Raw genomic sequence first — 52,559 nt, 5'->3', positions numbered from 1 at the left:
ATATGCTGCCGAGCAGCAGTGGATCTGACTGGGCGTGGCTGCCGATCTGGCGCACCCAAACCTGCTCGCCGAGGTAGTCTGTTTGGAGAACCGCCCACTGGGCCGCATCTATTTCAAGGATGGGTTCGGAGGTTTCCCACCGCATGAACGGTGCAGCAGCTGGTCCGAGCCCTACCCGGTAGCTTTCGGACTGTTCGACCAGCGGGACATCCACCTCGTCAATCCAGACCCAGGCGCCGCGTGCTCTTCGAGTCCATGTAAAGCAAACCGAGCCTTCGATTGTCAGGTCTTGCCGGGGATGTACGGGGGTCGGTGGCTTGCGAGTCAGTCCGACATTCTCGATCGGCGCATAGGCTGGCACAAAGTCCGCGGGCCCTATCGCTGCCAATTGGTCGGCACCGGTGACCGACCCGTTTTCGAGCGCTAACAAGCGGTCATCCAGCAAAGTAACCGATGCGCCTAACGCGTGGCCCAAAGCGGCGGGGCTTTCGGTGCCGCCGCGACCACGCAGCAATCCGCTCAGCCGCCAATTCGTTTCATCGATCTTTTCGGCTTGAGCAAATTGGATGATTTCACTCCCGACGAGGAGCCGATTGGCGCCGAATGCGAGCCCATTGAGCGAAGCGGACTGCAATTCGGTGTCTCCGTAGTAGAACTCGACATCGATCCGGCCCAGAAGGTCCGAGCGGACTGAAGAGGATGCTGCGAGGGGCGCGGTGAGTATCCCGCCTGTTGCATGCGTACGGCTAGACCTGTCGGTGGAGATGAGTTCGCCGGCGATCTCGGCGAATATGGAAGCACCGGGCCAGCCGGCACCTTCTGACATGGTCGCGGCAAAGGCAATCGGGACGTCGAGCTGCCCGGTCGTCTCGAAGGGGAGCTCGAATGCCCTCAATATAGTTGGTGTAACTGCGAGGTCCGGCGAACTCCAGGAGCGCCCGGGATCGGTAACTGAGACCAAGTCTGCTGCCCCACCCAAGCGTACAAGTTCGAGCTCAATACCGCCTTCGCGCCATTCCCATCCTTCCACGCGCCATGCACCCGAAAATCCCGGTGCGGTAACGACACTACCCGGTCGAACCGCAGGATCGAGTTCGACCGCCCGCCAGGACAGCAACTCCCTGCGCTGAAGCGCGTCGGTTGCGGCTTTGTCTATCAAGCCACGCGCGATGCCCGAGGTGAGGGTCCCTGGGAATTCGATCGCTCGCGGCTGAGCATTGGCAGCGCGCCCGATCGCCCTTTGCGTACCGGGTTGGTAGTCGCGTCCGGGATCATAGTAGCGCAGGATATCGGGCCGTAGCCGGTCACCCGCATCGCGCCTTTTGCGATATCCTTCGAACTCGCCGAAATCGCCAGCTTCCCAGGCAGATGCAGCGGAGGTAAGGACTGCCGGGGTCTGTTGGCCAAGCTCTGCTTCATTGCCAATCGCAATATTCGCACCCTGCGTGCTTGCAGATATCGGGTAAATACTATCGATGATCTCCAGCGTCTGCCCGAGTGTGCCGCCCTCCCACGAAAAGCCGCCGATCGACGTGTCGATTCCGGATTGCTCCGGAATGGCTTTATCTATGCCGCCGAGCATTTCAGAGACGACCTCATTTCCGGCTCCTGAAAGTACTTCGAAGCTGAGCGCGGGGATGCGATTGCCGAAATCGCCCAGTTGCAGATCCTCGAATACAACGTAGGCGGTATTGCGGAATGCCGGACAAGAACCGCCCTCTGCAGAATACAAGAGGGGATCGAGCGGCTGGTCACCCCATCCCTTGTAGATTCGGAGCTTGCCGCCGGTCTTGAGATCGCCGGCGGCGCCGCGCAGGAGATTGCCATCGGCCCAGATGCGTCCGATTGAATCGATGGGGTTGGAGGAAAGCGCAACGGCGAAGGAGACCGAATAGCTGTAGGAGGTGGTCTTGGGTTTGCCCTTGCCGCCGCCACTGGTCTCGCGTTGCTCTTTGAGGTTGGTGGACCAAATAACGGTGCCGGCGGCGCGCATTGAACCGTAGTGCCGGGCGATGGGCTGGCCATAACTTGAGGTCGTGACTGAAAGTTCCTTCAGTCTGGGACCTTCACGCCCGCGACTGCCGAGAACGCGCGAATCGATTTGTTGCCCGGCGATCGCGCCGATCGCACCTCCGATGGGGCCGCCGAAAGCAGTACCAACAGCAGTGAGCAGCAAAGTTGCCATGGCATTCTCTCTTTCGAAATTAGGTCAGGCGCCAATGGTGCAGGACCGGGTCGGCGAGCGTTCCGGTGCTCTGAACGACACGGCGAAGTCCCGCGTGGGCGTGGACGAAGGATTCCGGGCCTGCTGCAATCAGCAAATGGTTTTGCGCAGGACCCGGCGAGGAATGAATGATATCACCGCAGCGAACCGGCCCATTCGCGGATTGTAATCCCACACGATCCGCAAATCGCAGAAGATGGTCGACGGAGCGATTGCGCAGTCGATAGTCTTGCGGCGTTGGGACAACCTGCGATCCGCGTGCGCGTTGCAAAGCCAAGGCAACCAATCCGATACAATCGATTCCCGTTGCAGGGTCGCGTCCCTGCAGGCGGAAGGGGGTGCCGACCAACGCTTTAGCTTCCGACGCTACGCGCTCTCCCAATTCGCTCATTGCGGGTTGGGATATTGTGCCAGCAAGTCATTTCCGGGCAGATACGGTTCGCCCTGGAAATTGATCGCGTTGCTAAAACGTGAGTTGCAGGTCGAAAGTAGGTGATCGCAACCTTGGCGTATCAGCGCTCTCGTGCCGGTCGGTATCTGGCCAGAGAAATCCTGCTCGATCACGAGGCCCGCCGGATCGGCCGCCATAATCCGCGAGATCCGTCCGGCCAAGGGTCCGCCTAACCAGCGAATCTCGCCGAACTGGAAATCCGCGAAGTTCGGCAGGCCGAAATCGACCTTCTTGTTGGCGGGATCGGAACCGATGATCGCCGCCTCTTGTGTGACCATTGCCGCAGGCAGCGTGCAGCCAGGCCCGCAAAAATCGGCTCGGCAGGTTGGGCTTGTGCGCGCAATCGGATCAATCCCGAAAATCGCCTTGGCCGAGGCGAGCTCGGCGGAAAAGCGCGTACCTTCCTCTTCTACGGCACCGATCGATCCGCCAAACAGGATCTCGCGCTCAAGCGTTTCCCAGTCGACCGCGCCGACCTCTACCAGTGCGCTATCAAACCTGCCTGCGGCCAGATCGTCGGGAGAAAGACTCGCATGGGTCAGCGCACCCTGCATTTCCGCAGAATCGCCGGAGAAGCCTGCGGTCTTCCTTATCGACGACGGCAACATGCCGGGCGCCGCGCGGTGCACGGTGCCATCGAAATAGAGATCGCGGTCGTGACTGGTGAAACCGAGCGTCACGCCATCGCGGCGATAGATGCGCCAGAATGTGGCGACGCCTTCGAGCTCGGTAGCAAAGAAGACTCTGCTCATACGGCCTCGCGGATTTCGACGAGCGGCACGGAAGGTGCTTCGCCAGCGGTAAAGTCGATTGCGCTGATATCGAGCCGGTCTTCGGCGAAGCGCACCGGGACATCGAACAGAAAGCCGGCGCGCACGACGGCGCCATCGGCGGGAGCAGTGCCGAAAGTGATGACGCCCTTTTCGCCCAGTGACCAGTCATTGGCGAGAATACCATCTACGCTTAGCAGCACCGATCCGGCGCGCGGGCGAGTAATAGCGCGGACCTGCGGCTCGCTGCCATCGCCGTAGTTTTTCACCAGTTGGAACGTGGCGGTGAGCCCGTCGCCTGTGCCGATATTCTGGTCGAGCATGGTCGGCGAGTTCGTCATTTCGTTCGAACTGAAGTCCCACGGATCGGTGAGCAGGAAGCCGCGCGCTGCACCGCGCCGGGCGCGGAAGAATGCGATCAAGGTACGTAGCTCGTCTTCGGAGCGCACTCCGGGGCCGACATCGAAGCGTAGCCGTGCATCGGACCACAGCGAATTGCGCCGCTCGTGACCGGACGCTGTGACTGCCACCGAAGTCGAGAATTCGGGGCTGACGCCCGTATCGCGGCCCAGTGCGAGCGGATAGGGCACTTCGTCGAAGGCCTGCATGTCGTCATCCTTGATCGAGGGGAGGCGGGTGTATCCATCGCGCGCGACCTGCGGCAGCGCCCAGACGAACACTTGCGAAATGCCACGGGCTGCGGCTTCGTCGAGCGCGCTATCGATGCGAGGCCAGTAGCTCTCGGCATCTTCGGGCTGCAGCACGAAACCGGCGAAATAATCCTGTTGCGCAAGCGGGTAACCGAGCCGGGAATCGACTTCGGCATATGCTGCGCGGCGCAGGCCCTCGGCACCGTCAGTGAGCCAATCGTAATCTTCCAGCTGCAACCGGTCGAAGGCCGGGTATGCCCAGCCCAGCGGCAGGTTGGCACGCTTCAGCTCGGGCATATCTTCGGCGAGGATTGTCGGCGTGAAGCTGAGCAGGAGGACTTCGGAATTGGCCCCGATCGCCGCGGTGCGGATGGCTTGGGTTAGGTCGGCTGTCGATTGCGCGAGCAGCGCGCCCGCCGCATCAAGGAGGTCCTTCTGGTCTTGTGACAGCGGCGCGGTCATATCCGGGATTGTGACCGGATTGCCGCCCAGAGCAGCCTGGGCTGCATTGTCATAGAGGCAAATCTTGCGACCTGCGGGCGTCACCCACCACCATGGCTCGCCGATCTGGAACAGCACCGGCAATGCGGCCTCGCGCATCAGGGCAACGAAATTGGCGGCGACCGAATGCAGCCAGCCCATCGCCTGCGCATTCGCGGGAGACAGCAGGGCGGAGGGAGGTACCCACCCGGTCCGCGCCGGTTCGCCATCATAAGCGACTTGCTGCCACTCGGCGGGGCAATGCGCGGCGAAGAGTTCGTAGGACAGCGAGGCTATCGGTTCGAAGCCTTGCTCGCGGCAGCGGTAGAAATAGTGCGCGTGCCAGGCGCGCGCGGGTTCGCACAATGTGCCATCGGTCTCGACCAGGAAATCGCTTCCCACCTGCTCAAGCCGGAAGAAGTGGCTCATGCCCAGGTAATGGACAATCCGGTTCCGGTACCCAAGGCCGCGGATGTTCCGCAGCAGCCGCTCGGGCGTCTGGTTGTAGGCATCATCATAGGCAGTCGCCATCTGCACACCGTGCTCGGGCAGCATGACATCGCCGACCTTGAGCATCGCGTGATGGCCTTCGCATTTGAGCGCGCGCAGTTCGGCCCAGCCATTGGCCCGGGCGGGGAGCGGGTCGCTCCCGCCTTCGACATATCCGGGCGGGACCAGCGAGATGAACATGCGGTCGATATCGGATGGGTGGACCGGGTCGCCGGGGAGGACATAGCCGCCTTCCAGCTCGGAGAAGTTGATGGTGATCCAGGCATCTTCGGGCGAGCCCACAGCGTAGTTCCAAAGCCGCACGTACCATGCCTTCGGATTGCCGCTTGCGTCGCGGCCTTCGATCGTCAGTGTCGGCCCGTTCGGCTGGTCGAGCGGAACGAGGCCGGACGAACGGTAGCGGAATGTCAGCGCGGTATGCGCATAATCGCGCTTGGTCTCGTAAGCGAGCAACGGATGGTCGAGCGTATCTTCGCTGTCCCAGATTACGCCTGCCAGATCGCCCTCGTTGTGGAACTCGCACTCCACCCGCAGCACGTCGGGAGAAGACGCGATTGCCGAGGCCATCATCGGGCGCGGGAAATCGACCGTCCAGAAGCGCGGATCGAAGCGCTGGAGCCAGTCGGTCTCCTGCCCTTTGCGCTGGTCGCAAAGCCAGAATGCCATGTGCGTTTCCTAGATACTCAGCGATCTGCGAACAGCAGATGCGACCTGCTTGGCCGAACGCTGCAGTGCGACCGGGGCTGCTGTGCCTCGCGGTGCGGCAAGGTTGATTGCAACGCGCACATCGCCCGGGCGCTGGCGAATGGCGTCATGCGATTCGACCCGGCCTGCGCTGGTGGGGACAAACAGTTCCGGACCGCGTTCGCCGACCACGTAGGGCCGCAAGGGGGAGACCGGTCCGCCCGTCGCGCGCCCAGGCAGGCCAAACAGCGATCCGACCAGCCCGCCGAATATATTGCCGAGACCTCCGCCGCCGGACGGGCCGAACAGCGCGCCCAGACCCGATTGCAGCGCTTGGCTAGCGATCTGGTCGATCGCGTTGAAAGCCACGCGTTTCAAATCCTCGAAGCCAAGGCTGCCGCGCCGGATGGCGGAGAGCAGGCCGCGCTCGAGTACATTGCCAGCCTTGGCAAAGCCGTCGATCAAATTGGCATCGAGCGACGAGCGCATTTGCTGCACGTCTGCCGCGAAGCCTTGCGTCGATGCGCGCACTTCGACCAGCAGTTCGTCGATTTCATCATCCATGGCGGTCGCTTTCGATCAATTGTTCGATTTCGCTACGGCTGGGCGGGGTGCCCTCGGTAGCGGGGGTGTCGAGGGCCAGAGCCAGTTCGGCCGGGGTGGCATTCCAGAAATCGTTCGGCCTCCAGCCGAGCAGTCTTGCGGCAATTCCGGCGAGGCGTCTGGCGGAGTTGGCGAAGGTGTCGCTCACCCGCCCCTATCCGTTGCCCTGCAATATCTGGCCAAGCAGCGTGCGCAGCGGCTTGGCGCATTGCGCCAGACCCTGTGCGGCAACCGCCTGTCCCACGGCTTCGCGTGAAACGCTTTCGCGCTCGGCGAGGCAGAACCAGAACAGGCTCGCCATTTCAGAGAGCTTCAAGCGGCCTTCGCCCGCGCGCTCGACCAGCGCAAAGAGCGGGCCGAGTTCTTCCTCGGCCAGAACCAGCGCCTCGAAAGTCGGGCGCAGGAGATAACTTGTGCCGTTGATTTCGAGCGTTGCTTCGCCGCGCAATTTGTTCACCATCGAGCTCATCAAGCAGGCACCACTGCGCCGGAGCTTTCGAGCTGCAGCGTGTAATTGCGCTCCCCATTGAAATCGCCGGCGTAGTCGAGCCGCTGGACAAGAAACTTGCCCTGCATTTTCTCGCCGCCTTCAAAGGAGAGCTCGTAGTCATCGATTGTCCCGGCCAATGCATGGGCGCGAACTGCGCTTTCCGCGTTCGAGCCGAGGAAGATGCCCGATGCGCTGACCGAAACCGAACGCGTTCCGGCACCTGAAAGCAGGTCGCGCCAGCCGCCCGAGTCCTTGCTCGTCACGACTACGGTGTCGCCATTGATGGACATCTGCGTGGTGCGAAGGCCAGCGACGGTTTCGTATCCGGGCGGGGATCCGCCATCGCCGATCTTGAGGAGGAAGGCAGAGCCTTTCTGGGCTGTCATGGGTTATTACTCCGTTGGATTTTCGATCAGGCGGAAACGGTATTCGAGCAACGTCGCGCGCAGGTTGTCTTCGCGGCGTTCGGCGCGTCCGCGCAGGAAGGTGAGAGAAGCAATCGTGAAGCCCGATTGGGCGGCTGGCAGCGCGGCGACGCGCTTGTCGATCGCCGAAACCAGGGCCCCGTCGGTTGCAATATCATCACCGCGGCTTTGCAGTTCGAGCGCGACGCGCACCTCACGGCCTGAACCGGTCTTGTGGCTGAAATCGCGGCTCGCGCTGGCAGCGATGCCGAGCCACGGTGGGCTGGCGCGCACCTGGCTTTCTTCCGCGATTGCGTTGAGTGGGCTGAGCGCTGGATCCTGGCCAAGCCAGCCGACCAGCGCCGCGCGCAAGGCAATTTCCATGGGTTAGTCTTTCGTGAACAACGGCCAAAGGAGCGAAGGGGTGCGCCAGCGGGAGGGATCAGATGCCAATCGGCGGATGCGGTTTTGCGTCACCGCGCGGGCAATCTGTTCGGCCTTATCGGTAAGCCGCGCGGTCAGGCCACTCGACTTGGCACGTGCTTCAATCATACCAGCCGCAGTCGTCGCCAGGGTCGCCACAAGGCTGCGACTGATGCGGGCGGCGTCGCGCCCGCGCCATCGCGCTCGCGATAGTGATGCGCCGCGAGCCGGATGATGCCTTGGCGAATGCCATCAGGTACCGCGTCCCAGTTGCTCGCGAGGCCCGCGACATATTGCACCTGGAGCCGCCGCGCCGAGCCTTGCGTGATCATGCGCACGCGCCCGATCTGGTCGGCATCGATATCAAGCTCGTAGTCGTCGGACGCGAGCACCTGCGCTGAACCTTGGTTGGGGATCGCCACCAGCAACGTTGCAGAGATCACCGGCCGCGCACTGAGCGCCTGCCAGCTGGTGCTCGCCGGAACATGCTCTTCGCAAGTCTGCTCCAGTGGCATCGCCCAGGTGAAAGCTTCGCACAGGTCGAAGCTCGATCGCAGCAGCGTTTCCATCAGCGCGTCTTCATTGTCGCTGGAAATCGATAGCCAGCGCTTGAGTTCTTCTCGGGCCGCCACCGGCATCGGGGCAGGCACGACGATAGCCCGCTTCATGGCGGTCTCCCGTTAGCTAGAGAAAAAGGGTGCGCCCGCGCTGCCTGCCGGGGGAGGGCCTGCCAGCCAGGGGACGAGCCGGCAGCGGCGACAACGCGGGCGCGAGGGGTGTCTGGCTACTCAGGCGCCGGAGAAACCGAGCCTGAGGCCAGACAAACTACGCTTCGATGCGCAGCAGCTTGATCGCCGCGCTATCGAGCACTTGTCCGCCCACACGCTTGGTCGCGTAGAAGTGGACGAACGGCTTATTGGTGAACGGATCGCGCAGGATCTGCGTCGCCGAGCGTTCGGCAATTAGGTAGCCGTGGCGGAAATTGCCGAAAGCGATTGGGAACGCGTCCGCGGCAATATCGGGCATGTCCTCGGCCTCGATCACCGGATAGCCAAGTAGGCGATCGGGCTGACCTTCGACGAGGCCGGGCTGCCACAGGAATGCACCATCCGCGGTCTTGAGCTTGCGCACTTCAGCGAGTGTTGCCGAGTTCATCACGAAGCTTGCGCCTTGGCGGTGCCCGGCCTTCATCGTGTGGACGAGGTCGATCAGCTTGGCATCGGGATCGGGTCCGAAGCCTACCGCATCACCCGATCCGACATATTGCAGCGAGCCGAATGCACGTGCGCCATCATCGAGCGTCGAGACGGGTGCCGAGAGGAAGCCTTCCGGCTGGTCGAATCCGCTACCGCCAACAAACGCCGCACCTTCAGCGCGGGCGAACTCCATCGCGATCTCGCTCGCGAGCCAGCTTTCGAGGTCGAACGCGGCATCGTCGAGCATGGCCTGCGATGCCGCCGGATTGGCATAGAGCTCACCCGTCGGCGGGGCGATTTCGGCGAAGCTGGGCGTATCTGTTTCAGGGCGACCCGCAGTTTCGGATACCCAGCCAGACGCGGTGCCGCCGGTGGCGATGAGCTTGCGATAACCGGCAGTGCCGGTTTGCACGACCTGCGCGATCGAGCGGATCGGGCTGATTTCGGCCAGCTCGCGCGCGATCATCGCGTCGATCTCGCGCGGGACCGCATAGCCGCCATCGGCCGGGACTGCTCCGCTGATCGACTTGATCTCGGTTTCGCGTCCGTTGCGCAAGTAGCCATCGACGAAACCTTTGACTTCAGCGCTGTCCGGCGCGCCTTCGAGCGGCGGGCGAGTGGCAGCGCGGCCAATCCGGTCGACCCGCGCTTTCACGTCGTCGACATCGCTGCGCAGAGCCATGACATCGGTTTCGGTCTTGTCCTGACGGGCGACGATATCGAAGCTCGCTTCAAGCTGGTGCGCAGGAGGCGTTTCTCCGGCGAGCGTCTGGGTGGGAATAGTGATATCCATGGGGCAGGGGCCTTTCTTGGGGTTGGGCTTTGGGCACTAAAAAACCGCCCGAAAGGCGGCGTGGGGGAATAGGATTGGGAAGGGATCAGGTTACCTGATCAGATGGACGCGGGCAGAATCTTGCAGCGGGTGCGAAACGAGGCTCACCTCGAACAGGTCGATATCGGCCAGCTCGCGACCGCCGGGCAGGTTACGGAATGCGCGCGCGCGGTAGCCGAAGCTGAGCCCGTCGAGCGCGCGGCGGGTCAGCATGGCGGCGGCGCGGCTGTCGGGATTGTCGATCGAGGCGATCACGCGCAGGCCGCGCTCGTCTTCGGAAATGCGTTTGATCCAGCCGATGCGAAGCTCGGGGCGATGCTGCCAATAGAGCGGCAGCGGAGCCTTGCGTTCGGCCAGCGTGCGGCGGAATGCGCCGGGCAGGATGGTGTCCTTCGCGCCGTCGGCCTGGCCGAAGATCGCGGCGTAGCCGGCAAACTTCATCGCACCAGCTCCGTCACGCCGAGCCGGTAGGCGATGCCCACCAGCAGCAGTGCAAAGATCCCGCGCACGATCCATTCGACCGCCGCCTTCCACGCGCTCGCCTTGGCATCGCGCCAGGCCTGGAGCAGTTCGCGCAGCTCGTCGATATCGTCATGTGCGCCGTCGTCGGACAGGCCGAGGCGTTCGAGTACACGGCGCGCGCCGAGCTCTGAACTCTCCTCGACAACCGCGCGTAATGTCACGAGGTCGCTGCCCTCGCTGGCGGCCTGCGCGATCAACCGCGCGAGCATGTCTTCGCGTGTCATGGAGCAATCCTTTCATCCATACCGAGCATCGCACGTTTCTCCTGATCGGAAAGGAAATCGGCCGCAGCGACGCGCGACCACAGCTTCTCGCGGTCCTCCGAAAGCGCCGGCACGCCATCGAGATCGACTGCCAATTTCGCATCGGCGAACCATGGCCCCAGCCCGTCCTGCAGGCCGCGCAGGAGCTTGCCCGCCATCGGCAGCAAGGTCAGCCGCCACAGTGCGCGATTGGCCTCGCGATAATTGGCGTAGGTATTGTCCCCCGGCAGGCCGAGCAGCATCGGCGGCACACCGAAAGCGAGCGCGATGTCGCGCGCCGCCGCCGCCTTGAGCGTCGCAAAATCCATATCCGCTGGGCTCAGCGACATCGATTGCCACTTGAGCCCGCCTTCGAGCAGCATCGGGCGCCCGGCATTGCCTTCGCCCGAAAATGCTTCGACGAGTTCCTGCTTGAGCCGGTCGAACTGATCGGCGGTCAGGCCAGCCGCATCGGGCGTATCGTAAACCAGCGCGCCAGAAGGCCGCGCGGCGTTCTCCAGCAGCGCCCGGTTCCACAAGCTGGCAGCATTGTGGATCGCCACCGCCTGTTCGGCCGCAGCAAGGCAGCCCGCGCCGTAATGATCGTCTGCTGGATTGAGCGCGCGGATATGGATGACGTTGGGCCATCCGTCTTCGTCCTCGAGCGGCAGGGTGAGCGTGCGCTCGGCAAGCTTGTAGCGATAGCCGGAGGGCCAGCCATCCTCACCCGCAATCACGCTCAGCCGCTCGGGCCGCAGCGCAAATAGGTCGACCGGGCGGCCCGCGCCGTCCTTGACGATCTGGACATAGGCATTGCCGTGCAGCAGCAATTGAGCGGCAAGCGTTTCGAGCAGCGATTGCCCGTTGCAGCTGTTTTCGATCAGCTGCGCCATGGCCGAATCGGAAGCGGCGATCGGCGCGCTGCCAACGCCTTCGGAGACGATCCGCACCGCGCGCTGCGCGATCGGGTTGGCGATAAAGCTCTCCTGCACTGCGTTCGTGTAATGGAAGCTACGCTGGCCGGAGCTGGAGCCGAAGGCGGTCGCCCAGGGGGAGATATAGCCGCGCGCCAGGGGCACACGACCTTCGCCCCCGCCCTTGAAGGCGGAAGCAATAGTGGTGAGGAAGGACATGGGGTTTCCTTTGTCTTGTCAGCACCAGGCTACTCGGCGATGAGTAACTGATGAATTTGATCGACTATTTCAGGGGGCGACGTCTGTTGTTGCGTTCGCCTCTATCCAAGGAGGAAGCAAAGCGGCGAATCAATGCTGCGAGTGGACCACCGTTCTGGCCATTCAGGTCAGGAGTACGGGGCCGCGTCTGGGGAGAACATCTACGACTGAGCTACACTGACTTTTGGCTTATTGATTACAATGCAAAGCCGATTCTAGCCGGGCGATTACATAATGCACTCGGATCCTGCGAACTCTTTGTCAATTTTCGAGCTCCGGCTTTTGCTTATGTATTCTTCGGCTTTTGGTATCTTTTTTTGGCATGCATGTTCTTGGCTTCTGGGGGCCTGTTTTCGCAAACCGCGGGCGGCCCTCCGCTGCTGTTCATTTCAGTGTTCCTTTTGGCTCCTCTCGCCATGCATTACGGCTTCACGAGACATTCGGAAGACAATCTGGAATCTTTGCTATTGTTCCTTCAGAACGAAGCCGAATTTTCCGTTGTGGAAGAGCATTCAAACTTGCCGGACTTTGGGTCGTCCGGCTTTCGATAGCATCAGCTCCGTCAGCGCCCAGACCAGCGCATCGGCGCGGTCGGGACTTCGGCCCGGGCCTTCGTAGGCGCCGCCCACCATCAGCCCGCATAACTCGTCTTCGAGCGCGCCAAACATCTCCGCATGGCGCACGCGCCCTGCTTCGTAGAGCGCGGCAACTGGCTCGGCGCGGGCGCTCTTTCCGCGGCTGGCATGCACCAGCTTGACCGGCAGCGATATCTCGGCTGCGCGCAGCACGCTTTCGACCATCGCGCCGCCCTGGTTGGCTTCGGCGACTACGCGGTCCGCGTTCCAGATCCGCGCGGCATCGGCCACTGCGCGCGCCCATTTCTCGGGCGAGGCTTTCTCGACCGAGCAATCGGCCAGCACGAACCCGGTGCGATTGTCGTCGATCCCGGCAACGATGATCCCGCAGGCATCGCCGCTCGCCGAAGCGGGCGGATCGACCCCGATCACGATCCGGCAGATCTCGGGCGCGGCATGGCGGTCGCGGCAGCGTTCGAGCAGCGCGCGGCTCCACAGCGCGCCTTCGATATCTTCCAGCAATTCACCGTGCAGTTCCTGCCGCCCCAGCGCGCTGTCGCCGAATTCGGCGCGCATCGCATCGAGGTAGGACTGCGGCAGGTGCGCCGCATTATCGCGTGTCTTGCCGCGCGTCATGACCAGCCCCGGCGTGCGTTTCTCGTCCATCAATCGCTGCATCAGCTGCACGGTGCGCGGCGTCGTGGTGGCGAGGATCTTCTGGTCCTCGCCCAGCCTCAGGCCGAGCAGCAGATTGTCCCAGCAGCGCAGCGCCTTGTCATGCGTCCCCGGCCATTTGCCCAGCTCGTCGCACCAGGCGTGGCTGTGCTGCGGCCCGCGCAAGGCTTCCGGCTCGGCAGCCGAATAGAGCAGCGCCTGCGCGCCATTGTTGAACGTAATCCGCCGCAAGGACGGCTCGTAGGTGGGCAGGCGATTATCTGCGCTGCACGCCAGGATCCCGCTTTCGCCTTCGACCATCACCGCACGCGCTTCAGCGAGCGAGGACGCGACGAGCGCAATCCGTGCATGCGGATCGGCATCGGCGACACTGAGCACCCACTCTGCCCCTGCGCGGGTCTTGCCGAAACCGCGCCCCGCCATAATCAGCCAGATGCGCCAGGGTTCGGGCGGCGGTAGCTGTTCGTCGCGGGCCTGCTGGTGCCAGCTCCGGTCAAATTCCTCGCGCTCCTTTGCAGTGAGCTTGCGCGGAAAGTCACGCCGCTCGTCCTCGTTCATCCGATCCATCCAGGCGCGACGGTCTTCCTCGTCGGAAATCGGCGTTTCAGTCATTGGCGCGGATGCGGCCTTCTTCGGCTTCGCGGGCCAGCACACGCTGGCGCATTTCCTCGACCTTGCGATCGATCGACGCGCGCACCTCTGCAATGCTGGTATTGCTGCGCTGGGCGCGGACCTTTGCTGCGCTTTCGCGGTGCGCGGTGAGGATGCGCAGCGCATTGCCGAAATCGTATTTGCCTCCGTCTTCGGTGGTCAGGTCGCCTTCGCGCAGGCGGCGCAGCACTTCGATCTCGAGAAGGTCGTAGCCCTCACAAAGCGCCTGCTGCCATTTGTCGCAAAACCCGGCGCTTGTGCGCCGCAGTTTGTAGACCGAGGCGGTATCGATCCCGGCCGCCTTGGCCGACCTCGTGACATTGGAAGTCTGCGCCAGCTCTGCAATGAAGTGGTCCTGCCAGCGGGTATTGCGGCTCTCGCCTTTCGGATTGCCTGGTCCCGCGCCAGATTTGGATTTTGCCATATTGCGATCCCGTCCGCGCGATGCCGACGCGAAAAGGGGCGGAAATGCTCTGCAGCATCCGCCCCGTTCGAATCGGTTTATCGCGATGTTCCGTTTCTCTAACCAAAGAGCGTCACGATGTCAATAGAAAAGTGCCAAATAGGTTATCTATGTGGGATTGCGCGGGGCGAAGCGGTGCCGTAAGCCGCGCGAAACCGTTCGGGATTGAAATTTCATCATGATCATGAAGCCGCTGCGCGGACTTTACGAGTGGACCATGGCCAAGGCCGCGCATCCCAAGGCGGAATGGTGGCTGGCGTTCTTCAGCTTCATTGAATCGAGTTTCTTCCCGATTCCGCCGCATCCGCTGCTGGGGCTGATGTGCCTTGCCGAACCGAAGAAGGCGATCCGCTTCGCAGTGATCTGCACGCTCACCTCGGTCGCGGGCGCGCTGCTCGGCTATGCGATCGGCTACGGCCTGTATGATACGATCGGCAAGCAGCTGATCGACATGCTGGGCCTTTCGCAAAGCTTCCCGGTCGCGGCCTGTTACTTGCGCGAATACGATGTCGAGGCGATCCTGATTGCGGGCGCCACTCCGGTCCCGTTCAAGCTGCTTACGATCACCGCCGGCTTTATCGAAATGGCGCTGGTTCCCTTCATCCTGGCAAGCCTTGCGGCGCGCGCCCTGATCTTCATGACCGTCGGGATTCTGTTCCGCATGTTCGGTGCGCCGATCAAGCGGCTGATCGACGAATATCTCGGTACCGCAACCACGCTCTTCGTGCTGCTGGTCGTGGCGGGTTTCATCGCACTGACTCAGCTTTCGGGCAGCGACGAAGAAGTGAAGGACAAGTGCGAAGCGGCGACCCAGGTGCAGCCTTTGTGAGATGTGCCTAGTTTAGCTCGGATACCTGGAGTGCCCGCGGTTCCAGAACTATGAGGCAGCCATAGCCGCGCTTGATCAACCCATCGCGTTCGATGCCGCGCAGCGCCGCATTGACGGTAGCGCGGGTGAGGCCCAGCAGTTCGGCAATCTCTTGCTGGGTGATAGAAAGCCTGACCGGCCCCTCGCTAGCGCCGGCAAGATTGGCCAGCATGCCCGCCACGCGGGCATTCGCCGTGCCGCGCCTGATCCCGGCAATGATGTCGAGCGATTCCTGCAACTGGGCCGACAGCGCTCCGAGCAGGCTCCGCATCGCTGGTGCATTCTGCGCCAATGCGGCTTCCATGTCGGCAGCGCGGATCAAGCGGGCTTCGGTTTTCTCACGCGCAACCGCATCGACCACCTTGGGCCGGCCCGCGAATAGCGCCAGCTCGCCATAGGAATCACCCGGGCCCAGCAAAGCCACGGCGCGAAATTCGCCGTCGGCGAGGAATTGCCCGACCGAGACCGAGCCGCTTTCAATCAGCCAGAAGCCCTGCGCCTCATCGCCGCGCTGCTGGATCAGCTCTCCCGGCCCGAATGGCCGGAGCGCGGACTTTGCACGCAGCGCGTCGCGCAGCTCAGCCGGCAGCGCGGAGAACAGCATCGGCACCCGAAACGAGCGGCCACCAGAATGTAAAATTTCTGACATTTCTCGATCGACCTAATCTGTATGACTTGCAAGGTCAAACGGAGGAACTCCCCGATGCCTGCCTATTCGATCGCCATCCTCGCTATCTTTTTCAGCTTCGCCCTGCTCGAGCTGTTTCGCACGAATCTGCTCGGAAAGAACGAACAGACCCGCGATGACGGGATTGTCGAAGTGGTCTCCACGGTGATGCTGCTTGCGGTGACGCAGCCGGCAGTGCTGTTCACCTCGGCCTGGCTGGCGGGCACCATCGCTCCGCAATATGCCGGTGCATTGTCCGGCATCAATGTGTTCGCCGCGATCGCGCTGTTCCTCGTGTTCGATGACATGGCGCAATATTGGTGGCACCGCGCGAGCCATTCGACGCCGTGGCTCTACAATTTGCACCGCGCGCATCACAACGCCCGCTACATGAGTGTGCGGCTCGTCTATCGTAACAACCTGTTCTATTACGCGATGATGCCGGGGATCTGGCTGTCGGGCGTGCTGATCTATCTTGGTCTGGGGTGGGTCTATGCCGGCTATATCGTGGTCAAACTGAGCGTGATTATCGGCGCGCATTCGGATGTCGCTTGGGACAAGCCGCTCTATAAAATCAAATGGCTGTCGCCGTTTATGTGGCTGGTTGAGCGCACTATTTCGACCCCCTCGACCCACCATGCGCACCATGGCCGCCATGCCGACGACCCGGCGGTCAATTACAAGGGCAATTACGGTAACCTTCTGTTTTTCTGGGACATCCTCTTCGGGACAGCCAAGATCACCCGCAGCTATCCGAAATCCTACGGCGTCGAAAATCTCGCTCCGGCAACACTCGGCCAACAGCTGATGTGGCCGCTCTTCCCGGAGCAGAAAAAGTTGACAGAGGAGGGGGAGGCAGAAGGAACGGCAGCAAAGACTGCCTGAGCCTTCGCGTCGCGCGCGGCAGGATTCCTAATTGGGGTCCTGCCGCGTTTTTCCCGTCCAGCTCGTAACTAGACTCGTCAGCCTCGCCAGAATGCTGGCCCGGCCCATTCCTGCCAGGATCATATCGACGGCGATGGCGGCGGGGATGACGAAAAACCAGGCGGATCGTGTCCAACCGAAAAGGAGCGCGACGAGGACCAGTCCGCCCGCAACCACCAGCGTTCGGCCCTCCAGTCTGGCAACCTGTGCGGCTTCGCTTGAAACGGGAAGACCGGCATCGCGCCACGCTTCCAGGCCTCCCTCGATGCGGTATGCCCCACTCGCACAAAGCTCGGCTAATTCGATTTCGTTCATCTCGGTTCGCTTGCCCGTCCGGCACAAGAAGATCACCGGCTCGTCCTGCGCAAAGCTGTCGCTCGAGCCGAGCGGCTGGTTCTCTGCGCCCGCCGGGTGTCCTTCTGCGAATTCAAGCGGCGAGCGGATATCGACCAGCCGCGCGCCGTCTCCTAGCAGGCCCTGTGCTTTCAGAGGAGTGACAGGGGTCAAAGACATTTTGGGGATCTCTGCGCCTCACACGATCCTGGCGTTCTCAACTCCGACGACATGGTCAGGATTGATCTACCCGGAACACTTCGCCATCGGAATCAAGAATGTACAAGACATTTTCCGGAGTCATTTCGAAAGCGATAGGAGAGTCTATTTTTCCGACATCCGGAGCAAAATCAAGGGTGCGGATCTCCAAGTCGCTTGCATCGTGCCGAAAACCATCGTTGAATACGCTCCATGGGATTGACCAGATTGTGCCGTTAACATCTCCGAAAACATAGTGATCTGCGATGCTTGCAATTGCGCCAGAGTAAAGTCGACCGCCTACTATGCCAAGACCTTCGCGTCGGGCATCGCCGCGACGATAAGTTAGTGTTGGTCCATTGAGCAGAGGTGGAGGACTGCTCGCAACCTCCGCATAACCTTCGTAGAACGGCCAGCCGAAATCGATTGGGTCCCAGTCTGATTCGAAAGCAGTTATTTCATCTTCAACGGTCGCTCCACGATCGGCGATAAGATTTCTACCGGATATTGCGGTGCCGCCCGTTGGTTCTCCAATGCCGTCGGCGATTATGGAGACAAAAACCGTTGGGTTGCCCGGAAAGCTGGCGCCAGCATACGGATCGTAGTCGAAGCTACTCCAAACTTTGCCGTAGGCCGACGCCCCATCTTGCGCTCTCGTGCCTCCAGGGTCGCCGATCGCGGCGAACAGATGACCATCATCACCTCTGAAAAGAGCCCCGGTCACCTCCTCCGTACTCACGGCACCGATGGTTCGAAAGTTAAATCTGCCATTCGCAGGATTGTAGATTTGTAGCGACAGCCCACCCGTCGGAGAGTGGGTCAAGAAATAGATCCCATCAATAAAGATCTTGTTTCGACCCGCGTATGCCATTGAGATGATTTCGCCGGGCAGAAGGCCAGCCTCAATATCGTCTCTTTCGGTGACAGACCCGGTGTTGCCGTCGATCTCTGCGATCCTTCCACCGTTCTCAGCAATTATTAGCCGTTGGCCATCAAATAGCGTTGACATCGCGACAGGATCGACAAAGCCGGTCGCAACCCGGGTTGCCGAAATGCCTTCCTTGTCGTTCTGGACTTGTATGCTTAGAGGTAGGTCAGTTGTATCGGTGCCCGCAGTAGCTCGCAATATCACCTGATAGGTATTGTCCTGATTGGCATCAATCGGGAGATCGTAATTTGGCGGTGTGCTAAACCGCAGGTTACCCGATCCTTCGAGCACGAACTTACTTGCATCGGCTCCGCCCTGTATTGAGATGATAACCGTATCGCCTTGGGGATCACTCGCGGTCGCGGTATAGAAGGTGCCCGCTTCATTCTCTTGAACACTTACCGACGAGCCCGATGTAAAGATTGGCGCGGTTGCCACGTTGCCTCCGCCGGTCGAACCACCACCACCACCGCCGCCGCCGCAGCTTGTAGAAGCCAGACCCACCGCGATTGCCAACGCAAACTTGGAGTTCCGTGTTGAGAGCTTTGACCCAATCATTGTTCGTCCTCCATACGGGCTGAGGACAGTAACAAGGGGTTTGCGCAGCAGTACCCCTGTGAACGGCTTTTAACCGATGATACCCACAGTTTTACCCGCGCGTTCGAACATGCCGAGGATCGTCGTGACTTCCTCTTCAGTATGCTCCGCGCACAGCGAGCAGCGCAGCAAGGTCATATTGGCAGGGGTCGCGGGCGGCCTGGCGAGATTCACATAGAGCCCTTCCTTAAGCAGCGCTTCCCACATCGCGGCCCCCTGCTCGAGATCGGGCATGATTACGGCGATGATTGCACTTTGCGCTTCATCGGTGCCGAGCTGGAAGCCGAGTGCCTTGAGGCCGGCGTGGAGGTTCTTTGAATTTTCCCACAGATGTGCACGCTTGTTCGATCCCTGCATCAGCTTGCGGATCGAAGTGCAGGCAGTTGCTACAACGCTGGGTGGAAGGCTCGCAGTGAAGACGTAAGGGCGGCAGACATACCGCATCACATCGAACTTGGGATGGTTTGAAACACAGAAACCGCCCACAGTGCCCACGCTCTTCGAGAACGTGCCGATAATGAAATCGCAATCGTCGATCACGCCTTGCTCTTCGCAAACGCCGCGGCCGTTCTCGCCAATGAAGCCCATCGAATGCGCTTCATCGACCAACACCATCGCACCATACCTCTTGGCGATAGCGACCATTTCCTTGAGCGGGGCGACATCGCCGAGCATCGAATAAACGCCTTCGAGGACAACAAGCTTTCCTGCGCCTTCCGGGATGCGGCGGAGGCGCTTCTCCATCGCTTCAATATCGTTGTGCTTGAAGGGCACTACTTCGGCATTGCCCATCGCGCAGCCATCCCAGATGCTGGCATGGCTATCGATGTCGAGCACGACGTAATCGCCTTTGCCTGCGATGGTCGATATAATCCCGAGGTTAGCCTGGTATCCGGTCGAGAACACCATGGCATGGTCCATATCGTAGAAATCGCGCAGGGCCTCTTCGACGTCCTTATGTCCCTGGTAAGTGCCATTGAGTACGCGGCTGCCAGTAGTGCCCGAGCCATAGTCGGCAAGCGCCTGCTTTCCGGCATCGACCACATCAGGGTCGAACGTCATGCCCATGTAATTGTAAGTGCCGAGCAGGATCGTATCGCGACCGTTGCAGATTGCCCGTGTGGGAGAGAGCACCTTCTCCATCACGAGGTTGAATGGATCCTCAACGCCGGTCGCCAGCACGCTTTCGCGCATGGCAATGAATTCGTCGAACTTCGAGAAGAGGTCGCCGCCTTCGCTGGCCATCTCTTCTGGTTGGTCGGGCTGGCTGATACCTTCGCTCATGAGTTCAATCGCCTGCCATTTTGCCTACAGCGTCGACAAGCTGGCCAAAATTCTCGATCTCGGCCTGCTGGTTCATCGTGATTATGATATCAAACTCGTCCTCGATCTCGGCGACGAAATCCATCACGGTCAGGCTGTCGAACTCAAGGTCGTTGGCGAATGTAGTGGCGTCAGTAATTTCCACGCCCTTCTTGTTGAAGGGTTCAATCAGTCCACGGATCCGTGAATCGACGTCATTGCGGTCCATAGCGTTTCATCTTTCCAATACAGGGCATGATCTGGCGGGTGCCTGCCATCTCTTTGCGGCGGAAAAGCGGCCTCCACACCCGCTTGTCAAGCGAAAGCGGGGCGGTGGCTGACTTAGTCACCGTCAACCAAAGCTCTCACGGCTGCCATGAACGGGCCAATCGAAACGGGTTTCGCGAGGTAGTTGTCTGCGCCCGCTTCGCGAATGCGTTCTTCATCGCCCTTGCCGGCATATGCTGTGACAGCGAGTACCGGAGTGGATGCCAAGGTCGGCTCGTTTCGAATCTGGGTGATCAGATCGAGGCCGGAAATATGCGGCAACTGGATGTCCATGATGATCATGTTCGGAGAGAAACTCCGCGCCGCATCTAGCGCCTGTTCGCCGTCAGAAACCGGTTCGACTTCAAAGCCGCTGGCCTTCAAGACATCGCAGAACAATTTGCGATTGAGATCGTTGTCCTCGACAACGAGCACTCTCTTTGCCACTTGGTCTGCTCCCTTCGCCGCATTGCATTAAGTCGTTAGCAGGAGCCTGACAATTCTTCCCCAAGCCCAATCCCCCGAAGCCGATGCGATTGAGCCTTCCGAACTGGCGCTCGCCGCGCTGGGCTGGATCCTTGAAGATCAGGATCGTGCCGAGAGGCTGCTCTCGTTGACAGGTTTAACGCCGCAAGCTCTGCGCGAGGGCATCATGACCGCGCAGGTCCAGGGCGCGGTACTGGAATTCCTCGGCAATCACGAACCCGATTTGCTGGCATGTGCCGAAGCGCTAGCCGTTTCGCCAGGCGCGATTGTGGCCGCAGAGCAGGAGCTCAATGCATGAGCCGACCGCTGGTAATTTCCGATTGCGATGAAGTGCTGCTGCGAATGGTGGCGCATTTCCGCGCGTGGCTGGAAGAGAAGGAAGGCGTCGATTTCCACCTGAAGGGAAACAATTTTGCGACCGCAATGCGGTGGCAGCACAACGGAGAACCCCTGGGCCAAAAGGATATCTGGCGTTTCCTTGGTGAATTCTTCGACCACCAGATGCACCGTCAGGACCCGATCGAGGGCGCGGTCGAAGGTATCAACCGGATCGCGCAAGATGCCGACGTGGTAATCTTGACCAATCTCAACGACGAGCGGCAGGAAAGCCGGCGTCGACAGCTGGCCGATGTCGGGATCAATGCACGGGTATTCACCAATCAGGGACCCAAGGGCCCCGCGCTCAAGTCGATCATCGACGAGTATTCGCCAAGCAAGGCGATCTTCATCGACGATCTGGCGCAGCACCATAAGTCGGTCCGCGAGGAAGTGGGAGCAATCACGACGCTGCACCTGTGCGGCGAGCCATCGATCGCCCCGCATATCGACTGTGCACACACATCGGGTCACGCGGATGCACGTATCGATCAATGGAGCGAGGCATTGCCGTGGCTCCTTCAGCAACTGGAAAAGGATTCTGCAAGATGAGTGTTGAAGCCCGCCTGGCCGAATTGGGTATTACATTGCCGCAAGCCGCCGCACCGGTGGCAAGCTACGTCCCAGTGGTAGTGCAGGGCGGGCTTGTGCATGTCTCGGGTCAACTCCCCTTCATTGACGGCAAGTTGGTCACGGGCAGGCTTGGAGAAGATGTCGCGGTCGAAAGGGGGCAGGAGGCAGCACGGGCCTGCGGCCTGATGATCCTGGCGCAGCTCAAGGCGGCACTGATCCCGCTCGACAGCGTGGCGCGCGTTGTGAAGCTGGGCGGATTTGTCAATTCGACCGCGGACTTTACAGACCAGCCCAAAGTCGTGAACGGCGCGTCTGATCTGATGGTCGATGTCTTCGGCGATGCCGGGAAACATGCGCGCGCAGCGGTTGGGGTGCCATCGCTTCCGCTCGGAGCTGCGGTCGAAGTGGATGCCATCATTGCTCTTCAAGGCGATTGATCGGGTCTTTGCTCGCCAACCAGACAGCGAGAGGGCTGGCTGGCTGAGCCAATGGACTTTTGCCCATCGCGGGCTGCATGGTGACGGGTTGATCGAGAACACCTTGCCGGCGTTCCAAGCCGCAGTTGATCGCGGCTTCGGCATCGAATGCGATATCCAGCGCAGCAGCGACGGCAAGGCCATGGTGTTCCATGACTGGGATTTCGGGCGGCTGACGGGAGGGGAAGGGTCTTTTGGCGAACGCACCGAAACAGAGCTGACTGAAACGCATTATCTTGGGCAGGATTTTGGCATTTCGCGTTTGTCCGACCTTCTCACTCTAGTGGCGGGAAGGGTTCCGATCCTTGTTGAAATAAAGTCCAGACCTCGCTTCGATGTCGGTAGATCATGCCAGGCGGTGCGCGATTGCCTGCAGACATATGGCGGATTGCATGCGGTCATGAGCTTCGATCCGCGTGTCGCTCGCTGGTTCCGCAAGAACTCGCCGGAGACGCTTGCCGGACTGGTGATGCGCGAGGACGAACACGGCCATACGCAAAAGGCGTGGCAGAGGAAGATGGCGCTTTGGCTCGCCCGGCCTGAGTTCCTAGCCTATCACATTGCTGCCTTGCCGAGCCCGATGGTGAGCGATTTGCGTCACAGCGGCTTGCCCATTCTAACCTGGACCGTCAGCAGCCAGCAATTGCTCGAAAAGGCGAACCGCTTTGCCGATGCTCCGATTGCGGAAGCGGATGGTATCCCTAAGATAACGGCATGAGCGGAATGTTCGCATGACACAGGCCGAGCTGGTCGCGCGCGTGTCCAGCGGTGTGAGTGATTTCACCGCTCGACAATGGGATGCGCTCAATCCGGGCGGCAATCCCTTTGTTAGTCACGCTTTCTTGACCGCCTTGGAGGAATCCGGAAGTGTTGGCTCTGGCAGCGGCTGGACTCCGGCACCGATTTCGCTTGAAGATGATGAAGGCAGGCTACTTGCTGCGATGCCCAACTACGCCAAGGTCCACAGCCAGGGCGAGTATGTATTCGATCACAGCTGGGCCGATGCGTGGCACAGGGCCGGAGGCAGCTACTACCCCAAGCTACAAATCGCCCCGCCGTTCACGCCAGCGACAGGCCCGCGACTATTGTTGAGTGACCCTGTTTACGCTGCGCCGCTCCTGCGCGCTGCAGAGCGCGTTGCAGTGCAGAACGGATTTTCTTCCGCCCACGCAACCTTCATTGATCCGTCCCAGCACGCCATGTTTGAAGACAACGACTGGCTCCTCCGCCACGATATCCAATTCCACTGGAAAAACCGCGGCTATGCTAGTTTTGACGGCTTTCTGGACGATCTGTCCTCGCGCAAGCGAAAAGCAATCCGCAAGGAACGGAAGCGAGCACAGGAAGGCGTCGAAATCCGGCAGCTTCGCGGCCTGGATATCAAGCCAGAGCATTGGGATGCGTTCTGGATTTTCTACCAGGATACCGGCGCGCGAAAATGGGGCTCTCCATATCTAACGCGGGAGGCTTTCGACCTTTTGGGCGAGCGGATGGGCGATCAGGTCTTGCTGATCCTGGCATTCTACGATGATCAACCAATCGCGGGCGCGCTGAATTTTGTTGGACCGGAAGCGATCTACGGGCGCTATTGGGGATGCAGCTATGACAAGCGCTTCCTGCATTTCGAGCTATGTTATTATCAGGCTATCGACTTGGCGATCGAGTTCGGCATCTCCAGAGTGGAGGCCGGTGCCCAAGGCGGGCACAAGCTGGCACGTGGCTATGAGCCTGTCGAAACCGTTTCAGCGCACTGGCTGGCTGATTCCGGATTTCGCGAGGCGATTGCCGATTTCCTGCGGCGCGAACGGCAAGGTGTGGCCACCGACAAGCTGTTTCTCGGCGAGCGAACCCCGTTCAAGCAGGGTAGCTAATCCCGCCGCTATTTGATCAGGCAGCCTTGCGCGCGCCTGCAACCAGCCATTCTCTCGCCATGCGCTGGGCTTCGGCGATTTCGCGAGCGGTCATCTCATCCGAAATATCGGCGCGGCACCAGGCCGCTTCTTCATGACCCTTGGCTGCGGCCAGATTGAACCACTTGTGCGCTTCGATCAGATCGCAGGTCACGCCTTGGCTGCCAGTGGAATAGGCCACGCCCAGATTGAAAAGAGATTCAATGCAGCCATGGGCCGCTTCGGTAATGAAGCCGGCGATGGCTAGATCGTCTGCTTCCGTTGTGCCGATGGCCTGCGCCTGGTCGGCAATATTGCTGAGTTCCATCTCCGTGGCCCCCCATGTTGTGATTGGCCCCCCGCCAACCTTGACCCCGGTGTCGCCGCAACATGGTCAACAAATGGTTAACGATGCCGCGAATATTTTCGCGGAAACCTTTGGAACTTCTCATGTGTCATTCGGAAAAGCTTAATGTCTGGCCGCCTATTGGGTGGCGAACAGGCAAGGATCGGATTGCAGCTTGTAGACTCTCGGTCGCCCGCTTATAGGCCCGCCAGATCGAGGCATCATGGTGCCGGCAAAAGCCGGACCGGCAGGACGAACATTGACCTGCAACTCTAGTGTGAGGACCTAAATAGCTGATGGCCACGTTGGCGACTCAAGACATCGATATCCTGAAAGAGGCCAAGCGCTCGCTGGATACGGATTACGTCCCTGGCGATGACGAAGAGTATATGAGCGAGCAGCAGAAGGAATACTTCCGCAAGCTGCTGACCGAATGGAAACGTTCAATCCATGCCTCTGCGGATACGACCCTGCAATCGCTCAAGGATGGTCCGATCCGTGAGCCTGACCTCAATGATCGGGCATCAAGCGAGACCGATTGGAGCATCGAGCTGCGTACTCGTGATCGTCAGCGTAAGCTGATTTCGAAAATCGATTCCGCGCTGCGCCGGCTGGATGCCGATGAGTATGGCTATTGCGAAGTCTCCGGCGAGCCGATTGGCATCAAGCGACTTATCGCGCGGCCAGTTGCCACCATGACGGTCGAGGCGCAGGAAGCGCACGAGCGCCGCGAAAAAATCTCCCGCGACGATTAAGGATTGCCGCGTCCGCCTTTGCTAGCCGCGCGATACCATCCTTAAAGCTTTGGTTACCTTATGCCTGTAGGCGTAAAAACTGCGGCTGATGAATGAATCGGTCACGGCTGCCGATGGCGGCCCAAGCAGGGGGATGTGCAGAAATGTCGGCGCTCGACAACCATGATCCAAGGCGGCACGACCGTTTCCTGATGGCCGAAGTTTCGGTCGCTGGGCACGACGGCGTCCATCAGATCCGGGTGCGCAACCTGTCGGCCGGCGGCATGATGGGCGAGGGTGCAGTCGAAGTCGATCGCGGATCCCAGATCAACATCCGGATGCCAAACCTGGGACAAGTTGCAGGGACTGTTGCGTGGACGCAAGGCTCCCGTTTCGGTGTCGCGTTTGCGCAGGACATTAATCCCACCGATGTTTACGGCGAAGGGCCGAACGATTTCGACGACGGCAATCCGGATACAGCGGGCGTGTCGCTCGATCGCCGCTCGGAAACGCGCCTCCACTGAACAACAATACTATTCGCTGACCGCAAGCCGCCAAGGTGCTAACGGCACCGGGTATGCGATTCTTGGTATTTCTTATTGCGGCCCTTTCGCTTGCGGGCTGCGGCTCACCGTCAGACGACGGTATAATCGACGTAGCCTTCATCGGAGAAACCGACGACCTTTTCGCAGAAGGATTGCGCCTCCCAACGAGTGCCCAGCATGTACGCGCCGCCACTTCCGAAGGCCTTGTTGCTCTGGATGGATCCGGCCGGATCACTCCGGCTATCGCCGAACGCTGGATCGTGACCGATGACGGAGCCAGCTACATTTTTAGATTGCGCGATAGCAATTGGCCCGATGGCACTCCGATCACCGGCGAGAACGTCAGGCAAGCGCTGAGAAACAATTTACGGGCGCTCAGCGGAACCTCGCTTGGGCTGGACCTCGCCAAGGTCTCCGAAATCCGAGCCATGACCGGGAGGGTGGTGGAGATACGTCTCACCAGCGCGATGCCCGATTTCCTCCAGCTGCTCGCCCAGCCCGAACTGGGACTTCAACGCGATGGAGTCGGAACCGGCCCGATGCAGCTTGTGCAAACCGACGATATCGCGTCGCTCGAAGTGATGTCGCCCGAAGCCCGTGGGTTGCCGCGCAAGGAGGACTGGCAGGACGAGTTCAGGGCACTGCGAGTCAAAGCGATGGATGCGCGCGCGGCCAACCAGTCGTTTTCTCGCAACGAAGTGGAGGTGGTCCTCAATGGGAAGCTGTCGACGCTGCCTTATGCTGATATCGGCGCACTGTCCCGCGGGACCGTAAGGCTGGAAGCCGCGCTAGGCCTCTTCGGGCTCACCGTGCAGAGCGACGCAGGATTCCTCTCCGAAGCAGCAAACCGCGAAGCGCTTTCATTGGCGGTGGACCGCGAGGTTCTGATGGAACCTTTCAACATAGGCGGGTGGACTTCGACCACCCGGATCGTTGCACCGGACCTTAATGGTGATTCCGGCCTGGTCGGCGAACGGTGGAGCGATTTGTCGATCGAGCAACGACGGGCCATCGCGCGACAGCGAGTGAATTCTTGGCTTCGCGCGAATGACGAAGGCGAGGTTTCGCTTTCGATTGCCCTTCCTGAGGGACCCGGCTCAGGCCGATTGTTTCGAAGGTTGTCGGCAATGTACCGCGAGGTTGGAATTGGTCTCACGCTGGCGACCGGAAGCGCGCGCGCTGACCTCACATTGAAGGACCGAACAGCGCGTTACGGTGCTGCCCGATGGTTCCTGAACCAGTTCCATTGCACTCTTACCGACGGGTTATGTTCTCCCGAAGCAGACAGGCTTGTAGCGGAAGCGATTCGCGCAACCGATCCAACGCTCTACACGGAGTTGATGGCCGAAGCGGAGCGCCAGCTCACCGCCGCAAATTTCTACATTCCCTTCGGGGCGCCGATCCGGTGGTCGCTGGTTCGTGCCGGCGTCGATGGTTTCAACGAGAACGCCTGGGCCATCCATCCCTTGTTCTCCCTCGCATCTGACACCATCTGAGAGCCAAAGGAGAGCGCAATGGATGACAGCGCAAAACCCCGTCCGATAGGTCTGGAACTACCCACCGGGACAGATCCTGCATCGATCCGCAAGCGCATCGAGAGCATGGAACATATCCTCGAGCGCAGCTTTCGCATTCCCGGCGTGAACTATCCGATAGGGCTCGACTCTATCATCGGTCTTGTGCCGGTTGTCGGAGATGTCATCACCGCCGCGATGGGTGCCTATATTGTTTGGGAAGCGCGCAACTTGGGCATTCCCAAGTGGAAGCTATGGCGCATGGCAGGGAACATCGCGTTCGATTCAGCGATCGGAGCAATCCCCATAGCCGGCGACGCCTTCGACCTCATGTTCCGTTCGAACACGCGCAACTTGCGGATCATCAAGAAGCATCTGGACAAGCATCATCCGGCCACCCGGGTGATCGAGGGCTAATCGCTCACTCTTCCAGTTCGATTTCCCAATAGAGCCAGTCCCGCCATGTTTCGTGCAGGTAATTGGGCGGGAACTGCTTGCCATATTGTTGCAACTGCCAATGCGTCGGCCGGATAGGTTGCGTAGCCAGCTGCATCCCGGCCTGATCGGGCGTGCGACCGCCTTTCTTCATGTTGCAAGGCGCGCAAGCCGAAGCGATGTTCTCCCAAGTCGTCTTGCCGCCCATCCGGCGGGGGATGACGTGATCGAAGGTCAGGTTGTGCGGACTGCCGCAGTATTGGCACGTGAAGCGATCGCGCAGGAAGAGGTTGAACCGAGTGAACGCAGGAAACTCGCTTGGCTTCACATATTGCCGCAGGGCAATAACGCTGGGTATCTTGAGATCGAGCGAAGGCGAATGCACCTCGCGATCGTACGACTCGACCACCGTGACCCGGTCGAGGAAGATGGCCTTGATGGCGGTTTGCCAGGGCCACAGGCTGAGCGGATAGTAGGATAAGGGAGTGTAATCTGCGTTGAGCACCAGCGCCGGGCAGGAAGCAAGCTTCCTGTCGGGATCATCCTGGGCGCTGCGGAAATGCGCGGCCCGTTCGATCAGATCGGCCTTGAACATGTCGTGGCTCCCTCCCTGACGCATGCAATGCAGCATTTGACCAAAAGAGCGTCAACCCTGTTACAGGGTTGGAATCCACAGGCTTTTGGGGCGAGTCGCTTTGGCAACACCTGCAACCGTTACGCGTTTTGCGCCGAGTCCCAACGGACTATTGCATCTCGGGCATGCCTATTCGGCGATAGTCGCGCATGATCGGGCGATGCGCGACGGCGGAACGTTCCTTTTGCGCATCGAGGACATTGATGGTGCACGCAGTCGCCCTGAACTGGCCGATGATTTTCGTCGCGATCTCGAATGGCTGGGACTCGAGTGGGAGGATGTTCCTGCCCAGTCAACCCGCCTGGAGAGCTATGAGAAGGCGGCTGAGACGCTCCTGAATGAGGGGCTGCTCTTTCCGTGCACCTGTACTCGGTCAGAGATCGAAGCGATGGATCCGCGCATCGGGCCCGATGGGTTTGTCTACCCCGGAAGCTGCAAGGGACAATTGCTGGATCCTGCCAAGCCTGCCGCTCTGCGGCTCGACATGGAAAAGGCGCTGGACCGGGCGGGCGAAATCATCTGGGAGGATGAACTGGCGGGCGTGATGATCGCCGATCCGCGAGAATTCGGTGATGTCGTGATGGTGCGCAAGGATGCTCCCGCGAGCTATCACCTGGCGGCCACTCTGGACGACGCTGCCGATGGGGTGACAATCGTGACGCGCGGGGGCGACCTGTTCCATGCGAGCCATATTCACCGCATCCTCCAGCAGCTCTTGGACCTGCCGGTACCGACCTGGCTCCATCATCCGATCCTGCTCGATGAAGGCGGGAAGAAGCTCGCGAAAAGCCGTAACTCACCCTCATTGACGGACCGAAGAGAGGCCGGCGAAGATGGCCAGTTGCTTGCCGAGCAACTCAGGTTGCAAAATTTCCCCGCTGGAATTTCGCTCGAGAAGGCCTAGATAGCTTTCATGACAACTATCCTCATTATCGCCCTCGTCATCCTGATGCTGCTGGTTCTTGTGAGCCTCATTCGCGGGATTGTTGCTTTCATGAAAAGCACAAAGCTGGACCTTGAAACCGGTCAGGCTGAACAGGTCAGCGAAATGCAGCTCAAACAGAACAAGATGATGTTCGCGCGGATCAAGTATCAAGCCTTGGCAATTGTCGTGGTGGCGGTGCTGCTTGCGATCGCCAAATAGGCGCAGCGCCGCGCGGTAATGGTCAAGCTCAACAAGATTTACACACGCACCGGCGACGATGGCACTACGGGTCTCGTCGATGGATCGCGTGCGCGTAAAGATTCGTCGCGGATCGAAGCGATCGGCGCAGTAGACGAGGCGAATAGCGCGCTTGGATTGTTGGCGGTGGCGCTGGATAAGGGCGAGGCGCTCTCGGCGATCAACCGCATTCAGAACGACCTTTTCGACCTTGGTGCGGACATCGCCACACCCGGCGATGATTTCGAACCGTCCGAAATGGTGCTGAGGATCGTAGCCGCGCAGGTCGAATGGCTCGAGAAAGAAATCGATTCGATCAATGAGTACCTGGAGCCGCTCACCAGTTTTATCCTGCCCGGCGGCAGCGAGCAGGCGGCAAGGGCGCATGTCGCGCGCGCTTCTGCCCGCCGCGCGGAGCGTTCGATGGTAGCCTTGGCCGAGCACGATCCGGTCAACCCTCAGGCGCTTGCCTATATCAACCGTCTTTCGGACTATCTCTTCGTCCTGGCGCGCAGCCAGAACGATAGCGGCAACGCCGACATCAAGTGGACTCCCGGCGCCAACAGATAGCCTTTTTTGCCAAGCCGCAAACCGCTAGCCAGCACGCACTTCGCTCGCTAACAGGCCCCCCAAGGGCGAAATGCTGCAATTGCGAAGGGATCATTCATGCGTACAGTCGGTGTAATCGGAGCGGGGCAGATGGGTTCGGGTATTGCCCAGACCATCTCGCAGAACGGTGCCAAGGTGCTGCTCGCCGATATCGACATTGCGCTTGCTGAGAAGGCGAAGGCGGGTATCGAGAAGGGCCTCGTCAAGCTGGTTGGCCGCGGCAAGATCGAAGCTGGCGACGCCGAAGCAGCTCTCGCACGGATCGAACCCGTCGGGGATTACTCATCGATGGTGGATGCGGAACTTATCATTGAAGCCGCGACTGAGCGTGAGGAGATCAAGCAATCAATCTTCGAAGAAGCGGGTAAGGTCTTGGGCCAAGGCGCTATCATGGCTTCCAACACCAGTTCGATCCCGATCACTCGCATGGCGAATTACGCGCCCGATCCAGAGCGCTTCATCGGCCTCCACTTCTTCAATCCGGTTCCGGTCATGGGACTGATTGAGGTCATTCCAGGCCTCGCGACATCGCAGAATACGACCGATCGCATTGTCGCCTTCGCCGAAAGTCTCGGCAAGCAAGTGGTCCTCAGCCAGGACGAGCCAGGATTCGTGGTCAACCGCATCCTCTTGCCAATGATCAATGAGGCGATCTTCGTACTCGGGCAGTCTACCGCCAATATCCAGGATATCGACAAGGGCTGCCGCCTTGGTCTCAATCATCCGATGGGGCCGTTGGAGTTGGCAGATTTCGTGGGTCTCGACACCTGTCTCGACATCATCAAAGTGCTTTACAACACAACCGGCGATTCCAAATATCGCCCGGCACCGCTGCTGATGAAGTACGTTGAAGCGGGATGGCTGGGCCGCAAGACCGGCAAGGGCTTTTACGATTACTCGGGCGACACTCCTGTCCCGACACGGTAATTAACCTTGTTGCCTTCCGGCAGGTAGGCCGAGCCGGCGGTAACGCAGTTGTTCCCTACCTGTTGGTAGGCCATCGGGTTAATCGGAACACCATTCGCCTCTAAACGTTGGTTATGCAAAGGAGAATTTGCATGACCGCGTCAAACGACATTCCCGTAAAAAGCCAGGAGCAGCGTCAATCCGATCTTGCGCCAGAGATGCACAATGATGAGCAGGATGATCACCGCTCGCAGGCACAGGAAGTATCTGAGCAGGCGCGCAATCCTTCCATGTACGCCACCAGCCCGACCGAAAGCGCCAAGTCTCCAACCTCCGGCGACATTATCGCGGACTCCGCGCAAGACACTATCGATCACATGCGCGATATGGAGAGTTCAGGCCGCATTGACATGGATGCTTACGCAGGCGAACCCAATCACGATGATAATGTCGACAAATACGGCAGGGGAACTGCGCCGCGTGAGCTGCCGGATGATGCCTCGTAGATGAAAGGGTCAGGCGGACAATTGTCCGTCATTGAGTACCCAAAGTGCGACGATCAACAAGGCGGCGCCAAAGGAAATCGAATAGGCGATCCAGCGCAGGCGCGGCAACTGCGGGGAATCGACCGCGTGCGATGAAAGTCGTTCGAATGACCGGCAGGCCCGCCGTTCGGCCCCAATTGCGAAGACGATCGCAAGGCTGATGAACATGGTCGCGATGGCCTTCGCAAGCCAGGGGGGGTCGAATTCCCCAAACAACGCACGAAATCCGATACCAATTGCTATTGCGGCAAAAGCGGTGCGCATCCACCCGGCGAACGTACGTTCGAGCGCCAGGATCGTGCGATCCTCCGCCCAATCGGTACGGTCTTCAGCGAGCTCGTTCGAATCCTTGGAACTATCAGCCATCCTCTAGCAGGATAACGTCATCCTCGGTTCGATCAACATCGGGTACCGACGCATCGATCATCGGTACTGGATCGAAGCCCGAAGCATCGTCGATCAGTTCTTCGTCATCCGCATACTCGACTTCGCTTTCGAACCACTCGTCCGATTCGGAAACTTCATCGAGCGCCTCGGCGATATGCTCGTCCTCTTCGGCCATCATGGCATCGAGCTCAGCCTTTTGCCTACTGATGCCGTCGCTTGTTTCGACAACGGTACCAGGGTCATCCTCCACGCCGACAAGACTCACCGCGCCGAGCACGACGAGACCAGCGAATAACAGCGCACCCTTGCTCGATTTGAACATGAAATTCTGCATGACGCAGGGCGATATAGCAGGAAAAGCTTAACTTTCCGTGGAATCTGCGGCGCGCTTGAGTTCATAAAGAATTTCAAGTGCTTCTCTTGGGGAGAGGGCATCGACCTCGATCCCGTTAAGCCGTTCGCGTACCGGATCGACGGTCTCCTCTTCCTCCAAAGCAGCAGCAAAGAGCGGCAATTCGCCAAGGCCTGCCGCCAGTCCGCCAGTCTCGGCGCGCCCCTTCTCCAACCGTCCGAGTACTTGCGTGGCGCGCGCCAACACCGGTTTCGAAACTCCTGCGAGCTTCGCCACCGCCAGACCATAGGAACGGTCCGCTGGACCTTCCGCAAGCTCGTGCAACAAAACCAGGTCGCCCTTCCATTCGCGGGCCCTGACGTGGTGTAGCGAAAGCGCGTCGCACGTTTCCACGAGGCGTGAGAGCTCGTGATAGTGCGTGGCAAATAGACACCGCGACCGGTTGGTCTCGTGCACGGCTTCGACCACGGCCCAGGCCAGCGCCAACCCGTCGTATGTGGACGTTCCCCGCCCCACTTCATCAAGGATCACAAAACTGCGCTCAGTCGCCTGGCTCAGTATGGCAGCGGTTTCGACCATCTCGACCATGAATGTCGAGCGCCCTTGGGCAAGGTTATCCGATGCACCGACGCGGCTGAACAGCCGGTCGGTCAAGCCGATCCGTGCTCTGGACGCGGGCACAAAGCTTCCGGCCTGCGCCATTAAAACGATCAGCGCGTTCTGGCGCAGGAAGGTTGATTTGCCCCCCATGTTCGGGCCGCCGACAAGCCACAGGCGATCATCAGGTTTGAGAAGGCAATCGTTGGCAACGAAGCGTTCGCCGCTCGCGGCCAAAGCGGCTTCGACCACCGGGTGTCGCCCTTCGGTGATCTCAAGTAGTGGGTCCGCAGCAATATCGGGGCGGCACCAGTTCCCCTCATCAGCCCTCTCGGCAAGGCCGGCGGAGACGTCCAGGCGCGCCAAGGCGGCGGCAGTCGCAGCAATCGGCTCGCGCGAAGCTATCGTCTGACTCACCAAATCTTCGAAATGCGCTTCTTCCGCTGCTAGCGCGTGGCCGCCTGCCTCGGCGATCCGGGTTGCTTCTTCATGGAGCTGGATAGAATTGAAGCGCACTGCGCTAGCCATGGTCTGGCGATGGGTGAACCCGCTCTCCGGCGTCATCAGTGCGTCGGCATGCCTGCTCGGCACTTCGATGAAATATCCGAGCACGCCATTATGCTTGATCTTGAGCGCTGCGATCCCGGTGTCCTCACGGTAGCGGGCTTCCATCGCAGCGATCGCGCGGCGCGCATTGCTGGATATTCCGCGCAGCTCGTCGAGCGCCGCATCATAGCCCTCGGCGATATAGCCACCCTGGCCTCGCTCGGTGGGCGGTGAGGTGACCAGCGCCCGCTGGAGATGATCGACCAGCGCGCCGTGTCCGCGCAATGCGGGTAGAAGTCTTTGCAGCAGGTCGGGCAAGTCGCTTTGTCCGGCCATCAATTCCTGCACTTTTCGCGCTTGATCGAGTCCATCGCGCAACTGGCCTAGATCTCGCGGAGAACCCCGTCCGGCGACGATCCGGCCGATTGCTCGCCCGATATCGGGAATGGCCCGCAGTATTCCGCGCAGGTCCGCGCGTAGCAGCGGGTCTCCATGTAGGCGGGCAACGAGAGCGAGACGCTGCTCTATCGGCTGTTGAAGGGCTAGCGGCGCTCCGAGGTCTTCTGCCAACTGGCGCGCGCCTGCACCTGTGACACAGCGATCAACCGCCGCAAGCAGGCTGCCCGAACGATCGCCCTTTTGCGACACATGTATTTCGAGGCTGGAGCGCGTTGCTTCATCCATCGCCAGGTGAGTGCCGGGTTCGCGCACCACCGGAGGCAGAAGGAACGGCAGGTTCCCGCGTCCGGCGTGTTCGAGATAGGCGATCAAACCGCCGGCAGCCGCCAGCATCGCGCGCGAAAAATCGCCCAGACCGTCGAGAGTTGCCAGACCGTGAATGGTCTTGAGCTGTTTCTCGCCCGCATCGCTGGAGAATTCGCTCTGGTCCCGCAGATCGGCTGGTTCGGGGGCATCCTCCCAACCATCGGGCGCGACCAGTTCGCTCGCGGCTATGCGCGCGAGTGCAGCCGGCAGGCTTTCGGGCGCACAGTCTTCGAGCACCATCTGACCGGTCGAGATATCCGCCGTGGCAATTCCGATCGTCCCGCGCACATTGCATATGGCTGCGAGCAAATTGGCTCTTCGCGGCTCGAGCAGAGCTTCTTCGGTCAGAGTTCCGGCCGTCACAAACCGCACGATGTCGCGCTTTACCAACGCCTTCGACACCGGCCGCCCTTCTTCGCGCGCGCGTTCCTTGGCTTCCTCTGGCGTTTCGACTTGTTCGGCAATCGCAACTCGGCATCCCGCCTTGATCAAGCGGGCAAGGTAACCTTCCGCTGCGTGCACAGGCACACCGCACATGGGCACCGGGTCTCCGCCATGTTCGCCGCGGCTGGTGAGCGCGATGTCGAGAATACCCGCGGCTTCCTTCGCATCGTCGAAGAACAGTTCGAAGAAGTCGCCCATCCGGTAGAACAGCAAGGCGCCCGCAGCCTCTTCCTTGAGCGCGAGATACTGCTCCATCATGGGGGTGACTTTGGCGGTCATCGAATCCGGCGTAGCGATACCCAGTCCGATTCGGAATGGGTCGCTTCCCCCCTTTCCCCTATCGCTCGGCCTGCGGCTCGGATATGGGCGAGCCGAAAGCAAAAGGATGCGCCCCTTGGCCGAAGAAGAGCAAACCGGATTTACCACCCTTGAAGCCCTGTTTTACCATGAGACAATCCGTCCGGGTAAGATTGAGATCATCGCTTCCAAGCCAATGGCGACGCAGCGCGATCTCAGCCTGGCTTATTCCCCCGGCGTTGCCGCTCCCGTTGAAGCTATCGCAGAAGACCCGGCCAATGCCGCTCGCTACACGGCGCGTTCGAACCTCGTTGCGGTGATTTCCAACGGGACTGCGATCCTTGGCCTCGGCAATCTCGGCGCACTGGCATCGAAGCCGGTGATGGAGGGTAAGGCAGTCCTTTTCAAGCGCTTCGCCGATGTCGATTCGATCGATATTGAGCTCGCAACGGAAGATCCCGACGCCTTTATCGAAGCCGTCGCGCTGATGGAGCCGACCTTCGGCGGCATCAACCTTGAAGACATCAAGGCACCCGAGTGCTTCATTATCGAGCAGGCGCTGCGAGAGCGGATGAATATCCCGGTGATGCATGACGACCAGCATGGCACTGCGATCATCTCCGCTGCAGGGCTGATCAATGCCTGCCATCTCACCGGGCGTGAGCTGAAGAATTGCAAGATGGTGGTGAATGGCGCCGGCGCCTCAGCACTTGCCTGCACATCGCTCGCCAAATCGCTCGGTATCCCGCACGATAATGTGATCGTCTGCGATCGTTCGGGACCGATCTATCCGGGACGCGAGGGAGTCGATCAGTGGAAGAGCGCGCACGCGGTTGAAACCGAGGCGCGCAGCCTGGAAGAAGCCCTGGACGGAGCCGATATTTTCCTGGGCCTGTCTGCTGCTGGAGCGCTCAAGCCCGAATGGATCGAGAAAATGGCCGAGCAGCCGATCATTTTTGCGATGGCCAACCCGACGCCGGAGATCATGCCTGATGAGGCAAAAGCTGTCCGTCCTGATGCGATCATTGCGACAGGGAGATCCGATTATCCCAACCAGGTCAACAATGTGCTTGGCTTCCCCTTCATTTTCCGCGGCGCGCTGGATGTGCAGGCGACTGCGATCAATGAGGAAATGAAGATCGCCGCTGCGCGCGCAATCGCCGAACTGGCGCGCGAACGCGTGGCCGAAGAGGTCGCTGCCGCCTACGGTGTGAAGCACAAATTCGGGCAGGACTACATCATCCCGGCACCGTTCGATCCGCGGCTGATGGAGGTCGTATCATCGGCCGTGGCGCAGGCCGCGATGGATTCCGGAGTGGCGCTCGCCCCGATTGCGGACATGGACCAGTACCGCCATTCGCTCAAAGCCCGGCTCAATCCGACGACTTCGGTTCTCACGCAGGTATACGAGACAGCCAAGGCCAATCCCAAGCGCGTGGTATTCGCCGAAGCCGAAGAGGACGTGGTGCTGCGCGCGGCGATCCAGTATCGCGACTTCGGCTACGGCGAGCCAATCCTGGTCGGCCGGACAAAGGCCGTGGTGGACAAGCTGCACCAGCTTTCCGTGTCCGATCCCGGAAGCTTCGAAATCCAGAATTCGGCCGATTGCGAATTCGTGCCGCAGATGGTCGACTATCTCTATGAGCGACTGCAGCGCAAAGGTTACACCGAACGCGATGTTCGCCGGATGGTGAATCAAGAGCGCAATGTATTTTCCGCGCTGCTCGTCGCGCTCGGCCATGGTGACGCAATGATCACCGGCCTGACCCGGCCGTTTGCGCAAACGGCGCGCGAGGTGAACCTGGTGCTCGATCCCAAGCCGGGCCAGATTTCCTTCGGCATCCATCTGATGATCGGCAAGAACTACACCGTGTTCCTTGCCGACACGACGATCAACGAACGCCCCAGTGCGGCCGAGCTAGCACATATCGCCAAGGAGACCGCGGCTGTCGCACGTCGTCTCGGACATGAACCGCGCGTAGCCTTCCTGTCCTACTCGACCTTTGGCAATCCATCGGGCAAATGGCTGGAGAATATCCGCGATGCGGTGGCGATACTCGATGCCGAGGCCCCCGGCTTCGAATATGAAGGCGAAATGGCGCCCGATGCTGCGCTCAATCCCAAGGTCATGGCTCAGTATCCCTTCAGCCGCTTGTCCGCACCGGCCAACGTGCTGGTCATGCCGGGTCTGCAATCGGCCAATCTTTCGGCCAAACTGCTGCGCGAACTGGCTGGCAATGCCACGATTGGCCCGATGCTAGTCGGGATGGAGAAACCGGTCCAGATTGCGCCGATGACAGCAATTGCGCCCGACGTTCTGACGCTCGCAGTGCTCGCGGCAGCCGGTGTGGTGGGATAACCGATGGCACAGACACGTCTTGTCCTGACGGTTACCGGCAACGATAGGCCCGGCCTCACCTCTGCGCTCGCCGATGCGATCGTGGCCGTGGGTGGGAATTGGCAAGAAGGCCATTTCAGCCGGCTGGGCGGCCTCTATGTTGGCTCGGTTCTGGTCGAACTGGAGGCTAGCAAGGTCGGCGATCTTGAAGCGGCGGCCGGCAAGCTCGATATTGCCGATCTGCGTGTGGTCACCAATGCGGCGCGCGAGGTCGATCCGGTCGCCGGACAGCCGTTCCTGTTCGAGTTGGTCGGGTCAGACCGCCCCGGGATCATCAGCCAGGTGACCGGCGCGCTGGCCAGGCTGGGCGCCAATATCGAGAGCCTTTCGAGCCACGAAGAATCGGCGGCCTGGGGCGGGGAGAAACTCTTCCGAGCAGAAGTTCTCGCGACCTTGCCCGATGGCGTTGCGCCCGAAGATGCGCAGGATGCTCTCGAAGCGATCTCCGGCGAAATCATGGTCGATTTCACTTTTGCCGACGGCTGAACTTCCCTGTGTCCGATAGAGTTAAACCCCCACCCCGGGGGCATTGGGGTGAGGGTTCGACTTAGCGTTCGTCACGCTTTGCAAGACAACCAGGAGAAAGTGCGGACAACAGGGGGGAAACCCGCCTTTCAAGCTCTTGCTGCGAAGCAGGATATGCCCCTTGTCCTTTCCGCTGAATGAACGTGGGCCTGTGTTTCGCCGCAAGCGGCCAACAAATCGCCGCCGAGCCGTTTAGCGTCCGCGACGAGACGATCCACGCGGATCGCGGAAGCGGAAAGTGTTGTCAGAAACAGACATGCCGTAGCGATGGTTCTTGAGCCTGACGGTGGTGCGCTGGTTCTGCGCATCGAGCGCGACCCAGTTGTTCAGCTCCAAGCCGCCTGGAGCCGACGCATTGCGCGTGAACAGCAAAGTGATCACTCCGAATTCGGGCCGCTTGGGATCGCGCACTTCCACGCTAATAACGTTAGGATTGCCTGTCGGGATCAGCTTTCCAAAACGCTTCACATCGCGATTGGGATCAAGCAGCGCACCGAGCGGCGAGTTGCTGATTGGCCAGCGCTGCACCTGATCGACTTCGTAATCGACCAGATAAAGCGATTTGCCGTTGGACACGACAAGCAGGTCGACATCTTTCTGGTACTGGAAACGGATCTTGCCAGGGCGCTTCAACGTCAAGACGCCAGAAAGCGTCTGTCCCGAGCGATCGGTCTGGCTAAAGTCGGCCCGCATCGTCGAAATGCCGCGCAAGGCAGAGACTGCGCGGTCGAGGTCGCCTTCAGCGGCCGCAACGGGGGCGGCCGGCGCGACAAACGCTACCGGAATGGCAAAGACCAGCGCGCCTGCAAGGGCGGCTGACACAGGTTTCTTAAGTTTTGAAAGCACTTTTTGCATGCTCCGATATCTACTTTCGGAGCATTGAACGATCGCTGAATTCAGGTGGTTCCCGCGGTTCAGCTTACTTGATCTTTGCTTCCTTGAATTCCACGTGCTTGCGCACCACCGGATCATACTTACGGAAAGTCATCTTCTCGGTGATGTTACGCGGATTCTTCTTGGTCACGTAATAAAAGCCGGTGTCGGCAGTCGAGACCAATTTGATCTTTACGGTTGCGGGCTTCGCCATGGCGTAATCCTGAATGTCTGGTTGAGGCCACAGCGGGCCTGAAATAATTGAGGCGGCGCGTTCCCAAGTTTGGGCAGCACCGCCAGTCCGGGCGGGCCATTCGCCGATTCACGAGGGAAAGTCAAGCGTTCTGGCCTCTCTTGTCGAGGGGTTACCAGTCGGTGCGAGAGACCTTGCCGCGCTTGGCCTTGACCTCGCCGCGTGCCTTCTTGGTCTTAATTCTTTTGGTCTTGTTGAGACGATTCACCCGTGTCTTGGCGCGTTTCTTGGGCGCACGATGGGCTTCCTCTAGCAATTCTGCGAGCTTCTCGCGTGCTTCGGCCCGATTCGCTTCCTGCGAACGGTGTTCTTTCGCGCTGATCAGGATGTCGCCAGAAGCCGTCATCTTGCTTCCCGCCGTCGTTCTCAGGCGCGAGAAAACGGCTGGTGGTAGGCGCAGCTTATACGCGTTGACGCGAAGCTGCACTTCGGTCGCCACTTTATTGGCATTCTGTCCGCCCGGTCCGCTGCCAGCGAGGAAAGTCTCCTCGGCTAGCGCGTGCGCCCTTTCAAGGAGATCAGGATCCATCGCCAAATCCAAGAGCGACAAAGTCGGCAGGAAGCGGCGAGACTGCCTCGATCGGCGATTTTCCCGCGCGTTGCATGGTCAGTGCGCTGGCATGGAGCATCGTCCTCGGTGCCCCTTTGCCAATTCCGTAGACCGGATCACCGAGCAGGGCGTGTCCCAGACCTGCGAGAGCGTGGATACGAATCTGGTGGGTACGACCGGTTTCCGGCTTGAATTCGACCAGCGTGACACCGCCGCGCTCCGCCAGCTTGCTCCAATGCGTGACTGATGGCTTGCCTTTCCTGGCCGGGATCATCCGCCAGCCCTTTTCCGCGCTGCTGATCTTCGATAGCGACAGTTCGATCGTGCCTTCATCTTGAGTGAGCTCGCCCGCGACAATCCCGTGGTAGACCTTGCCCACCTGTCGTTCTTCAAAAGCGCGGTTGAATCGTTTCAAAGCCTTGGGGTTGCGGGCCAGCAGCAGACAGCCGCTAGTGTCGGTATCGAGCCGATGGGCAGGGACGGGCGGCCGCATGAAGCCCAGCTTGAGCTCTTCAATGTGATCTTCGAGGCTTCGCCCTCCTCGCCGTGGGCGCTCGATCGACAAGCCGGCTGGTTTGTCGATGACCAGTGCCTCGCCGTCTTCGAAGAGAATCGGGATAGCGGTCATGCGAGGGCCTTTGCTATGCGGCTGTTTGCTTCGGTGAGCTGTTCGTCGCTGGCGGCGAAACTGATGCGGAATCCATGCTTGCCGCCGAAAGCGCTGGCGGGGACGACCGCTACTCCGGCGTCGAGCAGATGCAATGTCAGCTGGGTGTCGTCGCCAAATTGCTCCATCAGCGGGCTCGCATCAACGAAGCAATAGAACGCGCCTTGCGGTGTGGGGGTGGACAGGCCAGGCACTGCATTGATCGCTTTGACCACTTCATCGCGCCGACTTCGGAAACGCTCGCGCCAGGCCGTAAGAAATTCCTGCGGGCCGGTAAGGGCGGCGACTGCAGCAGCCTGGCTGATCGAGCTGGCATTGCCCGAGTTGTGCGACTGTAACCGGTTCATGGCAGCAATCAGTTCGGCCGGACCGGTCGCGAGCCCAAGCCGGAATCCGGTCATCGCATGGCTTTTTGACACACCGGATACGGTCAGGACCTGATCGGCGATTTCGGGAGCAAGCGCAGCGAGAGAGTGGTGACCGTCCCTGCCATAAATCAGCGGCCAGTAAATATCGTCGCTCAACACCAGCACGCGCGGATGCCGTTCCACGATAGCGGCAATGTCGAGCATTAGATTGGGCGGATAGACCGCGCCAGTAGGATTGCAGGGAGTATTGAGCAGCAGCCAGCGGGTCTTCGCGGTGATCAGCGATTCGAGCCTTGCCGGATCGGGCAGATATCCATCTTCCGGGACAGTTTTGAGAGGGACCACCGTTCCACCGGCGAAACGCACGATTTGCGGGTAACTTACCCACCACGGGGCCGGAATAATCACCTCATCCCCGGGTGAAATGGTTCCCAGCAGTGCTTCGAAGATCGCTTGCTTGCCGCCTGACGTCACGATCACGTTGCCGGGTTCTGTGGCAATACCAAGATCGCGTTTGAAATGCAGCGCGGCGGCTTCGCGCAGCGCGGGAGTACCAGCGACTGGCGTATAACGCGTCTGGCCTTCGTCGAGCGCCCGCTTGGCCGCCTCGATCACATGCGCCGGCGTGTCGAAATCGGGCTCGCCAACAGAGAGCGATATCACATCGCGTCCCTCGGCGCGCAATTGTGCGGCGCGATCGGTAATCGCGCTGGTCTGCGATATCTCGACACGGGAAAGCGCGGGCGAAATCATCGCAGCAACTCGGCCTTGAGGAGGCCGCGCACTGAATTGCCGAGCAGGAACCCATCGGCAAGATCGTCGATGCTGATCTCCCCTTCCACCGCCTTACCGCTTTCGAGCAACGTGCGGCGGAGCACGCCTGGCAGCAGACCTAGTTCTGCCCTTGGCGTCACCAGAATGCCGTTAGTCCGCCGCAGGAAGATGTTTGAAGAATTGCCTTCGGTCAGAAAACCGGAGGGATGCAGCAAAAGACCTTCCGAAGCTCCGGCGTCCATGGCAACTGCCAGGGCATCACCGTAAAAGCCGCGATCACTGCTCTTGTGTCGAAGTCGCCAGTCGCTGGGATCGACCGGCATTGGAAGCACTGCGCAAGAAATTGGTTCGGGTCGATCGGAAAGGGGCTGCGATTCAAGCGCGATTGCGCCGCTTCGGGCGAGCAGCAGCCTGACCTTGGCGGCTTGCTCAAGATCGAAGCATAGCGCCTGGATTTGGTTGCGGGTTGCATGGCGATCGAACTCGAAGCCCAATTCCTCTGCACTGGCCTTGAGCCGCTCAAGATGCAGTTCCAAGAGTTCAATCCCGCTCTCGGGCTCGAAGCGCATGCTTTCGATAAGGTCGAAGCCGGGCGCTCTCAGGCCTGGAGCGCTTGCCCGCGCGAAACCAGCCTTGAGGATGCTTTCCTGCCATTCGCCTTGCGCAAGACTGTCGGCGACGATCGCTCCGCCCACACCCAGGACGGCATCGCCTTGTCCGTTCTCTATCGGTGTGAGACGCAAGGTGCGGATGGCTACATTGAACGCGGCATCTCCATCTGCACCGATACGTCCGAGCGCACCGCAATAGGGGCCGCGTACATCGCGCTCTACCTCATTGATCAGTTCCATGGCGCGGATCTTTGGGGCGCCGGTGATTGAGCCGCAGGGAAAGATCGCACGCAGCAGATCGGTGATGGACTTGCTCTTGTCCAGCTGCGCCTCGACGGTGGTAACCATCTGATGAACCGTGGGATAGCTTTCGATCTCAAAGGGATTTTCCACTTTCACGCTTCCTGCTGCCGCCACCCGGCTGAGGTCGTTGCGCATCAGGTCGACGATCATCAGGTTCTCGGCCCTGTCCTTTTCTGATTTCGCCAGTTCACGAGTTAGGGCGCGGTCTTGTGCGGCATTGCTGCCCCTCGGCCGCGTCCCCTTCATGGGCTTCGCTCGGATCATCCCGTCTTTCAGAGAAACGAATAGCTCGGGCGAAAGGCTCAAGAGCCAGTGTGAGCCATCGAACACAACGCCTCCATATCCAGCTTCGGCCGCTGGTCGAAGCGCCTTGTACAAGGCCAGAGGCTCGCCGCGATACGATCCGGCAAAGGGAAAAGTCAGGTTGGCCTGGTAGATATCGCCAGCCCTGATCGCGTCGCGTAGGCGCTCAAATGCCTCCGTGTATGCGCCTTGCGAGATTTGGGTATCGAGAGGGCCGAGCGCAGCATCGCCGTTTGCCTCGGCAGCGAGCCATTGCGGCATTTCGCTTGCTTGAATTTCGCGCTCTGTCTCGAACAAGCCCAGCCATACCAGCGGGCCTCCGGCCCCCGTGCGGCCAGACGCAAGGCCAACAAGCCTTGGCTCCAACGCCAAGCCGGCTTCGTAGGCAATATACCCCGCCAACGGCAGGCTGTGTTCAAGCCTTGCTGTGTCGGCATCGGCCAGCGCCTTCTCGACCTGTTCCGGCCTGTACGCGACGAAAATCTCGCGCGGATTCTCATACAGGTACGCAGGAGCGGCGCCTTCGCTTCTGGCATCATCAAGCAGGACAAAAGGTGCGCGCGCGCTCATCTTGCCCGCATTAGCTGATCGTGCCGACAAGTCGAGAACTTGACCGGGGCGGCCATGCTTTGCAGACAGGCGCCTGAACAGTGCTGGAGCAAACAAACTGATGAGTGAAATCTTTCTGGGCCTAGCTTCCAATGGCGAGCGTCAGCATCTCGATCTGTCACGGGCCAACCGCCACGGATTGATCGCGGGGGCGACCGGGACAGGTAAGACTGTAACACTCCAGGGTCTCGCCGAGAGCTTTTCCGCCAATGGCGTCCCGGTGTTCGTTGCCGATGTGAAAGGCGATTTGTCCGGGGTAGCCATGCCCGGTTCGCCGACGTTCAAGCATGCTGACAAACTAGAAGGCCGCGCGAAAGAACTGGGCATGAATGACTATGCCTATTCGGATAACCCGGTGATCTTCTGGGACTTGTATGGAGAACAAGGTCATCCGATCCGTACGACCATAAGCGAGATGGGTCCGCTACTCCTTTCCCGATTGCTCGACCTCAACGACACACAGGAAGGCGTGTTGCAGATCGTCTTCCGCCACGCAGACGAGAATGGGCTACTGCTGCTCGATTTCGGTGACCTCCAGTCCGTGCTCGCCTGGGCGTCCGAGAATGCGCGGGAGCTCTCGGGCAAATATGGTAATGTCTCGAAGCAATCGGTGGGCGCGATCCAGCGCCAGCTGCTCAGTTTCGAAAGCCAGGGCGCTGATCGCTTCTTTGGCGAGCCGGCGCTCGAGATTGACGACTTCCTCAGCCGTGATGAGCAGGGGCGGGGCAATATCAATGTGCTGGCAGCCGACAAGCTCATGCGCAGTCCGAAGCTTTATGCGACATTCCTGTTGTGGCTCCTGGCGGAGCTATTCGAGAGTCTTCCCGAAGTGGGCGACCCGGAAAAGCCCGAGCTCGTCTTCTTCTTCGATGAGGCGCACCTGCTGTTCGATGATGCCCCCAAGGCTCTCGAAGACAAGATCGAGCAAGTCGTCCGGCTGATCCGCTCGAAGGGTGTCGGCGTGTTCTTCGTAACGCAGAACCCAATCGATATTCCCGAGGAAGTGGCCGGTCAGCTGGGAAACCGCGTCCAGCACGCTCTACGTGCCTTCACTCCGAGGGACCAGCGCGCGATCAAAGCCGCGGCGGAAACATTTCGGATAAACCCTGACCTCGACGTCGAAGAGGCGATCACCGAATTGAAGGTCGGCGAAGCTTTGGTTTCCACGCTCGACGAAGATGGTGCGCCGACGATTGTCCAGCGCACGCTGATCAAGCCACCACGCTCGCGCCTCGGTCCGGTGAGCAAGAAAGAGCGCGCAATCATCAAGTCAATCAGCCCAGTCGAAGGCAAGTATGACGAGGCGGTTGATCGTGAAAGCGCCGAGGAAGTCCTCGCCCAGAAAGCGATAGATGCTGCCGAGACCGCGGCAGAAGTCGAAGAGAAGGGTGAAGACGAAGTGCGCAAGCGCTCACGCAAGTCGACTTCGATCTGGGAGAAAGCTGGTAAAGGCGCGCTCAAGGCTGCGGCAGGGTCGATGGCATCGATTGCGGTCGCGAAAGCGCTGGGCAAGAAATCGCGCGCCGACCCGATCCGTACCGGCGCGAATTCCTTCGTTCGTAATATTATCGGTAGCCTGATGCGGTAGGCTACTCGCGATAGAGCCGATGGTTTTCGAACTTCAGGCGGAACGGCATTTCAAAATCGAGAAGGCTATCACCGTCGACGTCGCGGAGCAGGCTGGCGCAGGCCTCACGATCCTGCGAATCGAGACTGGCAAGAAAGTCGGTCGCACGCTGCAGCATCCACAGGCTGAAAGGTGCGGCAAAGCGTTCGGTGCGATGGCCTTCGACAACATATTCGGCTTGTCCGACCGCTCGTGGCAGTTCCACATCGTCAGTTGAGGCGCCCCACTCGGCCATGAGCTTTGCCGTCTGAGCAAGATTGGGCAATTGCTCGCGCATCATTCGCCGCAGAACTGGTAGAAGTGTGTCGGGGACTACGTCGTGGGCCAGGTATTCGCCTTTGCCCGAACGTTCCGGCTCGACCATGCGCTCGATCCATCGCGCCACTTCGGGCGCGAGCCGCTTCATGATCTCGCCCGATGCAGGGTCGCGATAGAGGTGCGCGTAGAGCGGCCCGATCAAGCCGTAGTCGCCGATCGAGGGCCGTGAACCAAGTAGGAACCTGTGCTGCGAGAAATGCATGTCGAGATTGGCAAGCAGTGCCTCGTAACTCTTCTCGATGCCCGGGATTGATTCCGCGTTCACGCCCAGCATGGGCGTAAAGGCCTTGAATCGCTCGCCGATTGCCTTGCCAGCGGCGATTTGCTCTTCCGGCGATCCATCGGGCAGCATATTTCGGCCGAACTCGCCGTAGATCCACTCCTCGTTGTAGTTCCAGCGATAATGCATTGCCGGAATCACCAGCCACTCGTCACCGAATGTTTCGAGCAGGAGAGCTGCCAGCTTTTGGCGCGGCGTATCGGGATAGACCGATACAACGCTTTCGGAATTCTCGAAGTGATCGATGATCACGGTGGAATCCTGGAGCACGGTGCCGTCCTCCAGCTTCATTACGGGAATGACCATCCGCCCGACATTCACGACTATAAATTCCGGATCGGGCCTTTCCTCTCGGTAATCGACGCCCCTCCAGTCCAGATAGGCGCGAACTTTGCCCGAGAACAGCGATGCTTGTGTGCCGTAAAGAATGTGCGCCATGCAGTGCCTTTCGCGGTTGCAAGGTGCACGCTAGGCCGAATCGCCCTCGCTATCCAGCGGAAGCCTGATTTCCGCGCGCAATCCACCTTCCTCCCGGTTTGACAGGATCAGCGATCCCCCGTGCTGCTCGGCTATTGCGCGTGCGAGCGTCAGGCCCAAGCCTGCACCGCCAGTGTCGCGATTGCGCGAGGCCTCTCCGCGCCGGAAAGGCTCGAACATCGCCTGGATCTTGTCTTCGGGAATGCCGGGCCCGGCATCTTCGACGCTTATCGTGACCATTGAAGGATCAACGGCAAGCCCGACCCGGGCCTTCCCGCCATAGCGGATCGCGTTGGCGATGAGATTGCGCAGCGCCCGCTTGAGCCAGTTGACGTGAACCGGAGCAACCACGCGCTGCGTTTCCGCCAGTTCAACCGGCTGCTCCAGATCCTCGAATTCCTCGACCACCGATTGGGTGAGGGCGGATAGTTCAGTCGGTTCGGGCGGGACATTAGATTTGCCGACTCGTGCCAGCGACAGGATGTCATCGAGCGTCTGCGTGATTTCCTCGATGCTGGTAGCCATCTTGTCTCGGCTCACCTCATCTTCGATTGATTCGATCCGGACCCGCAAGGCTGCGAGCGGCGTCTTGAGATCATGGCCGATTGCGCCGAGCATCACGTCCTTTTCTTCGAGCATCGAGCTGATGCGTGCTTCCATGGTGTTGTGCGCCGCGATCAACCGGGCGACATCATGGGGCCCGCTCGATGCAAGGGGTTCGGCCGAAGACAGCGTCCGCGTGAAAAGCTCGACCTGGCCGGATAGCTGCGCGAGAGGGCGCGTAATCCGGCGCAGCAACAGGTACAGGACAGCCATCAGGACCAGGAAAAGTACTCCGGTCTGGAGCACGATGCCGGCTAGCATGCCGCGCTCTGTCCTAGGCAGCGGCACGCGCGTCACGAACCACGGGCTAGCTTGACTGGGCTGCACTGCGGTGACGAGGATTTGGCGCTCGCTCCATCCGGATGCCCGCCTGCGCATGGCTGGTCTTTGTCTGTCTCGCAGATAGGGATCCGCGCTGGCTTTGCGGACAATCGAGTGGACGGCATGAGGCGGCGTCGAAATCTCACCCAGAATCTCAGCGACTGCTTCGGTAGCTCGCGCATCGATTTGTCCGGCAGCAATGAATGCTGGCGACTCTTGACTGACTTCGATCGGGAAGCGGCCACGCCGCTGCAACGCGCGCCAGCGCTGCTCCTCTCGCGGGCTGCGCGCAGAGACAGCCAGTGGCGCATCATATGCCTGGAGATTGGCAGTAGCATTGACCGCCACGGCGAGGCGGCGATTTTCTGCCGCACGGACGAGCAAGACTGCTGATGCCAGCTGCGCGACGAGCAACGCGATCGCCACGACCGTCAGTGTCTGTCCTAGCAGGCTGCGAGGCAGGAATCGCATGTCAGCGCCCCTTGCTATGCCGCGAGACATCTGCGCCGAACCGGTAGCCGCCACCACGCACTGTCTGGATGAATTTCGGGTTCCGGCTGTCGATCTCGATCTTGCGCCTGAGGCGGCTGACCTGGTTGTCGACGGCCCGGTCGAACAGGTGTGCTTCTCGGCCCTGCACCGAATCGAGCAGGAAATCCCGGTCCAGCACCGCGCGCGGACGATCGAGGAAGACCCGTAGCAAGCGGAACTCGGCGGTCGAAATGGGGACCAGCGCACCATCGGGATCGGTCAGCCGTCGCTTCAGGGGATCGAGCTGCCAGCCTTCGAACTGGTAGTGCGCATCCTCTTCCGGAGTGTGGGGAGCCTTGCTGGCGCGCCGCAAGACCGAGCGAATGCGCGCGACCAGCTCGCGCGGTTCGAACGGCTTGGTGACATAGTCGTCCGCGCCGATCTCGAGGCCGACGATCCGGTCCATCGCCTCGCCTTTGGCAGTGAGCAAGATGACCGGCAATCCTCGGCTCTCGACGAGGTGGCGGCAGAGGGACAAACCGTCCTCGCCCGGCATCATGATGTCGAGCAGCGCAATATCGGGCTGGGTGTCAAGCAGGCGTGAGCGCGCTGCGGCTGCACTCTCCGCCTCGGTCACAAGGAACCCCTGCCCGGTGAGATACTCGGCCAGGGGTTCGCGCAAGCTGGCCTCGTCATCGACCAGCAGGATGTGGGTGGAGGGCGCGGTGTCGCTCATTGTCCTTGCGGGTTAGCGCCCCTCCGGATTGACTGGCAAGCCTAGCTCGCCGCGCGCTTCGCACGGCGCTCTTGCCTGCGCTCACGCATGGCTTCGCGAGCAGCTTCGCGTTCGTCTTGAGAGATGGCACCGTCGCCGTCGCTGTCGGCCTGGGCAAACCGGGCGGCAAGGGCAGCATCGAACTCGGCGCGAGAGACTGCGCCGTCACCATTGGCGTCCGCCTTCTTGAGCATCATGCGGGGGCCGCGCATGCCGTGGCCACCGCCTTTGCCGCGGTTGCCCATCTTGCCTTCGCGCGCTGCCTTCATCTCTTCCTGGGATACACCGCCCGAGTTATCGGCATCGAGCTTGGCGAAGCGATCACCGAGCTTATCTGCCTTGCGCTCGGCCCGTTCGGCGTGCCGGGCTTCCATTTCAGCGAGGCTGAGTTCGCCGTCACCATTGGTATCGGCTTCGGCAAAACGTTCGGTGCGCTTCTCGCCACGGGTTTCCTTGTGGGCGGCGCGATCATTCGAATCGATGATGCCATCGCCATTGGCATCCATCTTCGCCCACATCTCCTGCGCCTGCGCCCGGGCTTCCGCCTGGGTGACGATACCGTCGCCATTGGCGTCGGGATTGTGTTTGCCGCCGTGATGCTGGGCGAGAGCGGCGCTGCTACCGGCAATCGCCAGTGTTGCGACAGAAAGGGTCAGGGTGAGTTTTCGCATCTGCATTGTCCTTGCTTGAGGGTCCGATCGAGCTGCGAAGGGCGCTTCTGGGGGAGGAAATGTTGCGCTCCTCCGCAGCTCATGGAGACCTGTCTAACAAGGCTATGTCACAGCAATGTGCCGGCAGAGGGCGGAATTGTCGCGGTTTGTCGCAGCCAGGCGCGTTCATTCATCATCGTGCAAGACTGCGACCAAGCTATCGCGGACGATGATCGGTGCCTTCTCCGGCGGTGATGAATACCGCCGTTGCCGCGGCTTCGACGTCAGCCGTGTGCCAGACCCCGGCAGGATTGATCGCATACTCGCCGGGATTTAGCGTCACCTGTGCGGTCCGACCGTCAGGGAACTCCTGATGCAATGTGATGCAGCCTTCGGTGCAGATGACGACTTCCTCTCCCACCGGGTGCCTTTCCCAGCTGTCCCAGCTTTCGGAGAAGCTGTACATCGACACGAGGCGACCTTCGCGGCCATCGCCGCCGTGGCGCTGGCCATATTCCTCGTACCATTCCATCCCCGAGAACGGAGGCTGGGCAACTGCCGTCGCGCCAAGGCCAAGATGGATGAAGTGCGTATCGAGCCGCTTTGGGTCGACGCTCATTCAGCCGGAGCCATCAGGAAGGCATTGAGCTTGTTGCCGTCCGGATCGCGGAAATAACCGGCGTAGAAGACGTTGCCATTCTCGTCCGCGTCGCCGCGCGGGCCCGGCGCGCCTTCGTCGCTTCCGCCATTGGCCATTGCGATATCGTAGAGCCTGTGAACCTGCTCTTTCGATTCGGCCTGGATTGCCACCATCGTACCGTTGCCGACGCTCGCCTCATTGCCATCGAATGGCTTGGTCGCTGCGATGCCCGCACCGCCATCCCATGTGCCCCAGGCAATGAAGGTGTCGAAATCCATCATCCGGCCAACGCCCATTTCAGCGGCGATTGCGTCATAGAATTGTGCGGCGCGTTCTAGGTCGTTGGTGCCGAGTGTTACATATCCAATCACGATGTTTCTCCCGATTCGTGTGGTGAGTCGGAGAGAACATTAAGTGAACATGCGTAATCCTACAAGCGGTTCTTACAGCGGTGCGCAATTGCGTTCGACCCAGTCGCGATCAGCTCCTTCAAGCTGCGGCAGGAGGATCTCTGCGGTTGTCGCGTGGTACGCGTCTACCCAGGCGATTTCGCTGTGCGATAACATGGACTTGTCGATCAGCTGCCGATCGAGCGGGACAAAAGTAAGCGTTTCGAAGCCGAGCCATTCGCCTTCACCGCCCTCGATTTCGCGCTCCTCGACCAGCACCAGGTTTTCGATCCGGATCCCGAAATGACCCTGCTTGTAATAGCCCGGCTCGTTCGAGATGATCATGCCCGCATGGATCGGATGATCTGTCCCGGCTTGCCCCCCGCTGGCCTTGGCTATCCGCTGCGGCCCTTCATGCACCGAGAGGAAACTACCCACTCCGTGGCCCGTGCCATGTGCGTAATCAACGCCGGCCTGCCACAGGTACTGCCGGGCGAAGCTGTCGAGCTGGCTGCCCGCGCTGCCTGCAGGGAATACGGCGGTGGCAATCGCGATGTGGCCCTTCAGCACGCGCGTATTGCGGTCGATCATTTCGGCAGACGGCTTGCCGGGGCCGACCCAGACAGTGCGCGTAATGTCGGTCGTGCCATCGGCATATTGTCCGCCCGAATCGACCAAGTAGATGCTTGAGGGCGGGATCGGGATATTGCTGTCCTCGTCGACCTTGTAATGCGGCAAGGCGGCGTGCGCACCCGCCGCGCTGATCGTGTCGAACGATAAGTCGCGCAGCACGCCTGTTTCCTCGCGAAACGCCTTGAGTTGTGCTGCTGCGCCAAGTTCGTCGATTTCGCCCGAAGGCGCCTGCTCTTCCAACCAGTGCAGGAACTTCGATACGGCTGCCCCGTCGCGGTGCTGCGCGTCGCGGTGACCTTGTTGCTCGACCGTGTTCTTGATCGCCTTGGGCAGGATCGTTGGATCGAGCGTGGCGACAGTCTTCGCGCCGCCCTGTTCGAGCAGTTCGAAAATCGCGGCGACCGCGCGTTCCGGGTCTACTGCGACGGTCTTGCCTCTTAGATCCGACAGGGCGGCAGGAAAGCTGTCGCGCGAACGAATGGTGACGGCGTTGCCGAGGTGGCGCTCCAGCTCGGGGGTGACCTTTTCGGGGGCTATGAATAGCTCTGCGGTGCCGTCGCTGTGCGCCAGGACATAGGACAGGGCGACGGGCGTATGGTCGACATCCGCGCCCCTGATATTGAGTAGCCAGGCGACCGAATCGAGCGCTGAGATAACCACCGCATCGTGGCCTTCACGCTTGAGCCAGTCGGCGACTTCGGCGCGCTTCTCCGCGCTGCTGCGCCCGGCATGTTCATCGCTGTGGATTGTTGCCGGCGCAGGCGAGGGAACGGGCTGGCTATCCCACACTGCATCGATTGGATTGCCATCGACCGCCACCAGCTCGCCGCCGATCTTCGCGAGCGCGCCGGAAATGGCCTTGGCCCATCCGCGCGAATGCAGCCAGGCATCGTAGCCGATCCGCGCGCCTTCGGGGGCATGCTCCAGCAGCCACTTGCCATGGCTGTCCTGCGGGACCGAGCGGTATTCGAACAGCGCCCCGTCAACCTGGTCGCGGACTTGCACGGTATAGCGGCCATCGACGAAGATCGCCGCCCCCGTGCCTTCGTACTCGCCTGCCAGCACGATCGCGCTGCCTGCCGAACCGCCAAAGCCGGTCAGCCATTCGAGCCGCTGGGCATAGGCGCCGACATATTCGCTCATATGCTCATCAGAGATGGGAACGACGAAGCCATCGAGTTCCCGCTTCACCAGCTCCTTGCGCAAGGCATCGAGTCGGGCTTCATGTGTTTGCATCAGCATTCTGTCGATCCTGTATTCGCTCAGCCGGAGTTCACTTGCTATCCGGCACCGGAACTTACAATTGAAACCACAGCAATAACATAGGCGGCTGGCAACCAGCTTGCCAATTGCTTTAGCCAAACGGGTCGAACACATGCAATTCCGTCTAGTCGCAGCCTTCATGGCAGCGGGTCTTGCCTTCTCGCCTGCCTTCGCCGAGGAAGCGCGAAACCAGCAGGATATCCGTCACATGAACCCGACGAAGCCGGCAGCCCCGCCTGTCGCGGAAAAGCGCGAACACAGCTACACCCATCACGGCATAACGCTGTCTGATCCCTATCACTGGCTCAAGGACCAGTCCTATCCCGTCATCGATGACGAGGACATTCTGGACTATGTGAAAGCCGAGAACGCCTGGTTCGAGACGCAGATGGCCCCGCGCCAGGCGCTGGTCGATACGCTGTTCGAAGAGCTGAAAGGGCGGATCAAGGAAGACGACAGCTCGGTACCGCAGAAGGACGGCGACTGGCTGTATTGGCGCGAATTCGAGGAAGGCGACCAATATCGCCGCCACTATCGCAAGCCCGTCGCAGGCGGTGAAGCGCAGCTGATTCTTGACGAAAACGAACTCGCCAAGGGGCTCGAGTATTTCGCCCTCGGCGCCATGTCGATCACCAAGAACGGGCGCTATCTCGCCTATTCCGCCGATACGAACGCGAATGAGCGCTACGATGTGCGGATCAAGGATCTCGAAACGGGAGAGCTGCTCGCCGATACGATAACCGATACGAACTCCAATCTCGTCTGGCTCAAGGGCGACACGATGCTGGCCTATGGCCGCGCCAATGAGCAATGGCGGGTCGAGAATGTGCGACTGCACACGCTGGGAAGCACAGAGGCGGACGATGTCGAAATCTTCACCGAGAACGAGCTCGGCTTCACAGTTGGTAAGGGACTTTCCGCGCAGGAAGACTGGCTAATTATTTCGACCGGCAATCACGATACGCGCGAAGTCTGGATGGTACGGGCGGACGATCCGACCGGCGAACAAGTACTCGTTCGCAAGCGCAAGGCGGGCGTCGAATACAGCGTCGATATCCGCGAAGGCACCGTTTTCATCCACGCGAATGACACGCATCCCAACTTCCGGCTGGCTACCGCTCCCATTTCCGATCCGGGTGACTGGGCCACGCTGATCGAAG

Annotated in this window: 62 protein-coding genes (2 of these 62 running past the window's edge); 21 read left to right on the top strand and 41 right to left on the bottom strand. The window is 60.4% G+C overall.

What is annotated here, in order from left to right:
* The 15 genes from ACEWMW_RS03440 to ACEWMW_RS03370 all read right to left on the bottom strand — a co-directional run.
* Nucleotides 1-2,185, bottom strand: the 5' portion of a protein-coding gene (locus tag ACEWMW_RS03440) for a phage tail protein (protein ID WP_409412490.1). The gene continues 5 nt to the left of window position 1, outside the view; only the first 2,185 of its 2,190 coding nucleotides appear in the window; it begins with the start codon at nt 2,183-2,185; its stop codon lies beyond the left edge, outside the window.
* A gap of 19 nt (nt 2,186-2,204) precedes the next feature.
* Complete coding sequence (locus ACEWMW_RS03435) at nt 2,205-2,615, bottom strand: NlpC/P60 family protein (protein ID WP_409412489.1); 411 nt, start codon at nt 2,613-2,615, stop codon at nt 2,205-2,207.
* Nucleotides 2,612-3,427: a DUF2163 domain-containing protein gene (locus tag ACEWMW_RS03430; RefSeq protein WP_409412488.1), complete on the bottom strand. Its 816-nt coding sequence runs from the start codon at nt 3,425-3,427 to the stop codon at nt 2,612-2,614. The genes ACEWMW_RS03435 and ACEWMW_RS03430 overlap by 4 nt, the downstream gene beginning before the upstream one ends.
* Nucleotides 3,424-5,751 (bottom strand): DUF2460 domain-containing protein, encoded by a 2,328-nt coding sequence (locus ACEWMW_RS03425; protein WP_409412487.1) that lies wholly within the window; start codon nt 5,749-5,751, stop codon nt 3,424-3,426. The genes ACEWMW_RS03430 and ACEWMW_RS03425 overlap by 4 nt, the downstream gene beginning before the upstream one ends.
* Nucleotides 5,752-5,760: 9 nt before the next feature.
* Nucleotides 5,761-6,333 (bottom strand): tail tape measure protein, encoded by a 573-nt coding sequence (locus ACEWMW_RS03420; RefSeq protein WP_409412486.1) that lies wholly within the window; start codon nt 6,331-6,333, stop codon nt 5,761-5,763.
* On the bottom strand, nt 6,326-6,520 hold the full coding sequence (locus ACEWMW_RS03415) for a phage tail assembly chaperone (RefSeq protein WP_409412485.1): 195 nt from the start codon (nt 6,518-6,520) through the stop codon (nt 6,326-6,328). The genes ACEWMW_RS03420 and ACEWMW_RS03415 overlap by 8 nt, the downstream gene beginning before the upstream one ends.
* A 6-nt stretch (nt 6,521-6,526) precedes the next feature.
* On the bottom strand, nt 6,527-6,841 hold the full coding sequence (locus tag ACEWMW_RS03410; RefSeq protein ID WP_409412484.1) for a gene transfer agent family protein: 315 nt from the start codon (nt 6,839-6,841) through the stop codon (nt 6,527-6,529).
* Complete coding sequence (locus ACEWMW_RS03405; RefSeq protein ID WP_409412483.1) at nt 6,841-7,248, bottom strand: phage major tail protein, TP901-1 family; 408 nt, start codon at nt 7,246-7,248, stop codon at nt 6,841-6,843. Before ACEWMW_RS03405 ends, ACEWMW_RS03410 begins: the two co-directional genes overlap by 1 nt.
* Before the next feature lie 6 nt (nt 7,249-7,254).
* The gene (gp17, locus tag ACEWMW_RS03400) at nt 7,255-7,650 is read right to left on the bottom strand and encodes a tail completion protein gp17 (RefSeq protein ID WP_409412482.1); all 396 of its coding nucleotides are present in this window, start codon (nt 7,648-7,650) and stop codon (nt 7,255-7,257) included.
* Between the two features lie 3 nt (nt 7,651-7,653).
* Complete coding sequence (locus tag ACEWMW_RS03395; RefSeq protein ID WP_409412481.1) at nt 7,654-7,818, bottom strand: hypothetical protein; 165 nt, start codon at nt 7,816-7,818, stop codon at nt 7,654-7,656.
* Nucleotides 7,815-8,357: a head-tail connector protein gene (locus ACEWMW_RS03390; protein ID WP_409412480.1), complete on the bottom strand. Its 543-nt coding sequence runs from the start codon at nt 8,355-8,357 to the stop codon at nt 7,815-7,817. Before ACEWMW_RS03390 ends, ACEWMW_RS03395 begins: the two co-directional genes overlap by 4 nt.
* Before the next feature lie 157 nt (nt 8,358-8,514).
* Complete coding sequence (locus ACEWMW_RS03385) at nt 8,515-9,678, bottom strand: phage major capsid protein (RefSeq protein ID WP_409412479.1); 1,164 nt, start codon at nt 9,676-9,678, stop codon at nt 8,515-8,517.
* A gap of 90 nt (nt 9,679-9,768) precedes the next feature.
* A complete protein-coding gene (locus ACEWMW_RS03380) occupies nt 9,769-10,158 on the bottom strand; it encodes an HK97 family phage prohead protease (RefSeq protein ID WP_409412478.1) in 390 nt (129 codons plus the stop codon).
* Entirely contained in the window at nt 10,155-10,463 is a 309-nt protein-coding gene (locus ACEWMW_RS03375; RefSeq protein ID WP_409412477.1) for a DUF6127 family protein, read from the bottom strand. The genes ACEWMW_RS03380 and ACEWMW_RS03375 overlap by 4 nt, the downstream gene beginning before the upstream one ends.
* Nucleotides 10,460-11,614 carry a phage portal protein gene (locus tag ACEWMW_RS03370; RefSeq protein WP_409412476.1) on the bottom strand — a complete coding sequence of 385 codons (1,155 nt, stop codon included), beginning with the start codon at nt 11,612-11,614 and terminating at the stop codon, nt 10,460-10,462. The genes ACEWMW_RS03375 and ACEWMW_RS03370 overlap by 4 nt, the downstream gene beginning before the upstream one ends.
* A 50-nt stretch (nt 11,615-11,664) precedes the next feature.
* On the opposite strand from ACEWMW_RS03370, the gene ACEWMW_RS03365 reads away from it, so the two are divergent.
* A complete protein-coding gene (locus ACEWMW_RS03365) occupies nt 11,665-12,204 on the top strand; it encodes a hypothetical protein (RefSeq protein WP_409412475.1) in 540 nt (179 codons plus the stop codon).
* On the opposite strand, the gene ACEWMW_RS03360 is transcribed toward ACEWMW_RS03365, so the two are convergent.
* The gene (locus ACEWMW_RS03360; protein ID WP_409412474.1) at nt 12,166-13,515 is read right to left on the bottom strand and encodes a DNA-packaging protein; all 1,350 of its coding nucleotides are present in this window, start codon (nt 13,513-13,515) and stop codon (nt 12,166-12,168) included. The genes ACEWMW_RS03365 and ACEWMW_RS03360 overlap by 39 nt on opposite strands.
* Entirely contained in the window at nt 13,508-13,978 is a 471-nt protein-coding gene (locus tag ACEWMW_RS03355) for a hypothetical protein (RefSeq protein ID WP_409412473.1), read from the bottom strand. Before ACEWMW_RS03355 ends, ACEWMW_RS03360 begins: the two co-directional genes overlap by 8 nt.
* A 217-nt stretch (nt 13,979-14,195) precedes the next feature.
* Between ACEWMW_RS03355 and ACEWMW_RS03350 the strand changes: the two genes are divergently transcribed.
* Complete coding sequence (locus tag ACEWMW_RS03350) at nt 14,196-14,846, top strand: YqaA family protein (protein ID WP_409412472.1); 651 nt, start codon at nt 14,196-14,198, stop codon at nt 14,844-14,846.
* A gap of 7 nt (nt 14,847-14,853) precedes the next feature.
* On the opposite strand, the gene ACEWMW_RS03345 is transcribed toward ACEWMW_RS03350, so the two are convergent.
* Nucleotides 14,854-15,534, bottom strand: coding sequence for a Crp/Fnr family transcriptional regulator (locus ACEWMW_RS03345; RefSeq protein WP_409412471.1), 681 nt, complete (start codon nt 15,532-15,534; stop codon nt 14,854-14,856).
* Nucleotides 15,535-15,588: 54 nt separating this feature from the next.
* Between ACEWMW_RS03345 and ACEWMW_RS03340 the strand changes: the two genes are divergently transcribed.
* Nucleotides 15,589-16,437 carry a sterol desaturase family protein gene (locus ACEWMW_RS03340; RefSeq protein WP_409412470.1) on the top strand — a complete coding sequence of 283 codons (849 nt, stop codon included), beginning with the start codon at nt 15,589-15,591 and terminating at the stop codon, nt 16,435-16,437.
* 27 nt (nt 16,438-16,464) lie between these two features.
* On the opposite strand, the gene ACEWMW_RS03335 is transcribed toward ACEWMW_RS03340, so the two are convergent.
* From ACEWMW_RS03335 to ACEWMW_RS03315, 5 genes are all read right to left on the bottom strand, one after another.
* A complete protein-coding gene (locus ACEWMW_RS03335) occupies nt 16,465-16,989 on the bottom strand; it encodes a rhodanese-like domain-containing protein (protein WP_409412469.1) in 525 nt (174 codons plus the stop codon).
* A 55-nt stretch (nt 16,990-17,044) separates the two neighbouring features.
* Entirely contained in the window at nt 17,045-18,493 is a 1,449-nt protein-coding gene (locus tag ACEWMW_RS03330) for a hypothetical protein (RefSeq protein ID WP_409412468.1), read from the bottom strand.
* 69 nt (nt 18,494-18,562) lie between these two features.
* The gene (spt, locus tag ACEWMW_RS03325; RefSeq protein WP_409412467.1) at nt 18,563-19,816 is read right to left on the bottom strand and encodes a serine palmitoyltransferase; all 1,254 of its coding nucleotides are present in this window, start codon (nt 19,814-19,816) and stop codon (nt 18,563-18,565) included.
* Between the two features lie 4 nt (nt 19,817-19,820).
* Complete coding sequence (locus ACEWMW_RS03320) at nt 19,821-20,063, bottom strand: acyl carrier protein (protein WP_409412466.1); 243 nt, start codon at nt 20,061-20,063, stop codon at nt 19,821-19,823.
* 113 nt (nt 20,064-20,176) lie between these two features.
* Complete coding sequence (locus tag ACEWMW_RS03315) at nt 20,177-20,548, bottom strand: response regulator (protein ID WP_409412465.1); 372 nt, start codon at nt 20,546-20,548, stop codon at nt 20,177-20,179.
* Between the two features lie 46 nt (nt 20,549-20,594).
* On the opposite strand from ACEWMW_RS03315, the gene ACEWMW_RS03310 reads away from it, so the two are divergent.
* The 5 genes from ACEWMW_RS03310 to ACEWMW_RS03290 are packed head-to-tail and all read left to right on the top strand — an operon-like array spanning nt 20,595 to nt 23,882.
* Nucleotides 20,595-20,885 (top strand): DUF3572 family protein, encoded by a 291-nt coding sequence (locus tag ACEWMW_RS03310; RefSeq protein WP_409413599.1) that lies wholly within the window; start codon nt 20,595-20,597, stop codon nt 20,883-20,885.
* Entirely contained in the window at nt 20,882-21,514 is a 633-nt protein-coding gene (locus ACEWMW_RS03305) for an HAD family hydrolase (protein ID WP_409412464.1), read from the top strand. Before ACEWMW_RS03310 ends, ACEWMW_RS03305 begins: the two co-directional genes overlap by 4 nt.
* A complete protein-coding gene (locus ACEWMW_RS03300) occupies nt 21,511-21,972 on the top strand; it encodes a RidA family protein (protein WP_409412463.1) in 462 nt (153 codons plus the stop codon). Before ACEWMW_RS03305 ends, ACEWMW_RS03300 begins: the two co-directional genes overlap by 4 nt.
* The gene (locus ACEWMW_RS03295) at nt 21,944-22,729 is read left to right on the top strand and encodes a glycerophosphodiester phosphodiesterase family protein (RefSeq protein ID WP_409412462.1); all 786 of its coding nucleotides are present in this window, start codon (nt 21,944-21,946) and stop codon (nt 22,727-22,729) included. Before ACEWMW_RS03300 ends, ACEWMW_RS03295 begins: the two co-directional genes overlap by 29 nt.
* Nucleotides 22,730-22,742: 13 nt before the next feature.
* A complete protein-coding gene (locus ACEWMW_RS03290; protein ID WP_409412461.1) occupies nt 22,743-23,882 on the top strand; it encodes a GNAT family N-acetyltransferase in 1,140 nt (379 codons plus the stop codon).
* Between the two features lie 16 nt (nt 23,883-23,898).
* On the opposite strand, the gene ACEWMW_RS03285 is transcribed toward ACEWMW_RS03290, so the two are convergent.
* Nucleotides 23,899-24,228, bottom strand: a complete 330-nt coding sequence (locus ACEWMW_RS03285) for an SEL1-like repeat protein (protein WP_409412460.1) — start codon at nt 24,226-24,228, stop codon at nt 23,899-23,901.
* Nucleotides 24,229-24,542: 314 nt separating this feature from the next.
* Here ACEWMW_RS03285 and dksA point away from each other — a divergent pair, with 314 nt between their 5' ends.
* The 4 genes from dksA (at nt 24,543) to ACEWMW_RS03265 (ending at nt 27,456) form a co-directional block, all read left to right on the top strand.
* Entirely contained in the window at nt 24,543-25,001 is a 459-nt protein-coding gene (gene dksA / locus ACEWMW_RS03280) for an RNA polymerase-binding protein DksA (protein WP_409412459.1), read from the top strand.
* Nucleotides 25,002-25,144: 143 nt separating this feature from the next.
* Entirely contained in the window at nt 25,145-25,504 is a 360-nt protein-coding gene (locus ACEWMW_RS03275; protein WP_409412458.1) for a PilZ domain-containing protein, read from the top strand.
* 53 nt (nt 25,505-25,557) lie between these two features.
* Nucleotides 25,558-27,021: an ABC transporter substrate-binding protein gene (locus tag ACEWMW_RS03270; RefSeq protein WP_409412457.1), complete on the top strand. Its 1,464-nt coding sequence runs from the start codon at nt 25,558-25,560 to the stop codon at nt 27,019-27,021.
* Nucleotides 27,022-27,039: 18 nt separating this feature from the next.
* Entirely contained in the window at nt 27,040-27,456 is a 417-nt protein-coding gene (locus tag ACEWMW_RS03265; RefSeq protein ID WP_409412456.1) for a DUF4112 domain-containing protein, read from the top strand.
* Nucleotides 27,457-27,460: 4 nt separating this feature from the next.
* Here ACEWMW_RS03265 and ACEWMW_RS03260 read toward each other — a convergent pair whose 3' ends face one another.
* On the bottom strand, nt 27,461-28,069 hold the full coding sequence (locus tag ACEWMW_RS03260) for an HNH endonuclease (protein WP_409412455.1): 609 nt from the start codon (nt 28,067-28,069) through the stop codon (nt 27,461-27,463).
* 100 nt (nt 28,070-28,169) lie between these two features.
* Between ACEWMW_RS03260 and gluQRS the strand changes: the two genes are divergently transcribed.
* The 5 genes from gluQRS (at nt 28,170) to ACEWMW_RS03235 (ending at nt 31,291) form a co-directional block, all read left to right on the top strand.
* A complete protein-coding gene (gene gluQRS, locus ACEWMW_RS03255) occupies nt 28,170-29,012 on the top strand; it encodes a tRNA glutamyl-Q(34) synthetase GluQRS (protein WP_409412454.1) in 843 nt (280 codons plus the stop codon).
* A gap of 9 nt (nt 29,013-29,021) precedes the next feature.
* Nucleotides 29,022-29,252, top strand: coding sequence for a hypothetical protein (locus tag ACEWMW_RS03250; RefSeq protein ID WP_409412453.1), 231 nt, complete (start codon nt 29,022-29,024; stop codon nt 29,250-29,252).
* 18 nt (nt 29,253-29,270) lie between these two features.
* Complete coding sequence (locus tag ACEWMW_RS03245; RefSeq protein WP_409412452.1) at nt 29,271-29,840, top strand: cob(I)yrinic acid a,c-diamide adenosyltransferase; 570 nt, start codon at nt 29,271-29,273, stop codon at nt 29,838-29,840.
* Nucleotides 29,841-29,936: 96 nt separating this feature from the next.
* Nucleotides 29,937-30,806, top strand: a complete 870-nt coding sequence (locus ACEWMW_RS03240; protein ID WP_409412451.1) for a 3-hydroxyacyl-CoA dehydrogenase NAD-binding domain-containing protein — start codon at nt 29,937-29,939, stop codon at nt 30,804-30,806.
* Nucleotides 30,807-30,937: 131 nt separating this feature from the next.
* The gene (locus ACEWMW_RS03235; protein WP_409412450.1) at nt 30,938-31,291 is read left to right on the top strand and encodes a hypothetical protein; all 354 of its coding nucleotides are present in this window, start codon (nt 30,938-30,940) and stop codon (nt 31,289-31,291) included.
* 9 nt (nt 31,292-31,300) lie between these two features.
* Here ACEWMW_RS03235 and ACEWMW_RS03230 read toward each other — a convergent pair whose 3' ends face one another.
* Genes ACEWMW_RS03230 through mutS form a run of 3 tightly spaced genes read right to left on the bottom strand, consistent with a single transcriptional unit; the run spans nt 31,301 to nt 34,700 of the window.
* Complete coding sequence (locus ACEWMW_RS03230) at nt 31,301-31,696, bottom strand: YidH family protein (RefSeq protein ID WP_409412449.1); 396 nt, start codon at nt 31,694-31,696, stop codon at nt 31,301-31,303.
* Nucleotides 31,689-32,039: a hypothetical protein gene (locus tag ACEWMW_RS03225; RefSeq protein ID WP_409412448.1), complete on the bottom strand. Its 351-nt coding sequence runs from the start codon at nt 32,037-32,039 to the stop codon at nt 31,689-31,691. The genes ACEWMW_RS03230 and ACEWMW_RS03225 overlap by 8 nt, the downstream gene beginning before the upstream one ends.
* Nucleotides 32,040-32,078: 39 nt before the next feature.
* Nucleotides 32,079-34,700, bottom strand: coding sequence for a DNA mismatch repair protein MutS (gene mutS, locus ACEWMW_RS03220; RefSeq protein ID WP_409412447.1), 2,622 nt, complete (start codon nt 34,698-34,700; stop codon nt 32,079-32,081).
* Nucleotides 34,701-34,806: 106 nt separating this feature from the next.
* Between mutS and ACEWMW_RS03215 the strand changes: the two genes are divergently transcribed.
* Both ACEWMW_RS03215 and ACEWMW_RS03210 read left to right on the top strand, forming a co-directional pair.
* On the top strand, nt 34,807-37,077 hold the full coding sequence (locus ACEWMW_RS03215; RefSeq protein ID WP_409412446.1) for an NADP-dependent malic enzyme: 2,271 nt from the start codon (nt 34,807-34,809) through the stop codon (nt 37,075-37,077).
* Nucleotides 37,078-37,080: 3 nt separating this feature from the next.
* Nucleotides 37,081-37,602, top strand: coding sequence for a glycine cleavage system transcriptional repressor (locus ACEWMW_RS03210; RefSeq protein ID WP_409412445.1), 522 nt, complete (start codon nt 37,081-37,083; stop codon nt 37,600-37,602).
* Between the two features lie 231 nt (nt 37,603-37,833).
* Here ACEWMW_RS03210 and ACEWMW_RS03205 read toward each other — a convergent pair whose 3' ends face one another.
* The 6 genes from ACEWMW_RS03205 to pabB all read right to left on the bottom strand — a co-directional run bounded on the left by ACEWMW_RS03205 (nt 37,834) and on the right by pabB (nt 42,913).
* Complete coding sequence (locus tag ACEWMW_RS03205; RefSeq protein WP_409412444.1) at nt 37,834-38,496, bottom strand: LolA family protein; 663 nt, start codon at nt 38,494-38,496, stop codon at nt 37,834-37,836.
* A 64-nt stretch (nt 38,497-38,560) separates the two neighbouring features.
* Nucleotides 38,561-38,728 (bottom strand): 50S ribosomal protein L33, encoded by a 168-nt coding sequence (rpmG, locus tag ACEWMW_RS03200; RefSeq protein WP_010233410.1) that lies wholly within the window; start codon nt 38,726-38,728, stop codon nt 38,561-38,563.
* A gap of 151 nt (nt 38,729-38,879) precedes the next feature.
* Nucleotides 38,880-39,296, bottom strand: a complete 417-nt coding sequence (gene arfB, locus ACEWMW_RS03195; RefSeq protein ID WP_409412443.1) for an alternative ribosome rescue aminoacyl-tRNA hydrolase ArfB — start codon at nt 39,294-39,296, stop codon at nt 38,880-38,882.
* Entirely contained in the window at nt 39,286-39,945 is a 660-nt protein-coding gene (locus ACEWMW_RS03190) for an RluA family pseudouridine synthase (protein WP_409412442.1), read from the bottom strand. Before ACEWMW_RS03190 ends, arfB begins: the two co-directional genes overlap by 11 nt.
* Entirely contained in the window at nt 39,942-41,105 is a 1,164-nt protein-coding gene (locus ACEWMW_RS03185) for a pyridoxal phosphate-dependent aminotransferase (RefSeq protein ID WP_409412441.1), read from the bottom strand. The genes ACEWMW_RS03190 and ACEWMW_RS03185 overlap by 4 nt, the downstream gene beginning before the upstream one ends.
* Nucleotides 41,102-42,913 carry an aminodeoxychorismate synthase component I gene (gene pabB, locus ACEWMW_RS03180; protein ID WP_409412440.1) on the bottom strand — a complete coding sequence of 604 codons (1,812 nt, stop codon included), beginning with the start codon at nt 42,911-42,913 and terminating at the stop codon, nt 41,102-41,104. The genes ACEWMW_RS03185 and pabB overlap by 4 nt, the downstream gene beginning before the upstream one ends.
* A gap of 100 nt (nt 42,914-43,013) precedes the next feature.
* On the opposite strand from pabB, the gene ACEWMW_RS03175 reads away from it, so the two are divergent.
* Entirely contained in the window at nt 43,014-44,540 is a 1,527-nt protein-coding gene (locus ACEWMW_RS03175) for a helicase HerA-like domain-containing protein (RefSeq protein ID WP_409412439.1), read from the top strand.
* Between the two features lies 1 nt (nt 44,541).
* Here the strand turns inward: ACEWMW_RS03175 and ACEWMW_RS03170 are convergent, their stop codons facing one another.
* The 7 genes from ACEWMW_RS03170 to ACEWMW_RS03140 form a co-directional block, all read right to left on the bottom strand.
* Nucleotides 44,542-45,615, bottom strand: coding sequence for a glutathione S-transferase family protein (locus tag ACEWMW_RS03170; protein ID WP_409412438.1), 1,074 nt, complete (start codon nt 45,613-45,615; stop codon nt 44,542-44,544).
* A gap of 30 nt (nt 45,616-45,645) precedes the next feature.
* Nucleotides 45,646-47,049 carry a sensor histidine kinase gene (locus ACEWMW_RS03165; RefSeq protein WP_409412437.1) on the bottom strand — a complete coding sequence of 468 codons (1,404 nt, stop codon included), beginning with the start codon at nt 47,047-47,049 and terminating at the stop codon, nt 45,646-45,648.
* A 1-nt stretch (nt 47,050) separates the two neighbouring features.
* Nucleotides 47,051-47,785, bottom strand: a complete 735-nt coding sequence (locus ACEWMW_RS03160) for a response regulator (protein ID WP_409412436.1) — start codon at nt 47,783-47,785, stop codon at nt 47,051-47,053.
* A 41-nt stretch (nt 47,786-47,826) separates the two neighbouring features.
* A complete protein-coding gene (locus tag ACEWMW_RS03155; protein ID WP_409412435.1) occupies nt 47,827-48,495 on the bottom strand; it encodes an EF-hand domain-containing protein in 669 nt (222 codons plus the stop codon).
* 196 nt (nt 48,496-48,691) lie between these two features.
* Nucleotides 48,692-49,093, bottom strand: coding sequence for a cupin domain-containing protein (locus ACEWMW_RS03150; protein WP_409412434.1), 402 nt, complete (start codon nt 49,091-49,093; stop codon nt 48,692-48,694).
* Nucleotides 49,090-49,485 (bottom strand): VOC family protein, encoded by a 396-nt coding sequence (locus ACEWMW_RS03145; RefSeq protein WP_409412433.1) that lies wholly within the window; start codon nt 49,483-49,485, stop codon nt 49,090-49,092. Before ACEWMW_RS03145 ends, ACEWMW_RS03150 begins: the two co-directional genes overlap by 4 nt.
* Nucleotides 49,486-49,557: 72 nt before the next feature.
* Complete coding sequence (locus tag ACEWMW_RS03140) at nt 49,558-51,378, bottom strand: aminopeptidase P family protein (RefSeq protein WP_409412432.1); 1,821 nt, start codon at nt 51,376-51,378, stop codon at nt 49,558-49,560.
* A gap of 133 nt (nt 51,379-51,511) precedes the next feature.
* Here ACEWMW_RS03140 and ACEWMW_RS03135 point away from each other — a divergent pair, with 133 nt between their 5' ends.
* Nucleotides 51,512-52,559, top strand: partial view of a S9 family peptidase gene (locus tag ACEWMW_RS03135; RefSeq protein WP_409412431.1) — the 5' end (the start) only. Its footprint extends 1,127 nt past the window's final position; only the first 1,048 of its 2,175 coding nucleotides appear in the window; the start codon lies at nt 51,512-51,514; its stop codon lies off the right edge, out of view.

Source organism: Litorerythrobacter xanthomarinus (assembly GCF_046254955.1).
GTDB lineage: Bacteria > Pseudomonadota > Alphaproteobacteria > Sphingomonadales > Sphingomonadaceae > Qipengyuania_C.
Note: the sequence above shows the minus strand (reverse complement) of the source record. Positions and strands in the feature narration are given on the sequence as shown.

What these genes read in the sequence shown, in the direction of transcription:
- ACEWMW_RS03290 (WP_409412461.1), top strand. Translation starts at nt 22,743, where the DNA reads ATGACACAGGCCGAGCTGGTCGCGCGCGTGTCCAGCGGTGTGAGTGAT.
- ACEWMW_RS03285 (WP_409412460.1), bottom strand. Translation starts at nt 24,228, where the DNA reads ATGGAACTCAGCAATATTGCCGACCAGGCGCAGGCCATCGGCACAACG.
- ACEWMW_RS03265 (WP_409412456.1), top strand. Translation starts at nt 27,040, where the DNA reads ATGGATGACAGCGCAAAACCCCGTCCGATAGGTCTGGAACTACCCACC.
- ACEWMW_RS03345 (WP_409412471.1), bottom strand. Translation starts at nt 15,534, where the DNA reads ATGTCAGAAATTTTACATTCTGGTGGCCGCTCGTTTCGGGTGCCGATG.
- rpmG (WP_010233410.1), bottom strand. Translation starts at nt 38,728, where the DNA reads ATGGCGAAGCCCGCAACCGTAAAGATCAAATTGGTCTCGACTGCCGAC.
- ACEWMW_RS03410 (WP_409412484.1), bottom strand. Translation starts at nt 6,841, where the DNA reads ATGAGCTCGATGGTGAACAAATTGCGCGGCGAAGCAACGCTCGAAATC.
- ACEWMW_RS03250 (WP_409412453.1), top strand. Translation starts at nt 29,022, where the DNA reads ATGACAACTATCCTCATTATCGCCCTCGTCATCCTGATGCTGCTGGTT.
- arfB (WP_409412443.1), bottom strand. Translation starts at nt 39,296, where the DNA reads ATGGATCCTGATCTCCTTGAAAGGGCGCACGCGCTAGCCGAGGAGACT.
- ACEWMW_RS03150 (WP_409412434.1), bottom strand. Translation starts at nt 49,093, where the DNA reads ATGAGCGTCGACCCAAAGCGGCTCGATACGCACTTCATCCATCTTGGC.
- mutS (WP_409412447.1), bottom strand. Translation starts at nt 34,700, where the DNA reads ATGACCGCCAAAGTCACCCCCATGATGGAGCAGTATCTCGCGCTCAAG.
- ACEWMW_RS03260 (WP_409412455.1), bottom strand. Translation starts at nt 28,069, where the DNA reads ATGTTCAAGGCCGATCTGATCGAACGGGCCGCGCATTTCCGCAGCGCC.
- ACEWMW_RS03160 (WP_409412436.1), bottom strand. Translation starts at nt 47,785, where the DNA reads ATGAGCGACACCGCGCCCTCCACCCACATCCTGCTGGTCGATGACGAG.
- ACEWMW_RS03275 (WP_409412458.1), top strand. Translation starts at nt 25,145, where the DNA reads ATGTCGGCGCTCGACAACCATGATCCAAGGCGGCACGACCGTTTCCTG.
- ACEWMW_RS03175 (WP_409412439.1), top strand. Translation starts at nt 43,014, where the DNA reads ATGAGTGAAATCTTTCTGGGCCTAGCTTCCAATGGCGAGCGTCAGCAT.
- ACEWMW_RS03155 (WP_409412435.1), bottom strand. Translation starts at nt 48,495, where the DNA reads ATGCGAAAACTCACCCTGACCCTTTCTGTCGCAACACTGGCGATTGCC.
- ACEWMW_RS03330 (WP_409412468.1), bottom strand. Translation starts at nt 18,493, where the DNA reads ATGATTGGGTCAAAGCTCTCAACACGGAACTCCAAGTTTGCGTTGGCA.
- ACEWMW_RS03300 (WP_409412463.1), top strand. Translation starts at nt 21,511, where the DNA reads ATGAGTGTTGAAGCCCGCCTGGCCGAATTGGGTATTACATTGCCGCAA.
- ACEWMW_RS03245 (WP_409412452.1), top strand. Translation starts at nt 29,271, where the DNA reads ATGGTCAAGCTCAACAAGATTTACACACGCACCGGCGACGATGGCACT.
- pabB (WP_409412440.1), bottom strand. Translation starts at nt 42,913, where the DNA reads ATGAGCGCGCGCGCACCTTTTGTCCTGCTTGATGATGCCAGAAGCGAA.
- ACEWMW_RS03350 (WP_409412472.1), top strand. Translation starts at nt 14,196, where the DNA reads ATGATCATGAAGCCGCTGCGCGGACTTTACGAGTGGACCATGGCCAAG.
- ACEWMW_RS03395 (WP_409412481.1), bottom strand. Translation starts at nt 7,818, where the DNA reads ATGATTGAAGCACGTGCCAAGTCGAGTGGCCTGACCGCGCGGCTTACC.
- ACEWMW_RS03240 (WP_409412451.1), top strand. Translation starts at nt 29,937, where the DNA reads ATGCGTACAGTCGGTGTAATCGGAGCGGGGCAGATGGGTTCGGGTATT.
- ACEWMW_RS03390 (WP_409412480.1), bottom strand. Translation starts at nt 8,357, where the DNA reads ATGAAGCGGGCTATCGTCGTGCCTGCCCCGATGCCGGTGGCGGCCCGA.
- ACEWMW_RS03420 (WP_409412486.1), bottom strand. Translation starts at nt 6,333, where the DNA reads ATGGATGATGAAATCGACGAACTGCTGGTCGAAGTGCGCGCATCGACG.
- ACEWMW_RS03190 (WP_409412442.1), bottom strand. Translation starts at nt 39,945, where the DNA reads ATGACCGCTATCCCGATTCTCTTCGAAGACGGCGAGGCACTGGTCATC.
- spt (WP_409412467.1), bottom strand. Translation starts at nt 19,816, where the DNA reads ATGAGCGAAGGTATCAGCCAGCCCGACCAACCAGAAGAGATGGCCAGC.
- ACEWMW_RS03165 (WP_409412437.1), bottom strand. Translation starts at nt 47,049, where the DNA reads ATGCGATTCCTGCCTCGCAGCCTGCTAGGACAGACACTGACGGTCGTG.
- ACEWMW_RS03360 (WP_409412474.1), bottom strand. Translation starts at nt 13,515, where the DNA reads ATGACTGAAACGCCGATTTCCGACGAGGAAGACCGTCGCGCCTGGATG.
- ACEWMW_RS03355 (WP_409412473.1), bottom strand. Translation starts at nt 13,978, where the DNA reads ATGGCAAAATCCAAATCTGGCGCGGGACCAGGCAATCCGAAAGGCGAG.
- ACEWMW_RS03335 (WP_409412469.1), bottom strand. Translation starts at nt 16,989, where the DNA reads ATGTCTTTGACCCCTGTCACTCCTCTGAAAGCACAGGGCCTGCTAGGA.
- ACEWMW_RS03270 (WP_409412457.1), top strand. Translation starts at nt 25,558, where the DNA reads ATGCGATTCTTGGTATTTCTTATTGCGGCCCTTTCGCTTGCGGGCTGC.
- ACEWMW_RS03425 (WP_409412487.1), bottom strand. Translation starts at nt 5,751, where the DNA reads ATGGCATTCTGGCTTTGCGACCAGCGCAAAGGGCAGGAGACCGACTGG.
- ACEWMW_RS03435 (WP_409412489.1), bottom strand. Translation starts at nt 2,615, where the DNA reads ATGAGCGAATTGGGAGAGCGCGTAGCGTCGGAAGCTAAAGCGTTGGTC.
- ACEWMW_RS03340 (WP_409412470.1), top strand. Translation starts at nt 15,589, where the DNA reads ATGCCTGCCTATTCGATCGCCATCCTCGCTATCTTTTTCAGCTTCGCC.
- ACEWMW_RS03370 (WP_409412476.1), bottom strand. Translation starts at nt 11,614, where the DNA reads ATGTCCTTCCTCACCACTATTGCTTCCGCCTTCAAGGGCGGGGGCGAA.
- ACEWMW_RS03225 (WP_409412448.1), bottom strand. Translation starts at nt 32,039, where the DNA reads ATGTTCAAATCGAGCAAGGGTGCGCTGTTATTCGCTGGTCTCGTCGTG.
- ACEWMW_RS03170 (WP_409412438.1), bottom strand. Translation starts at nt 45,615, where the DNA reads ATGGCGCACATTCTTTACGGCACACAAGCATCGCTGTTCTCGGGCAAA.
- ACEWMW_RS03365 (WP_409412475.1), top strand. Translation starts at nt 11,665, where the DNA reads ATGAATTTGATCGACTATTTCAGGGGGCGACGTCTGTTGTTGCGTTCG.
- ACEWMW_RS03385 (WP_409412479.1), bottom strand. Translation starts at nt 9,678, where the DNA reads ATGGATATCACTATTCCCACCCAGACGCTCGCCGGAGAAACGCCTCCT.
- ACEWMW_RS03230 (WP_409412449.1), bottom strand. Translation starts at nt 31,696, where the DNA reads ATGGCTGATAGTTCCAAGGATTCGAACGAGCTCGCTGAAGACCGTACC.
- ACEWMW_RS03185 (WP_409412441.1), bottom strand. Translation starts at nt 41,105, where the DNA reads ATGATTTCGCCCGCGCTTTCCCGTGTCGAGATATCGCAGACCAGCGCG.
- ACEWMW_RS03235 (WP_409412450.1), top strand. Translation starts at nt 30,938, where the DNA reads ATGACCGCGTCAAACGACATTCCCGTAAAAAGCCAGGAGCAGCGTCAA.
- ACEWMW_RS03375 (WP_409412477.1), bottom strand. Translation starts at nt 10,463, where the DNA reads ATGACACGCGAAGACATGCTCGCGCGGTTGATCGCGCAGGCCGCCAGC.
- ACEWMW_RS03405 (WP_409412483.1), bottom strand. Translation starts at nt 7,248, where the DNA reads ATGACAGCCCAGAAAGGCTCTGCCTTCCTCCTCAAGATCGGCGATGGC.
- ACEWMW_RS03305 (WP_409412464.1), top strand. Translation starts at nt 20,882, where the DNA reads ATGAGCCGACCGCTGGTAATTTCCGATTGCGATGAAGTGCTGCTGCGA.
- ACEWMW_RS03320 (WP_409412466.1), bottom strand. Translation starts at nt 20,063, where the DNA reads ATGGACCGCAATGACGTCGATTCACGGATCCGTGGACTGATTGAACCC.
- ACEWMW_RS03210 (WP_409412445.1), top strand. Translation starts at nt 37,081, where the DNA reads ATGGCACAGACACGTCTTGTCCTGACGGTTACCGGCAACGATAGGCCC.
- ACEWMW_RS03140 (WP_409412432.1), bottom strand. Translation starts at nt 51,378, where the DNA reads ATGCTGATGCAAACACATGAAGCCCGACTCGATGCCTTGCGCAAGGAG.
- ACEWMW_RS03380 (WP_409412478.1), bottom strand. Translation starts at nt 10,158, where the DNA reads ATGAAGTTTGCCGGCTACGCCGCGATCTTCGGCCAGGCCGACGGCGCG.
- dksA (WP_409412459.1), top strand. Translation starts at nt 24,543, where the DNA reads ATGGCCACGTTGGCGACTCAAGACATCGATATCCTGAAAGAGGCCAAG.
- ACEWMW_RS03430 (WP_409412488.1), bottom strand. Translation starts at nt 3,427, where the DNA reads ATGAGCAGAGTCTTCTTTGCTACCGAGCTCGAAGGCGTCGCCACATTC.
- ACEWMW_RS03215 (WP_409412446.1), top strand. Translation starts at nt 34,807, where the DNA reads ATGCGCCCCTTGGCCGAAGAAGAGCAAACCGGATTTACCACCCTTGAA.
- ACEWMW_RS03295 (WP_409412462.1), top strand. Translation starts at nt 21,944, where the DNA reads ATGCCATCATTGCTCTTCAAGGCGATTGATCGGGTCTTTGCTCGCCAA.
- ACEWMW_RS03205 (WP_409412444.1), bottom strand. Translation starts at nt 38,496, where the DNA reads ATGCAAAAAGTGCTTTCAAAACTTAAGAAACCTGTGTCAGCCGCCCTT.
- gp17 (WP_409412482.1), bottom strand. Translation starts at nt 7,650, where the DNA reads ATGGAAATTGCCTTGCGCGCGGCGCTGGTCGGCTGGCTTGGCCAGGAT.